At 60.1% G+C, this 55,837-nt stretch carries 54 protein-coding genes and 1 pseudogene (1 of these 55 cut by a window edge); 41 read left to right on the top strand and 14 right to left on the bottom strand.

The window, feature by feature from the left end:
* The 7 genes from parA to MRBLMR1_RS13035 all read left to right on the top strand — a co-directional run.
* Nucleotides 1-234: the end of a ParA family partition ATPase gene (parA, locus tag MRBLMR1_RS13065; protein WP_500064997.1), read on the top strand. It extends 420 nt beyond the left edge of the window; the window shows 234 of its 654 coding nt (coding positions 421-654); its start codon lies beyond the left edge, outside the window; the stop codon is at nucleotides 232-234.
* Nucleotides 231-485, top strand: coding sequence for a hypothetical protein (locus tag MRBLMR1_RS13060; protein WP_500064996.1), 255 nt, complete (start codon nucleotides 231-233; stop codon nucleotides 483-485). The genes parA and MRBLMR1_RS13060 overlap by 4 nt, the downstream gene beginning before the upstream one ends.
* Nucleotides 482-1,000, top strand: coding sequence for a DUF2840 domain-containing protein (locus MRBLMR1_RS13055; protein WP_500064994.1), 519 nt, complete (start codon nucleotides 482-484; stop codon nucleotides 998-1,000). The genes MRBLMR1_RS13060 and MRBLMR1_RS13055 overlap by 4 nt, the downstream gene beginning before the upstream one ends.
* Nucleotides 997-1,542, top strand: a complete 546-nt coding sequence (locus MRBLMR1_RS13050) for a S26 family signal peptidase (RefSeq protein ID WP_500064992.1) — start codon at nucleotides 997-999, stop codon at nucleotides 1,540-1,542. Before MRBLMR1_RS13055 ends, MRBLMR1_RS13050 begins: the two co-directional genes overlap by 4 nt.
* 35 nt (nucleotides 1,543-1,577) lie before the next feature.
* Entirely contained in the window at nucleotides 1,578-1,913 is a 336-nt protein-coding gene (locus MRBLMR1_RS13045; RefSeq protein WP_500064990.1) for a DUF736 domain-containing protein, read from the top strand.
* A 4-nt stretch (nucleotides 1,914-1,917) separates the two neighbouring features.
* The gene (locus MRBLMR1_RS13040) at nucleotides 1,918-2,628 is read left to right on the top strand and encodes a lytic transglycosylase domain-containing protein (RefSeq protein WP_500064988.1); all 711 of its coding nucleotides are present in this window, start codon (nucleotides 1,918-1,920) and stop codon (nucleotides 2,626-2,628) included.
* Between the two features lie 313 nt (nucleotides 2,629-2,941).
* Nucleotides 2,942-5,014 (top strand): relaxase/mobilization nuclease domain-containing protein, encoded by a 2,073-nt coding sequence (locus MRBLMR1_RS13035; RefSeq protein WP_500064986.1) that lies wholly within the window; start codon nucleotides 2,942-2,944, stop codon nucleotides 5,012-5,014.
* 77 nt (nucleotides 5,015-5,091) lie between these two features.
* On the opposite strand, the gene MRBLMR1_RS13030 is transcribed toward MRBLMR1_RS13035, so the two are convergent.
* Nucleotides 5,092-5,898: an AraC family transcriptional regulator gene (locus tag MRBLMR1_RS13030; protein WP_112524473.1), complete on the bottom strand. Its 807-nt coding sequence runs from the start codon at nucleotides 5,896-5,898 to the stop codon at nucleotides 5,092-5,094.
* 125 nt (nucleotides 5,899-6,023) lie between these two features.
* Here MRBLMR1_RS13030 and MRBLMR1_RS13025 point away from each other — a divergent pair, with 125 nt between their 5' ends.
* The 3 genes from MRBLMR1_RS13025 to MRBLMR1_RS13015 are packed head-to-tail and all read left to right on the top strand — an operon-like array spanning nucleotide 6,024 to nucleotide 9,185.
* On the top strand, nucleotides 6,024-8,087 hold the full coding sequence (locus tag MRBLMR1_RS13025) for an FUSC family protein (RefSeq protein ID WP_500064983.1): 2,064 nt from the start codon (nucleotides 6,024-6,026) through the stop codon (nucleotides 8,085-8,087).
* Nucleotides 8,077-8,292, top strand: coding sequence for a DUF1656 domain-containing protein (locus MRBLMR1_RS13020; RefSeq protein ID WP_500064981.1), 216 nt, complete (start codon nucleotides 8,077-8,079; stop codon nucleotides 8,290-8,292). The genes MRBLMR1_RS13025 and MRBLMR1_RS13020 overlap by 11 nt, the downstream gene beginning before the upstream one ends.
* Nucleotides 8,289-9,185: an efflux RND transporter periplasmic adaptor subunit gene (locus MRBLMR1_RS13015; RefSeq protein WP_500064979.1), complete on the top strand. Its 897-nt coding sequence runs from the start codon at nucleotides 8,289-8,291 to the stop codon at nucleotides 9,183-9,185. Before MRBLMR1_RS13020 ends, MRBLMR1_RS13015 begins: the two co-directional genes overlap by 4 nt.
* A 131-nt stretch (nucleotides 9,186-9,316) precedes the next feature.
* On the opposite strand, the gene MRBLMR1_RS13010 is transcribed toward MRBLMR1_RS13015, so the two are convergent.
* Nucleotides 9,317-9,901: a TetR/AcrR family transcriptional regulator gene (locus MRBLMR1_RS13010; protein ID WP_112156118.1), complete on the bottom strand. Its 585-nt coding sequence runs from the start codon at nucleotides 9,899-9,901 to the stop codon at nucleotides 9,317-9,319.
* An 86-nt stretch (nucleotides 9,902-9,987) separates the two neighbouring features.
* On the opposite strand from MRBLMR1_RS13010, the gene MRBLMR1_RS13005 reads away from it, so the two are divergent.
* From MRBLMR1_RS13005 to MRBLMR1_RS12980, 6 genes are all read left to right on the top strand, one after another.
* Entirely contained in the window at nucleotides 9,988-11,283 is a 1,296-nt protein-coding gene (locus MRBLMR1_RS13005; protein ID WP_500064976.1) for an FAD-dependent monooxygenase, read from the top strand.
* A 149-nt stretch (nucleotides 11,284-11,432) separates the two neighbouring features.
* Nucleotides 11,433-12,227, top strand: a complete 795-nt coding sequence (locus tag MRBLMR1_RS13000) for a DUF3313 domain-containing protein (protein WP_500065017.1) — start codon at nucleotides 11,433-11,435, stop codon at nucleotides 12,225-12,227.
* 543 nt (nucleotides 12,228-12,770) lie between these two features.
* A complete protein-coding gene (locus tag MRBLMR1_RS12995; RefSeq protein WP_435656853.1) occupies nucleotides 12,771-13,613 on the top strand; it encodes an enoyl-CoA hydratase/isomerase family protein in 843 nt (280 codons plus the stop codon).
* 115 nt (nucleotides 13,614-13,728) lie between these two features.
* A complete protein-coding gene (locus MRBLMR1_RS12990) occupies nucleotides 13,729-14,697 on the top strand; it encodes a LysR family transcriptional regulator (RefSeq protein ID WP_500064973.1) in 969 nt (322 codons plus the stop codon).
* A gap of 142 nt (nucleotides 14,698-14,839) precedes the next feature.
* Complete coding sequence (locus MRBLMR1_RS12985) at nucleotides 14,840-16,828, top strand: conjugal transfer protein TraG (protein ID WP_500064971.1); 1,989 nt, start codon at nucleotides 14,840-14,842, stop codon at nucleotides 16,826-16,828.
* 14 nt (nucleotides 16,829-16,842) lie between these two features.
* Nucleotides 16,843-17,280 carry a ribbon-helix-helix domain-containing protein gene (locus tag MRBLMR1_RS12980; RefSeq protein ID WP_500064969.1) on the top strand — a complete coding sequence of 146 codons (438 nt, stop codon included), beginning with the start codon at nucleotides 16,843-16,845 and terminating at the stop codon, nucleotides 17,278-17,280.
* A 276-nt stretch (nucleotides 17,281-17,556) separates the two neighbouring features.
* On the opposite strand, the gene MRBLMR1_RS12975 is transcribed toward MRBLMR1_RS12980, so the two are convergent.
* Nucleotides 17,557-20,247, bottom strand: coding sequence for an NB-ARC domain-containing protein (locus tag MRBLMR1_RS12975; protein ID WP_500064967.1), 2,691 nt, complete (start codon nucleotides 20,245-20,247; stop codon nucleotides 17,557-17,559).
* Between the two features lie 589 nt (nucleotides 20,248-20,836).
* Between MRBLMR1_RS12975 and trbB the strand changes: the two genes are divergently transcribed.
* The 15 genes from trbB to MRBLMR1_RS12900 all read left to right on the top strand — a co-directional run bounded on the left by trbB (nucleotide 20,837) and on the right by MRBLMR1_RS12900 (nucleotide 34,970).
* Nucleotides 20,837-21,817, top strand: coding sequence for a P-type conjugative transfer ATPase TrbB (gene trbB / locus MRBLMR1_RS12970; RefSeq protein WP_500064965.1), 981 nt, complete (start codon nucleotides 20,837-20,839; stop codon nucleotides 21,815-21,817).
* Nucleotides 21,814-22,146: a TrbC/VirB2 family type IV secretion system protein gene (locus tag MRBLMR1_RS12965; RefSeq protein ID WP_009450539.1), complete on the top strand. Its 333-nt coding sequence runs from the start codon at nucleotides 21,814-21,816 to the stop codon at nucleotides 22,144-22,146. Before trbB ends, MRBLMR1_RS12965 begins: the two co-directional genes overlap by 4 nt.
* A complete protein-coding gene (locus tag MRBLMR1_RS12960) occupies nucleotides 22,146-22,427 on the top strand; it encodes a VirB3 family type IV secretion system protein (protein ID WP_220359533.1) in 282 nt (93 codons plus the stop codon). Before MRBLMR1_RS12965 ends, MRBLMR1_RS12960 begins: the two co-directional genes overlap by 1 nt.
* A gap of 10 nt (nucleotides 22,428-22,437) precedes the next feature.
* Nucleotides 22,438-24,888, top strand: coding sequence for a conjugal transfer protein TrbE (gene trbE, locus MRBLMR1_RS12955; protein WP_500064961.1), 2,451 nt, complete (start codon nucleotides 22,438-22,440; stop codon nucleotides 24,886-24,888).
* A 2-nt stretch (nucleotides 24,889-24,890) separates the two neighbouring features.
* Entirely contained in the window at nucleotides 24,891-25,673 is a 783-nt protein-coding gene (trbJ, locus tag MRBLMR1_RS12950) for a P-type conjugative transfer protein TrbJ (RefSeq protein ID WP_500064959.1), read from the top strand.
* A 20-nt stretch (nucleotides 25,674-25,693) separates the two neighbouring features.
* The gene (gene trbK-alt, locus MRBLMR1_RS12945) at nucleotides 25,694-25,981 is read left to right on the top strand and encodes a putative entry exclusion protein TrbK-alt (RefSeq protein WP_500064957.1); all 288 of its coding nucleotides are present in this window, start codon (nucleotides 25,694-25,696) and stop codon (nucleotides 25,979-25,981) included.
* A gap of 3 nt (nucleotides 25,982-25,984) precedes the next feature.
* Nucleotides 25,985-27,352: a P-type conjugative transfer protein TrbL gene (gene trbL, locus MRBLMR1_RS12940; protein WP_220359536.1), complete on the top strand. Its 1,368-nt coding sequence runs from the start codon at nucleotides 25,985-25,987 to the stop codon at nucleotides 27,350-27,352.
* Complete coding sequence (gene trbF, locus MRBLMR1_RS12935; RefSeq protein WP_111788361.1) at nucleotides 27,349-28,038, top strand: conjugal transfer protein TrbF; 690 nt, start codon at nucleotides 27,349-27,351, stop codon at nucleotides 28,036-28,038. Before trbL ends, trbF begins: the two co-directional genes overlap by 4 nt.
* Complete coding sequence (trbG, locus tag MRBLMR1_RS12930; protein WP_500064954.1) at nucleotides 28,035-29,048, top strand: P-type conjugative transfer protein TrbG; 1,014 nt, start codon at nucleotides 28,035-28,037, stop codon at nucleotides 29,046-29,048. Before trbF ends, trbG begins: the two co-directional genes overlap by 4 nt.
* A 29-nt stretch (nucleotides 29,049-29,077) precedes the next feature.
* Nucleotides 29,078-30,184, top strand: a complete 1,107-nt coding sequence (locus tag MRBLMR1_RS12925; protein WP_500065015.1) for a TraB/TrbI/VirB10 family type IV secretion system protein — start codon at nucleotides 29,078-29,080, stop codon at nucleotides 30,182-30,184.
* Nucleotides 30,181-30,417 carry a DUF2274 domain-containing protein gene (locus MRBLMR1_RS12920; protein WP_220359539.1) on the top strand — a complete coding sequence of 79 codons (237 nt, stop codon included), beginning with the start codon at nucleotides 30,181-30,183 and terminating at the stop codon, nucleotides 30,415-30,417. Before MRBLMR1_RS12925 ends, MRBLMR1_RS12920 begins: the two co-directional genes overlap by 4 nt.
* 63 nt (nucleotides 30,418-30,480) lie before the next feature.
* Nucleotides 30,481-30,771, top strand: coding sequence for an XRE family transcriptional regulator (locus MRBLMR1_RS12915; protein ID WP_220359540.1), 291 nt, complete (start codon nucleotides 30,481-30,483; stop codon nucleotides 30,769-30,771).
* Between the two features lie 93 nt (nucleotides 30,772-30,864).
* Nucleotides 30,865-33,966: an HsdM family class I SAM-dependent methyltransferase gene (locus tag MRBLMR1_RS12910; RefSeq protein WP_500064953.1), complete on the top strand. Its 3,102-nt coding sequence runs from the start codon at nucleotides 30,865-30,867 to the stop codon at nucleotides 33,964-33,966.
* Nucleotides 33,953-34,591 carry a hypothetical protein gene (locus tag MRBLMR1_RS12905; protein ID WP_500064952.1) on the top strand — a complete coding sequence of 213 codons (639 nt, stop codon included), beginning with the start codon at nucleotides 33,953-33,955 and terminating at the stop codon, nucleotides 34,589-34,591. Before MRBLMR1_RS12910 ends, MRBLMR1_RS12905 begins: the two co-directional genes overlap by 14 nt.
* 178 nt (nucleotides 34,592-34,769) lie before the next feature.
* Nucleotides 34,770-34,970 carry a hypothetical protein gene (locus MRBLMR1_RS12900; protein ID WP_500064951.1) on the top strand — a complete coding sequence of 67 codons (201 nt, stop codon included), beginning with the start codon at nucleotides 34,770-34,772 and terminating at the stop codon, nucleotides 34,968-34,970.
* 189 nt (nucleotides 34,971-35,159) lie between these two features.
* Here the strand turns inward: MRBLMR1_RS12900 and MRBLMR1_RS12895 are convergent, their stop codons facing one another.
* The 4 genes from MRBLMR1_RS12895 to MRBLMR1_RS12880 all read right to left on the bottom strand — a co-directional run bounded on the left by MRBLMR1_RS12895 (nucleotide 35,160) and on the right by MRBLMR1_RS12880 (nucleotide 39,115).
* Nucleotides 35,160-36,083: a phage exclusion protein Lit family protein gene (locus MRBLMR1_RS12895; RefSeq protein ID WP_500064950.1), complete on the bottom strand. Its 924-nt coding sequence runs from the start codon at nucleotides 36,081-36,083 to the stop codon at nucleotides 35,160-35,162.
* A gap of 52 nt (nucleotides 36,084-36,135) precedes the next feature.
* The gene (locus tag MRBLMR1_RS12890) at nucleotides 36,136-37,551 is read right to left on the bottom strand and encodes a hypothetical protein (RefSeq protein ID WP_500064949.1); all 1,416 of its coding nucleotides are present in this window, start codon (nucleotides 37,549-37,551) and stop codon (nucleotides 36,136-36,138) included.
* A 70-nt stretch (nucleotides 37,552-37,621) separates the two neighbouring features.
* The gene (locus tag MRBLMR1_RS12885; protein ID WP_500064948.1) at nucleotides 37,622-38,548 is read right to left on the bottom strand and encodes a hypothetical protein; all 927 of its coding nucleotides are present in this window, start codon (nucleotides 38,546-38,548) and stop codon (nucleotides 37,622-37,624) included.
* A gap of 12 nt (nucleotides 38,549-38,560) precedes the next feature.
* Nucleotides 38,561-39,115: a hypothetical protein gene (locus MRBLMR1_RS12880; protein ID WP_220359547.1), complete on the bottom strand. Its 555-nt coding sequence runs from the start codon at nucleotides 39,113-39,115 to the stop codon at nucleotides 38,561-38,563.
* Nucleotides 39,116-39,213: 98 nt separating this feature from the next.
* On the opposite strand from MRBLMR1_RS12880, the gene MRBLMR1_RS12875 reads away from it, so the two are divergent.
* Genes MRBLMR1_RS12875 through MRBLMR1_RS12860 form a run of 4 tightly spaced genes read left to right on the top strand, consistent with a single transcriptional unit; the run spans nucleotide 39,214 to nucleotide 42,316 of the window.
* Nucleotides 39,214-39,609, top strand: a complete 396-nt coding sequence (locus MRBLMR1_RS12875; protein ID WP_500064946.1) for a hypothetical protein — start codon at nucleotides 39,214-39,216, stop codon at nucleotides 39,607-39,609.
* Nucleotides 39,610-39,654: 45 nt separating this feature from the next.
* A complete protein-coding gene (locus MRBLMR1_RS12870; protein ID WP_500064945.1) occupies nucleotides 39,655-39,867 on the top strand; it encodes a hypothetical protein in 213 nt (70 codons plus the stop codon).
* Nucleotides 39,867-40,979, top strand: a complete 1,113-nt coding sequence (locus MRBLMR1_RS12865) for a toll/interleukin-1 receptor domain-containing protein (protein ID WP_500064943.1) — start codon at nucleotides 39,867-39,869, stop codon at nucleotides 40,977-40,979. Before MRBLMR1_RS12870 ends, MRBLMR1_RS12865 begins: the two co-directional genes overlap by 1 nt.
* Complete coding sequence (locus MRBLMR1_RS12860) at nucleotides 40,979-42,316, top strand: hypothetical protein (protein WP_500064941.1); 1,338 nt, start codon at nucleotides 40,979-40,981, stop codon at nucleotides 42,314-42,316. Before MRBLMR1_RS12865 ends, MRBLMR1_RS12860 begins: the two co-directional genes overlap by 1 nt.
* Before the next feature lie 601 nt (nucleotides 42,317-42,917).
* On the opposite strand, the gene MRBLMR1_RS12855 is transcribed toward MRBLMR1_RS12860, so the two are convergent.
* The 6 genes from MRBLMR1_RS12855 to MRBLMR1_RS12830 all read right to left on the bottom strand — a co-directional run bounded on the left by MRBLMR1_RS12855 (nucleotide 42,918) and on the right by MRBLMR1_RS12830 (nucleotide 47,564).
* A complete protein-coding gene (locus tag MRBLMR1_RS12855) occupies nucleotides 42,918-43,448 on the bottom strand; it encodes a DUF4142 domain-containing protein (RefSeq protein WP_404946179.1) in 531 nt (176 codons plus the stop codon).
* Between the two features lie 103 nt (nucleotides 43,449-43,551).
* Nucleotides 43,552-43,995 carry a BA14K family protein gene (locus MRBLMR1_RS12850; protein WP_404946180.1) on the bottom strand — a complete coding sequence of 148 codons (444 nt, stop codon included), beginning with the start codon at nucleotides 43,993-43,995 and terminating at the stop codon, nucleotides 43,552-43,554.
* Nucleotides 43,996-44,110: 115 nt separating this feature from the next.
* Nucleotides 44,111-45,022, bottom strand: a complete 912-nt coding sequence (locus MRBLMR1_RS12845; protein WP_500064939.1) for an NAD(P)/FAD-dependent oxidoreductase — start codon at nucleotides 45,020-45,022, stop codon at nucleotides 44,111-44,113.
* 9 nt (nucleotides 45,023-45,031) lie between these two features.
* Complete coding sequence (locus tag MRBLMR1_RS12840) at nucleotides 45,032-46,207, bottom strand: zinc-dependent alcohol dehydrogenase (RefSeq protein ID WP_404946182.1); 1,176 nt, start codon at nucleotides 46,205-46,207, stop codon at nucleotides 45,032-45,034.
* Nucleotides 46,204-46,584 carry an SPW repeat domain-containing protein gene (locus tag MRBLMR1_RS12835; protein ID WP_500064937.1) on the bottom strand — a complete coding sequence of 127 codons (381 nt, stop codon included), beginning with the start codon at nucleotides 46,582-46,584 and terminating at the stop codon, nucleotides 46,204-46,206. The genes MRBLMR1_RS12840 and MRBLMR1_RS12835 overlap by 4 nt, the downstream gene beginning before the upstream one ends.
* 68 nt (nucleotides 46,585-46,652) lie before the next feature.
* Complete coding sequence (locus MRBLMR1_RS12830; RefSeq protein ID WP_500064935.1) at nucleotides 46,653-47,564, bottom strand: PhnA-like protein; 912 nt, start codon at nucleotides 47,562-47,564, stop codon at nucleotides 46,653-46,655.
* Between the two features lie 277 nt (nucleotides 47,565-47,841).
* Here MRBLMR1_RS12830 and MRBLMR1_RS12825 point away from each other — a divergent pair, with 277 nt between their 5' ends.
* The 4 genes from MRBLMR1_RS12825 (at nucleotide 47,842) to MRBLMR1_RS12810 (ending at nucleotide 52,948) form a co-directional block, all read left to right on the top strand.
* Nucleotides 47,842-48,912: an oligopeptide/dipeptide ABC transporter ATP-binding protein gene (locus MRBLMR1_RS12825; protein WP_500064934.1), complete on the top strand. Its 1,071-nt coding sequence runs from the start codon at nucleotides 47,842-47,844 to the stop codon at nucleotides 48,910-48,912.
* Nucleotides 48,899-50,485, top strand: coding sequence for a gamma-glutamyltransferase family protein (locus MRBLMR1_RS12820; protein ID WP_500064932.1), 1,587 nt, complete (start codon nucleotides 48,899-48,901; stop codon nucleotides 50,483-50,485). Before MRBLMR1_RS12825 ends, MRBLMR1_RS12820 begins: the two co-directional genes overlap by 14 nt.
* A 1,645-nt stretch (nucleotides 50,486-52,130) precedes the next feature.
* Nucleotides 52,131-52,334, top strand: a complete 204-nt coding sequence (locus MRBLMR1_RS12815) for a CsbD family protein (RefSeq protein WP_148144907.1) — start codon at nucleotides 52,131-52,133, stop codon at nucleotides 52,332-52,334.
* A 137-nt stretch (nucleotides 52,335-52,471) separates the two neighbouring features.
* Nucleotides 52,472-52,948, top strand: a complete 477-nt coding sequence (locus MRBLMR1_RS12810) for a PRC-barrel domain-containing protein (RefSeq protein WP_500064930.1) — start codon at nucleotides 52,472-52,474, stop codon at nucleotides 52,946-52,948.
* A 149-nt stretch (nucleotides 52,949-53,097) separates the two neighbouring features.
* Here MRBLMR1_RS12810 and MRBLMR1_RS12805 read toward each other — a convergent pair whose 3' ends face one another.
* Nucleotides 53,098-53,295 carry a hypothetical protein gene (locus MRBLMR1_RS12805; protein WP_183687953.1) on the bottom strand — a complete coding sequence of 66 codons (198 nt, stop codon included), beginning with the start codon at nucleotides 53,293-53,295 and terminating at the stop codon, nucleotides 53,098-53,100.
* 107 nt (nucleotides 53,296-53,402) lie between these two features.
* Here MRBLMR1_RS12805 and MRBLMR1_RS12800 point away from each other — a divergent pair, with 107 nt between their 5' ends.
* Both MRBLMR1_RS12800 and MRBLMR1_RS12795 read left to right on the top strand, forming a co-directional pair.
* Nucleotides 53,403-53,561 carry an entericidin domain-containing protein gene (locus MRBLMR1_RS12800; protein WP_210298141.1) on the top strand — a complete coding sequence of 53 codons (159 nt, stop codon included), beginning with the start codon at nucleotides 53,403-53,405 and terminating at the stop codon, nucleotides 53,559-53,561.
* A gap of 344 nt (nucleotides 53,562-53,905) precedes the next feature.
* Nucleotides 53,906-54,761: pseudogene (locus tag MRBLMR1_RS12795) on the top strand (transposase); the annotation flags it as partial.
* Nucleotides 54,762-55,837: the final 1,076 nt, after the last annotated feature.

The raw sequence follows: 55,837 nt of genomic DNA, 5'->3' as shown, positions 1-55,837 counted from the left end.
CTGCTGAACCGATGCGGTGCGCGCACCGTCATCGCCCGCGAAACGGCCGAGACACTGGCGGACCATGATCCGCCCTTGCTGGCCACGATGGTCGGCCAGCGTGTCGCCTTCGCCGAAGCCGCACAGACCGGCAGACTGGTCTCGGAGACCGATGGCGGCGAACGGGCCGCACAGGAGGTCACAGCGCTGGCGGCCGAGATCGATGGCCTCGGTATCGGGAGGATCGTGCCATGACACGTCCACCCGTCAAATCCGGCTTCGCATCGCGTCCGGGCAATCCCGATAGCTGGGTCAGAACCGCCGATGCGCTGGCAACCGGCAACACGCCGACGCAGGCGTTCACCGCCCGTCTGACCATCGACATCGCGCCCGAACTGCGCGGGCGCATCAAGGTAGCCGCTTTCCGGCGCGGCGTCACCGTCGCCGTGATGCTGCGCGAGCTGCTCGTCCGCGAGTTTCCACCCAACGAAGGAGATCAGCCATGACCGGTAAAACCGTGCGTGCAGCGCATGAACATCCGCAGGCGGACGGGCCTGCACCGTTCACCACATTGGTCGAGCTGACCTTCCAGAAGAAGAAGGTCGAGCGATGGATACGCTTCGGCCGCAAGAGCTTTGAGCAGATCATCGACCGCCGCCGCAGTCTGATCGGTTTTGCGCCCGAAAGCATCTTCGCCTTCGTCCGCTGGGTCTCCAACGATTACGGCACCATCGTTTCGCGGCTCGACATCCTGCGCGCTGTCGGGCGTGGCGAACCGTACCAGACCGTGCCCTTCGTTCGTCCTGGCGGCGAGATCCTGCTGCGTATCGACGGCTGGCGACAAGTCCAGCGGGTGCTGGCCCTGATTGATGGCGTGGACGCGCTTGGCGTCGATCCGGCGGATGTTGCGCCGGACCATTGGCGGCACGTCCACAACCGTTTGAGTGCGGGTCAGGAGCCCAATCCCTATACCCCGGAGCGCCATGCTGCATGGGTCAGCCGCCGGAGGATCGCACCATGAGCCGCCGTCATATCCTCGCCGTGTCCATGCTGGCCGTCGGCACGCTTGTCGCCACGGCGGTTGCCGATCTGCCAACCCGACTGATCTGGAATGCGACTGCCAGCGCGCCCATCGGCTTCTACACGGTTGCTCCCGCCGATGCGCTCGAAGTTCCCGAGCTGGTCGCCATCATGCCGTCTGAGCCGCTGGAGCGGTTCATGGTCGAGCGCGGCTATATCGGACGCGGCGTGCCGCTGCTGAAGCGTGTCCTCGGCCTGCCGGGACAGCGCGTCTGCCGCAACGGTGCGACCATTACCGTCGATAGTGTCGAAATGGGGGACGCGCTGGAGCGCGACCGCATGGGCCGCGATCTGCCGGTCTGGCAGGGCTGTCGTATCATCGGCGACGGTGAACTCATCCTCATGAATTGGGACATCCGGGACAGCCTCGACGGCCGTTACTTCGGACCTGTTCCCGCCAGTTCCGTCATCGGCCGGGCGCTCCCGCTCTGGACCGATGGGGAAGGCGATGGTCGCTACGAATGGCGGGCGGCCACGCATTGAACCCACGCCGAAACCTCAACGACAGGAGATTTTTCATGACACAGATCGGATTGTTCACGCGCGATGAAACGGGCTTTTCCGGGCGACTCCACACGCTCACGCTCTTTCGTGAGCTTACCATCCTGCCAGCCGAGCATTCGGACGCCGAAAATGCGCCGGACTACCGTGTCCATCACGGTGCGGATGACGGTCCCGAGGTCGGCGCTGCATGGAGACGCACCGGCGAAAAGGCTGGCGAATATCTCTCGGTGCTGCTCGATGATCCCGCCTTGCCGCAGCCGATCCGCGCCAATCTCTTCCGCGACGACGATGCAGGCTCGTCATGGTCGCTGCACTGGAGCCGCCCGCGGCCCCGCGAAGATCGGGACTGAGATCATGCGATCCCGCGCACTTCTTCTCTTCACGGCCCTGCTGTCGGCTGGCAGCGGATTGACGCCAGTCATTGCGCAGGTCACGCCGCAACCCGCGCCTGTCACCGCGCATCCCCATGCTGCTTTCATTGCCGAGGCGTCACAGCGTTTCGGCATTCCAGAGCACTGGATTCGGGCCGTGCTGCGTGTGGAAAGTGCGGGCGATGTGCGCGCCATCTCATCTGCGGGTGCAATGGGACTGATGCAGGTCATGCCCGATACCTGGGCGGGCCTGCGCAGCCGCCATGGCCTCGGGCGCGATCCTTACGATCCGCGCGACAACATCCTCGCAGGTACGGCGTATCTGCGCGAGATGTGGGACCGCTATGGCGATGTCGCGGCCATGCTTGCCGCCTACAATGCCGGTCCCGGTCGCTATGATGAGCATCTGGCGACAGGCCGCACTTTGCCCGCAGAAACACGCGCCTATGTAGCCACGCTTGCACCTGTTCTTGGGCTTGCGACTGCGCCTGATGTGCCGACGATTGTGCCGCCGCCACCGCCGGATTGGCGCGAAGCTCCGCTCTTTGTTGCGCAATCCAGCGGCAATTCGGTTGCGGCCAATCAGCCGTCGAATGACGTCCGCGCAACCGTTCCTATGAGCGTTTCCGTCGATCAGGAACCGCAGGACGGCGGCATATTCGTGGCCCGTGCGAGCAATGGAGATGCGCCATGAGCATGGCGTCTCCACGCGCTTTCGGTCCGCTTCCGGTGTGCAGTCAGGCAAGGGGGCGCCTGGCTGCATTCCCGGCAGGAAGGGCAAAAAGGGCAGGGAAGGCGGAGGGCAAGATAAAGGAAACAGGCACCCTATCGGGCCGGTTTCTGGGCAAGCCCTTGTCTGCACACTGTTTTGGGGTGCCGCGCACGGCACCCTGCTTTTGGGCCTCGCGTGCCGCGATATGGCGTAGAGCCTTGGATTTGTTGGGTTTTGACCGGCACTACAGCCGATTATCAGCCTTTTGCGTGCCCAAACCGCGTGGGGTGCTCTCATGAGCGCCGACTACGAGAGCCGCTTTCGCCCGAGGCCAGGTCGGATCAAGTCCGACGTGCCGAAGGCGGGCAAGGCGAAGAGCTTTCTGACGCAGGCGAAGAAGCTGGCGCGTCAGCATAGCAACAGCCCCGGCAGATCATCATCATTCGCATCACGGACGTCCTCGTCGCCTTCATCTGGTTCGTCCGGAAAGAGCGGGAAGGCATCGCGGGCTGGCAAAGTTCCGGGCGTCAAGCGTGGCCGTGGCGCGGCCTTTGTCCGCGCCCGAGCCCTGTCGGGCGGCTGGCGTCACAGTGCGGCCGGCGTGCGCCGCGTCGTCGTCAAAACCCGGTACGTCCAGAGCGCGGGGAGCAATGGCAAAGGGGCTGCCCATCTGCGATATATCCAGCGAGACGGGACCTCGCGCGATGGCGAACGTGGCCAGCTCTATTCGGCGACCGATGATCGCGCTGATGGAGATGCCTTTCTTGATCGCGGCAAGGATGATCGCCACCAGTTCCGCTTTATCGTTTCCCCCGAAGATGCCGCCGATCTATCTGACCTCACCGAACACACCCGCGACCTGATGGACCGCATCGAGGTCGACCTTGGCACGAAGCTCGATTGGGTGGCGGTCAATCACCACAATACCGGCCATCCCCATGTCCATGTCATCGTTCGGGGCAAGGACGATCTGGGCGAGAACCTGGTCATCAATGGCGACTATCTCGCCAATGGTATTCGTGAGCGGGCAAGCGAGCTGACCACGCTGGAACTCGGCCCCGTGACCGAGATCGAGCAGAGCCGCAAGCTGTCTGCGGAAATCGATCAGGACCGCTTTACGCGCATCGACCGCACCATGACCGAGGAGGCCGACGAACGGCTCCTTGATCTGCGCCATGAACCGGCCGATGCACGCCGCCAGTTCAACCGCACGCTTCGCCTGCGCCGTCTCGCCAAACTGGAAAAGATGGGATTGGCCACGGAACATGCCCCCGGCGTCTGGGAACTTGGCGCGAAGATGGAGCCGGCGCTGCGTGAACTCGGAGAGCGCGGCGACATCATCCGCAACATGCACAAGGCGCTGAAGGCCGATGGGCAGGAGCGTGATCCGATGACCTTCCAGCTTCACGATGCAGCACCTGCGGTCCCCATCACCGGCCGCGTCGTGGACAAATATCTCACCGACGAGATGGGCGAGAAGCTGACGCTCGTGGTGGACGGCATCGACGGGCGAACACACCATATTCCCGGAATTGATCCGGCCCACGTCGAAGACGCCCGGATCGGCAGCATCGTGGAAGTCGGTCCCGCCGACACGGCGCAACGTCCCTCTGATCACACCATCGCTGTGATCTCGGAGAATGGTATCTACCGACCGAGCCGCCATCTGGAACAGGCGAAGTTCGAGGGAGGTGTGCCTGGCGGTGACTACAAAGGCTATGTCGATGCCCATGTCCGGAGGTTGGAGGCGCTGCGCCGCGCAGGGATCGCTGAGCGGATCGACGCTGACCAGTGGCGCATCCCCGATGACTTCGAGAGCCGCGCCACCGCCTATGATGCCGGTCGCAACCGGCAGGCCAGCATCCGTGTCGTCTCGACCTTCGATCTGGAAAAGCAGATCGGCGCCGATGGTGCGACCTGGCTGGACCGGAGACTGGTGACGCCGGACGCTTCGGATCTTTCCCCGGCTGGGTTCGGTCAGCAGGTACGCGAGGCGGTGGACCAGCGCCGTGAGCATCATATCGCACAGGGCGATGCCACCCGAGCGCGGGATGGCCGCATCTTCTATCGGCGCAGCCTTCTCGCCACGCTGCGAGAGCGCGAAGTCGCCCGCGTCGGTGCGGAAATGGGCGGGAGTAAGGGATTGCCGTTCCGTGCGGCTGCCGATGGCGAACATGTCAGTGGCAAGTTCACCGGGATCGCACAGCTATCGAGCGGCAAGTTCGCCATTGTCGAAAAGAGCCATGAGTTCACCCTTGTCCCATGGCGACCTGTCATCGACCGCCAACTTGGCCGAGAGGTTGCCGGAATTGTGCAGGGCGGATCAGTGTCGTGGCAGCTTGGACGGCACCGGGGCTTGGGATTGTAGGAGCTTCTGTTCAATCGCTTGCAAAACGTTTGCGCCACTTTTTCTTGTGCCGCACCAGCCGGTGCCAGGCGCATGACTTAAGCAGATTTAGCAGTCGGTGGATTTCGGATCGCAAAATACTGCGCCGGCGTGCTGCCGAGAGCCTTCTTGAACATCGTGATAAACGAATTCACGGAATCGTATCCCAGTGTCGCCGCAACATTCTGAACGCTCTCACCACTTGCGAGCTCACGAAGTGCGACAACCAGATGGAGTTGCTGTCTCCAACGTCCAAACGTCAGTCCTGTCTCCCGTATCAGCAGCCGAGCTAATGATCTGTCGCTCATCGCGACCCGGTTCCCCCAATCGCTCAGCGTGCTGCGATCGGAAGGCTCGGTTGTTAGAGCGTCTGCCATCGCTCGGATTTTCGGATGGCTGGAAATTGGCAGATTGAACCGCTCATGCGGCATCTGCACGAGTTCGTCGAGGATCACCCGCGCGATGCGGGCGGCATGGCTGTCGGCGTGATAGTCCGCACGCTCGCGAGCAAGCCGATCGACCATTTCGCGGATCATTGGGGAAACTGCCAGCGTGCAGCTGTTTTCAGGCAGTTTGGCAGACCCCGGTTCGACGAACAGATAGTTGAGCCGGGCATTGGCGGTTGCGCGTGCACTATGGGGCACGCCGCCCGGAATCCACACACCGCAATTGGGCGGCACGATCCAGATTTCGTTGCCCGCAGTGCAGGTAACAGCTCCGTGCAGAGCGAGGATCAACTGCCCCTTGCGATGTACGTGCAGAGGCACTTCCGCCTCATGATCCGCGAAGTCGAGCTTGTGGGCGACCGCAGGAAGTAGCGTCAGGTCGGGATCGAAAACGGAAACAGCAGATCGCGATAGCGACATGAGAATGGCCAATTTTAGGTATTTTATGTCAAGATATCGAATTTATTTGCTTTTGCAAATCGATCACAACTAGCGGCATGAACACCGCTAAGCTCATACCCCCCTTAAACAAGACCCTTGCAGCCATGGTCAAAGCTGGGACGAGCTTCCTGCGCACGCCCACCTTGAAGGCGGATGCGGATGCGATTCTGTTTTCGGCGAAGAGTTTCGCTGCGGCGATGCTGGCCTACTACATTTCGCTGCGGATCGGGCTTCCCAAGCCGTTCTGGGCCATCGTAACTGTCTACATCGTCTCACAGACATCCGCCGGGGCGTCCTTTAGCCGTGGTGTCTATCGCTTCGCCGGGACCCTGGTCGGCGCCATAGCAACGGTCGCGATCGTTCCCAACTTCGTGAACGATCCGATGGTGTGCAGCGTCGTGCTTGCGGCCTGGATCGGACTGTGCCTGTTTTTCTCGCTGCTTGATCGCACACCGCGCGCTTATGCCTTTGTTCTTGCCGGCTATACCGCAAGCCTGATCGGGTTCCCGAGTGTGCTTGATCCAGGCGCGATTTTCGAGACAGCGTCGGTGCGCGTTCAAGAAATCTCAATCGGGATTCTGTGCGCAGTCCTGATCCATCGCTACATCGTGCCGAAACGCATGACCTGCCAGTTCACCGGCAAGCTATCGGCCACGCTGCGGGACGCTCGTCGGCTGACAGGCGATGCACTGAGTGGAACACCCGGAGAAAACCGCCGAGACCGCCACCAACTCGCAGCGGACCTATTGGCAATTCAGGGACTTGCCACGCATCTACCCTATGATCCGGCGCCGACACCTCCACGTCAGATACTGCAACTTATCCATGACCGGCTTGCCCGCTTGCTGTGGCTCGCAGGCGAGATCGAAGACCGGATTGAGGCACTTCGATTAGGCGACAGCGATGCGCCCGGTGAGCTGATCGCCTTGGTCGGTGACGTCGGTGCCTGGGCCGCAAACGCCGAAACGGAAGAGCGGGAGGCTGCCACAGCCCAACTCATCGCGCACGCACGATCAGTCCAGAAGCGTTATGGCGCCGATGCTACGATGCCCGACGATAGGCTTGCAGCTAACCTGGCAGGTCATCTCGCCGAAATGGTCGGTCTGCTACAGGACTGCGACAGGCTGGAGCGGAACGTCGCAGCGACCGGGCGGTTGCGCGATGCCACGTCGCTTCATGGACCGAAGCGAGCGAAGGGCTATGTCTATCACCGCGATCCATGGATGGCGGGGCGCACTGCGCTCGGCGCGATCGTCGGCATTCTCATTGGCTGCGCCTTCTGGATCTGGACGGCCTGGCCGGAGGGCGGAATGGCCGTATCCATTCTTGGCGTCTGCTGCACCCTGTTCGGCAATTTCGATGCGCCTGTGCCGTTTGTTGTCAAGTATATCGTCGGCTCAATCTACGGGGTCTTAACCAGCCTCATCTACAGTTTCGTCATCCTGCCCCAGGTCACGGACTTCCGAGTTCTTGTCGCGGTGCTTGCGCCGGCGTTCCTGTTCGCCGGCTCTTTGCAGGCACGCCTGCCGACAACCTTCATGGCGCTCGGCATCACGCTGACTATTCCAATCCTTTCGGCTCTCGGTCCCTATTACACAGGCGAGTTCGCCACCTCACTCAACAGTGTGATCGCGCTGTTTGCTGCGGTCGGCTTCGGCGCCGTAAGTATGTCCCTGTTTCAGACCGTGCCGGTCGACGGAGCGATCAACCGCTTGCTTCGCTTGAGCCGTCGGGACGTTGGCCGACGCGCGCTTGGCGCTGCGCCTAACGAAGCGCGCTGGACAAGCCTGATGATTGATCGGACAGCCTTGCTGCTGCCAAGGTTGCGGCTGACCGGCAAAGCCTATCCAGATGTGCTCGACGACACGCTGAACCATCTTCGCATCGGGCATGTCACCGGACAGCTTCGCAAGACGATTCCGCAGATCAAAGGCGAGGCCAGCGTCGAACTAAGAGAGCTTCTATCAGTCATTGCCGGACGCTTCAGTGGCCGGACGCCGTCAACGCCGTCCGACCTCCTCGACCTCGATAAGCGGATAGAGACCTTGATCGAGAAGACGGCCGACAGCGTGCTCAGGAACCGCCTGCAGATTGTCGATCTGCTTATCGACCTGCGGTTCTCGCTTGGCTCTCAAGTAGATAGGAGGATCACGACCGATGATCGTTGATCTCAATATCGGCGGCGTCCTGATCCCCGGCCTTGTGGTTGTCGCGTTCGTCGCTCTGGTTGCCACCATGGCAGTGCTCCGCCTGCTTGCCGCCTCGGGTCTCAATCGCCGGTTCGCTTATCGGCCGCTGGTCGAACTCGCCACTTTTGTCATCATCTACGGTCTGCTCGTGCAGTACCTGCCATCGATCGGACTCCTGCCTTGAAACCTGTCCTATCCCTGCTTGGGCGCTATGCCCTGACCCTTTGCCTCGTCGCCGTCTCCGCTTTTATCGCGCTGAAGGTGTGGAACCACTACGAGCGGACGCCCTGGACCCGCGACGGACGGGTTGGCGTCGATGTCGTACAGATCGCACCGGAAGTCTCTGGCACCGTCAGCGCAGTTTCCGTTATTGATAATCAATATGTGCGTCGGGGCGACATCCTTTACGAGATCGACCCCGAACGGCTCAGGTTGGCAGTTTCGTTGGCTGAGGCTGAGGTCGAAGCCAAACGCCAGGATATGATCGTTCGTCAGGCGACGGCGCGGCGGCATGGCCAGCTCAAGGGCGTCGTCTCCCAGGAGGCGGTCCAGCAATCGAGTGGCGCGGCTGCGGTCGCCGGCGCCGCCTATCAGTCAGCGGTGGCGGCGCTCGATCTGGCCAAGCTCAATCTTGTCCGCTCGACTGTCCGCGCCCCGGTCGACGGTTATGTCACTAATCTGAGGCTTCGGCCGGGCGACTATGCGACGGCTGGTGTGACGAAGGTCGCCGTCCTCGACGCCGCCAGCTTCTGGATCACCGGTTATTTCGAGGAGACGAAGATCCGACAAATCCGCGTTGGCGACCAGGCTCACATCATGCTGATGGGTTTTGATCAGCCAGTCACTGGTCATGTCGAAAGCCTCAGTCGGGGAATCGAGAACAGCAACGATGCGCCCGGCCATCTCGGCCTGCCCAATGTGGCTGCAACCTTTTCCTGGGTGCGGCTTGCCCAGCGCATCCCGGTACGCATCAAGATTGATCGGGCGCCGTCCGGTGTGGAACTAGCGGCGGGTATGACGGCAACGGTTGAGATATTAGCCTCAGATGCTGAGGCAGGAACGAGAGAGCGGCCATGATGGCCATATCACTCGGCCGTTCCCTGTATACTGTCGAACTTCATGGCAGCGATAAACGACGTTCACGCGATATGCCAATACGGCGTTTCACAGCTACGACGCGCCCCAGGCGAACGTTCCAGAAGTTAGCGTTATTTGCAGCTTCGGAGAACTAGGGGCAAGAACACCTCGTCTATGATTTCTTCGATGCTTTTGTCAGAGAGAGGTTTGAGAGTCATTAGCATGTCATGACGCGCTAGCTCGATTGGTAACGAGGCAATTCGTGGGGTAATGCGTGCGAGGTCAATTTCACCACGATTTGCTCCACGCTCCAGGATCTCGGCAACCAGTCCATGTTCACCGATCCTGCTGGGAACATCGACAAAACTCAGGTTGTCCTTCAACAGGTCCTCACGCATATCAACGAGAATCCGCATCAAATGAGGTTGAGCTCGGTCTGAAAGCCGCTTCAGTAGCAGTACCATCTCGCTGCGGACGCTGCCCTGATCCGTAATCGAAATTGGGTTGAGGGCTACGTAGCGAGCTAAGGCCGCCATTACCAAGTCGTTTAAGCTTTTCCACCGACGATGGATCACTGGTCTGCTAGTGCCGGCTCGGCTCGCAACCGAATCCAACGTCAATCCACCATAGCCTTTCGCCGATAGCTCATCCCAGACAGCCTGAAGAATGGCTTCGTCCAACTCAGGGCCACGTCGTCTTTGCGCCTTTGTATCCATTACGACCTCAAAAATAAGATGCGAGCCGCATCTTGACTCTTGTGATATAGGATGCGACGTGTATCTTATATGCAGGAGCATGAGATATGTCAAAAGCAGATAGTTTTGCCGGCAATCGGCCCAAAGTTCTGATCGTCGGCGCCAGTATCGCTGGACCGACAGCCGCCTTCTGGCTTGTCCGCGCCGGCTTCGATGTGACCATCGTGGAGCAGGCGACAGAGCTGCGCCGCGGCGGAAACGGCGTGGATATAAGGTCCGAAGCCCTCGCCGTTGTCGAGAGAATGGGCCTCACATCTGCCGTTCGCGCCAAGGTGCTGAGAATCGAGGGCATGCGCTTCGTCGATCACCGCGATCGGGAACGCGCGAGAATGCCACTTGAGGCGATGGAACGGATGGTGGGTTCCGAGGATCTGGAGATCAAGCGCGGGGATCTGGCGGAACTGCTCTTCGATGCGACCAAGAATGACGTAAATTACATATTTGGCGAAACGATCAAAACCATCGAGCAAGATGAGGCCGCGGTGGATGTCACCTTCGCAAAGGGGCCGCCTCAACGCTTCGACCTGGTCATCGGCGCGGATGGGCTACATTCGAGCGTTCGTCGCTCCGTGTTCGGAGCAGAAGAAGAGTTTTTAAAATTCAAGCAGCACTATTTTGCTTTTCTGAACGTCGATCTTCCCATGGGGGAACACGGCTGGGTGACGTTTTACAACGAGCCTGGAAAATCCGCAGCAATCTTCCGTGCCGAGCCCGGACTTGGACAGATCAACTTCATGTTCCGCAGCGAGACTCCGCTCAGCTACGATTACCGCGATGTCGAGAAGCAGCGCGACTTGCTTCGCCAAGCCTTTACGGGTCTCGGCTGGCATGTACCTGCCTTGCTTGAGAAGACCGACAGCGCTCCCAATTTCTACTTTGATGCGCTCGCTCAAGTGCAGATGCCATCATGGTCGTCGGGGCGGGTGGTGCTCGTCGGGGATGCTGCATATTGCGCTTCACCTGCGTCAGGTGCGGGTGCACTTCTTGCATTAACCGGCGCTTACCGGCTAGCAGGAGAGCTGGCTACTCATGGTATTTCTTCCGCAGCCTTGTCAGGCTACGAAGCTGCCCAGCGCCCTTTGGTCGCGCAAAAGCAGAAGCAGCTATTTACAGGGTTATCTACGCCTCGCACCCGCCTGGGCATTATCACTCGCAACTGGCTACTGTCGCCACCGCTCAATGCGCTGATCTCAAGGATGCAGGGCAAGGACACGCCAGCCGATATCCACGAATACCGTTTTCCAACCGCCGTCTCGCGGCAACCGGAGGGTGCGACTGGACTTGCGACAGCGAGGTTGCCTTCTGGCCCGACTGAGCGCGTAGGCAGGGGTGCCGAACGTTGATAGGACTATATACTGCGAGGCGCGAAACCGCGCATACAATTGCGATAAGGTCCGGATTGGGCAGGCAGCGTTTCACCACGGACCACCCGTCGCGTATTGATGGAACATTGGTATCGCCGTGCCGTACTCGGCTTTTTTTCCTCTTGGCTATGCCCTTGCTTACAGCATGCACCTCCGTGCCTCTGAAAGAGGGCGGTACGCTAAGCTCGTACAGTCGTCTCAGTTCTGAGAAAGGCACCCTGTCTAAGCGGCGCACGTATGTTGACAGCGTAGCTCTATCACCATTGAGGACAGCTACGATCATTCCTGCGAGCTTTACCCATGATGCCGCCTCGCGAGTAGAATCCCTAGATGATCGCAGAATGGTTGCGAACATCCTCGATCGTGCGCTCTGTATATCGCTCAGCGATAGGTTTGACATGGTGCCTTACGGGCAGGGTTCCGACTTAAGCGTTCGTGCGGTCGTCACAGATATCGTGCCGACGGACACGGTTGCAGCAGGAGCATCCGCAGCGTTAACGCTCGGTACCGGTTTTGCGCTTCCAATAGCAGCTCCACGCCTGCCAATCGGGCTCGGCGGCATTGCCGTTGAAGCAGAAGCGGTTGACCACTCAGGCAATCAGGTCGCTGCGACAGTCTGGGCACGCGGAGCCAACTCGATTTCAAACACGCCGCGAGTATCCCAGGTTGGGGACGCTTACGCGTTAGCGGCAACCTTTGGGAACGAGTTCTCGAAACTCATAGTCGATGGCCAGGATGGAAACGGCCCCGGTCTCTCGCTGCCCTCGGCACATCGCGTTCAGTCCTGGTTTGGCGGCACACCCAAACACGCCGCGTGCGATACCTTTGGGCGTTCATCTGGTCTGGTTGGCTTGATCGCCAGTCGGTTTGGAGCGCCACCAAAGTGGACAGACAACCAAGCCCAACCAAGTGCATCAAAGTAATGGCTGTGCTGAAGGAACCTCGTGCATACGCCATCGCACCGTCACGAAACAATAAAGAGATCGAGCACATGTTGATGCATGAACTTTTAAGGTGGCGATTAGACGGTTGCGGATACAACTCAATGAATCGCGTCTTCATGGGGTTCGTAGTGGCTGGCGTAGTGGGCATGTGTTCGCAAGTAGCGCTGGCAAACTCGCCGTCACCTGCCGTTAAAGAGGCGTGCGGCGCGGAGATACGCTCGCTCTGCGTTCGACCATGGCGGCTATCGCCTGACAGCATCAACCAATGTGCCCGTCAAAATCGAGAGAAACTTTCTCCAACATGCCAGATTTTTTGGGATACGGCCCAGATGTGCCAGGCGGAGATGAAGAATATCTGTGGCGGGCTAAATCCGCTCACAATCAAAAGCTGCCTACGGGATTCCATCCAGAAGTTCTCCAAAACATGTCAGGACACGTTGGATTTGTAGGGTCCGAACAGCGGCATATTCCCAAATTTACTTACCTTGAATTCTTCATCTAATCAAAGAGAGAACACTAGATATGTCGGAACACAAAAGCTTCCTAGACTCCAGCCATTGCAGTTCATTTGAACAATACAAATCGTCGTACGAGAAGTTTATCGCTCTAACCAGGGAGAATGGCGTTATTGAGTGCCGGTTTCATCACGAGGGGGGACCCGCGGTTCATAGCTGGGAAGCTCATCATGCTTGGCGCGAAGCGTGGATCGATATCGGTCGAGATCGCAAAAACGAAGTTCTTATCGTGACGGGGACCGGGGATCGCTGGCAAATCGGTAATCCCGAGGTGTGGACGACGCCATTCCGCGAATGGGATCGCGACGAGCAACTGGCACTATTTCACGACTCAAGACGTCTGATCGAAAACATGGTATTCAACATCGATATACCGACGATCGGTATAATCAACGGTCCTGGCACCCATTGCGAACTCGCGACGCTTTGCGACATTACGCTTTGTGCAGAAGACGCTGACTTCTTTGATCCACATTTCCTTGGCGGTACGCCTCCGGGTGATGGAATGGCGCTAATCCTTCAGCGGACTATAGGCGTTAAGCGAGCGGCCTACTACGCCTACACTGGCCAGTGCATCGACGGGCGCACCGCTGTGGAACTTGGGCTGGCAAATGAGTGCTTGCCACGTGAAGAGTTGCTGCCCCGGGCTCGGGAGATCGCTGGAATGATGATGGAACGGTCTAAGATGACCCGTCATCTAACGCACGCAATCCTGTCCAGGCCTTGGAAGCAAGCAGTGGTACAGGACATGGGCTTTCACCTGATGCATCAGTCGTATGAGATGACTACCGATCGTGAAGGCGCATTCGCACGCCTCATGAAGAACGCACATCGTTTCCGAGATCGCTGATAGTTTGCATCGCTCATGGGAACGCCGAAAAGGTGTCGTTGATCTCGTTCAATGAGTAGATTCTCGCGGCAAAAAACGTGTGCTCCTTGCTGCGAATCTTATCAGAGAGGTAGTTTTGCGTCGTAGCAAAGGTCGCGCTGCAATAGCGTCACGGATTTACGCACTTATAGACGGGCGTGTTTCACTAAAATCGCTCGTCCAAACGCTCGCAGTTGCCGAGTATTTGAGTTTCCAACGGGCCGCTTTGGCATTGGGCACCAGTCAATCGAGTGTCAGCGCCCGGATCAAGCTGCTGGAAGAGGACCTTGGTGTCATTCTCTTCCAGCGCAACACGCGGGGCGTTCGTCTCACCGAAGCCGGTCGCGAGTTCGTCGATCAGGTTCAGGAAGGTGTCCGCATTCTTGATGCCGCAATCAAGACCGCCGGAATGAATGCGCGAGGAGAAAAGGGCGAGCTGCGGATCGGCGTTTATGCTCTTACCGCAGGCTGGTTCCTCGACCGATTGCTGAATGAATTTCACGAAAAGTATCCAAGTATTCGGTTGCAAATCATAGAAGCAACGGCCCGTGACGCTGAGATCATGCTTCGGGAATGCAGAATTGATATCGCTTTTATGGCTCAGAAACATGAAATTTCTGACCTCAACTCGCGGATCATATGGCGTGACCGTCTGGTGGTCGCGTTACCAGTTATGCATCCTTTGGCCCAGCAGACGCACATCGAGTGGCGTCACCTTGCCGGGGAAACATTCCTCGTTCGACATGGCGGAAGCGGCCCACAAATTCATGACCTGATCGTGACACGAGCGACTGGAAACTGGCTGACTCCGACAATTCACCGTTGCGATGTCGGACGCAGTACCTTGCTTTCGATGATTGCGGCCGGCCATGGCCTCTCTGTGTTTGTTGAGGAAGTCGTCCAAGCCAATACTGCGAACGTTTGCTTTCTGCCGATCAGCGACGAACCGGAAACGATCGCCTTTTCTGCTGTCTGGTCGCCCCAAAACCGCGATCCTGCGCTTTTGAAACTCCTCAGCGTCACGAAGAAAGTGGACTGCCCACACCTTTCTCCGGATACACGGTAGCGCACCCTGATGGTGCCGTTGCAGCCCATCCTATTTGCCGCCGATGATATCCGGCGTCCCTCCTGCAAGCCCTTTTCTGTTGCCACTCCCGTAAACCGCTATTCTCTGATCGGCTCTGTCTCTCTTGCCGATTGGAGCCTGTATGCGTGGAGGTCGAATACTCTGGGGCCAGATCATTATCGTGTTCACCATCGTCGTGGTGATGGTCTGGACTGCAACGCAATGGGTGGCTTTCCGGCTCGGCTTCCAGCCCCAACTCGGCGCCCCCTGGTTCGATATTGCCGGATGGCCATTTTATTATCCACCTGCCTTCTTCTGGTGGTGGTTTTCTTATGACGCCTATGCGCCCGGCATCTTTACCGAAGGTGCGTTCATCGCCACGTCCGGGGCGGTTCTTGCAATAGCCGCCGCCCTCTTCATGTCGATCATCCGGGCACGGGAAGCCCGCAATGTCGCCACCTACGGTTCGGCGCGATGGGCCGAGGATAAGGAAATCCATGCGGCTAGATTACTCGGCCCGGATGGCGTCGTGTTGGGGCGGCACAGCAAGGATTATCTGCGCCATGACGGCCCCGAGCATGTGCTGTGCTTTGCCCCAACCCGATCCGGCAAGGGCGTTGGCCTCGTCGTGCCGACGCTGCTGACCTGGCCGGGAAGCTGCATTGTCCATGACATCAAGGGCGAGAACTGGAACCTGACCGCAGGCTTCAGGGCCTGTCATGGCCGCGCCCTTCTGTTCGATCCGACCAATGTGCATTCGGCAGCTTACAACCCGCTTCTGGAAGTGCGGCAAGGTGAATGGGAAGTCCGTGATGTTCAGAACATCGCAGACATTCTCGTTGATCCCGAAGGCAGTCTCGCCAAACGTAACCATTGGGAAAAGACCTCGCACAGCCTGCTCGTCGGCGCGATCCTGCATGTTCTCTATGCCGAGAAGGAAAAGACACTGGCTGGTGTCGCCAATTTCCTGTCAGATCCTCGCCGTCCTGTAGAGGCGACCTTACGCGCGATGATGGACACTCCGCATCTTGAAGAAGCCGGGGTGCATCCCGTCATTGCCTCGTCGGCGCGGGAGCTTTTGAACAAATCAGAGAACGAACGCTCCGGCGTGCTTTCGACCGCCATGTCGTTTCTCGGTCTTTACCGAGACCCGGTTGTGGCCCGCGTGACTGAACGCTGCGACTGGCGCATTGCCGATCTGGTCAGTGCAAGAGAACCCGTAAGCCTCTATCTCGTCGTTCCGCCTTCGGACATCAACCGCACCAAACCGCTCATCCGCCTCATCCTCAATCAGGTGGGGCGGCGTCTGACTGAGGAACTGGAAACGTCCGGCAAGCGGCATCGGCTGCTGTTGATGCTGGACGAGTTCCCCGCACTCGGACGACTGGATTTCTTTGAATCGGCGCTCGCCTTCATGGCTGGCTACGGTCTGAAAGCATTCCTGATCGCCCAATCGCTCAACCAGATCGAGCGCGCCTATGGCCAGAACAATGCCATCCTCGACAACTGCCATGTGCGCGTTGCCTTTGCGGCCAATGACGAACGCACCGCCAAGCGGATCAGCGATGCGCTCGGTACGGCGACGGAAATGCGCGATTCCACCAACTATGCCGGCCATCGCCTCGCACCATGGCTGGGGCACCTTATGGTTTCGCGGCAGGAAACGGCGCGGCCACTCCTGACGCCCGGCGAAATCATGCAGCTTCCGCCCACCGACGAAATCGTCATGGTGGCGGGGGTGCCGCCGATCCGTGCTGCCAAGGCACGCTACTATGCTGATGCGCGGTTTCAGGAGCGGGTGATGTCACCGCCCGATCTGCACAAACAGCCGGTGAAAATCGCCACATCGGCACAGGACGACTGGACGAGCCGCAATGTTGCGGCTGCGACCGGCAATGTCTCCGCCTCAGATACATCCGATGACGATCCGGCCAATGCTGGTATTCGGCGTGAACCGGAACTGCCTGAGCATGAGGAAATCATCCCGCCACCTCCGCCACCAGCGCAGGAGTTCGATTTCCTCGATGATGAGCCGGACGTCGATGCCGCCAAAGCCCGAGCCATGCGCCAGCGTATGCGCATGGTGGCGCGGCAGGCGTCACTTGACCCAAATGACGGCATCGAGCTTTGAGAGCGGAGACAGGCATGACGACGCGCACCCGCATGAATGTCTACTTCGATCCCGCTCTGCTGAAACAGGTGGAAGCGCTGGCATTGCGCCGAAATGTCTCGAAATCCGCAGTGATCGAGGCCGCAGTAGCATCCTTCATGTCCGGCGATACGAATGAGCGGCTGGAAGCCGCCATGTCGCGCCGCCTCGACAAACTCGGTCGCCAGTTCGACGTGCTGGACGAGGATATTGCCGTGCTGGGCGAAACCCTCTCGCTATTTGTACAATTCTGGCTGACCCTCACGCCGCCGCTGTCCGACAGTGCAAAACAATCTGCGCGCATCAAGGGAAACGAGCGGTTTGAGGGCTTCATGCAGTCCCTTGGTAAGCGCCTAGCCACCGGTGACAGCTTCCTCAAAGAAATCTCGCGCGAGGTGCCGGGGGAGCATAAGCTGCATGACAAAAGCGAGTAAGCCAATGTCTGCTCCCATCCGATCGTCGCTATTCGGGGAGCCTCTATCGTCTTCGCAGACCTGACGTTTGGTCAGTTACTGCTGAACTGCAGACTTGGCCGGAAGGGGGGCTAGTTCGGAGCCGGGGCCAGGAAATAGCTGACATTCACGCAGCGGCGGCTCGCGACCAAAGACAGTCGTTGACCAGGCGGGTTTTGAACGGCAATTTCCGTCACAACTTGCCATTCGATCAGCGCGAAGTCGCTTGGCAGCGATGCGCCCAACAGCATCTTTCGCTCAGACCGCTCCCCAGTTCGAAAGCCGAGTGGTGAGTTCCAATCTAAACTTTTCCTCTTCGCAGCAGTCGATTGCCTCCTGGAGTAGCGTTGCAGCCAAATCCTGATCCGTAGGACGCAATATATCGGCCTTGGCAGCTAGGAAGGTCGCTCGATACTTCGACTGCTCGAGCAGTACCAAACCCTTGTCGACAAGTTCAAGGGCACCCGGCTCTCCAGCGGTTCTGGTCGCTTCAGCACGACGAAGGTGCCAAAACGGGTCGCGTTGATGCTCGGGTATCGCATCAAGGATTTGACCCGCTCGTTCCGCATCGCCTGCCATCAGCGCCGCGTCGGCGTAATGCACCGAGGCAAAAGGAGACACTCGACGAAGCGCCGCGAAGAATGATAGCGCCCGCTTGATCTCTGCTTCCGCTTCGCCAGTCTTGTCCGAACGGGTGAGCATCTTCGCGGCTGCGATGCAGATGCGCCCCACCGCAACGCGCTCGTCATCGTCTTCGGCGGATGCGGGTTCACCGAGGTCTATCTCCTGAAAGACCTCAAGGAACAGTTCGGGTCGCCTGTACGACCAATCAGGCCCGACGGCTGCGAACGCGCGGACGGGCTGCGCTTCTCCGGACCATGCTGCGGCTTTGATCATCTGCGCCATAAACGAGCCGTACCGGTCGGTCATCTCGCGGTTAAACTGATGGAGATGCCGTCGGCGCATCGTCGCGAGCGACTCTATTAGCGTTGTGATCTGCACCGAGCCAGGCTGTGATAGTTCCGCCTCAATGATAGCGAACAGTAGCGTCTTTGCGCGCTCGGGGTCGTCCTGAAGCAAACGGGCGAGCTGGAGCATTGATGGATAGGCGAAGGGGTCGGTCGTTACAAGAGCTTCGAAGCCTTCCTTTGCCTGTTTGACCCGGCCAAGCTTCAACAGCGACTTTGCCCGGTGATGCCGGATGGTTGTGATATTGGGAGACGACGAGCCGACTTGCTGCTCGAGATGGTCGAAGACCGGCAGACGGCCCTCGAGTTTCTGCTTAGCGGTCTCCTTATCGCCCCGATCGCGTTTGCTCCGATAGCTACATTCAACCGTCTCCACTATGCTAAGCACCCATTCCCGCTCCGGGCCCTCGACGGAGCCTTCCGCATCACTTGTTGGGTCCCCGATCAGTTCCGGATTCAAATCGCGAGGAGCGGCACTGTGCAAATACGCGTACCGCAAGATACCACCAACGGGTCGCTCGGCGAGCAGGCGTGCGAGGAGGGTGCCGTGACGGCGCGCGACGCGCACGAAGTCGACGGTCTTCGGATCGATGTTGGCGCGCAGCAGCTTTTCCAATTTTGCGTTCAAATCCTGGTCTGCGATCGGGATTTCCGCTCTCAACGCTTCCGCGCAGGCATACACGATGTCATGCAGACGTTCGGTGCCCCGCTGGCTGCGCGCGAGGAACGCCCAGCGTTCCAGGTCAACGATGCCGCTCCTGCCCATGAGGCGCTTGGCGAGGACGGAGTCGAGGATCGCGGAACTGGCCCACAGGAACGGAGCGAGGCGAGAACCGAGCACGGCCAAGTTGCGCCGAACAATTCGCTGCGCGACCGTCTGACGGCGCTCGTCAATCGCCGCTGGCAAGTGGGCGCATTCCTCCGCGAGCTCTTCCCAAGCGACCTGCTCATCCTTTACGAGGCCGTTTAGGATGCGGAGCAGCAGCGGGTGGCCGCCGACGGCATCGAGAACTTCGTTGAGAACGGTCGAAGGACATGGCGTTGGCACGCCGGCCGACAGTACCTCCTCCGCATCAGTTTTGGAGAGCTCCTCCACCCTCAGCGGGTCGGAGCCCCAAGCGACCTGCGACGTGAGCAGAATACTGGAGGCCGGCCCGCACTTCGCCGTGAGGGTATCGAGGTCAAGGTCGACGGCGACGTTGTCGAGGATCACGAGCGCGCTCTGTGTCTGGACGATGCCGAGCACATTAAGCTTGTAGCCGTTACTTCTAACGTCGAAGGCACCGAGCTCCATTGGGTCCTTCAGGGCGGCGGCATCGATCCAGATAACTTGCTCATATTGGCTGCGCACGGCGTGCGCCACCGCGCAAGCCAGCTCGGTCTTCCCGATCCCCCCCATGCCGGAGATCACGACGCAACGATTGTTGCTCAACTTTCCCTTCACCGCGTCGATTTCGCCCTTGCGCCCGCGGAACGCTTTGTCGAGGTCGGGGACTCTCTGACTTGCGGCGTACTGCTCGCTAATCCTTCTCAGATTGGGAAGGATGGGCGCGATGCGGGCGACGAGCCGATCGTCGAGAAGGCACTCCTTCACGACGTATTCGGCGATGTCCTGTCCCGCATGGACGTCGATCGTCACCCCGCGTGCCAGATACCTCGCTCTGCGCTTGCTCTGGCGTGTGCGGGCCGTTGGACCTGCGTAGCGCGTGCTAAAGATGCGCCAATGACAGATATGGGGAGCGGCCTGCCGCAAGTGTCGGATGTCGTGCCGAAGCTTCGCCTCCTTCGAATTGAAGAAGTCCTTGTCAGAACTCGCCTCGGACGCGCTGCCGTCCGGCCACAAAGCATCCAGCGCTCCCGATATAGGCGCTCCCTGCAGGTTTAGCCCATTAGTCTGCACGGCCGCGCCAGCCATTTTGTCCCATATCGGCTTGAGCAGCTTCTCCAAACTCGCACCGCTCACGCCTTGCAGATCCTCCAACAGATCTCGCACAAAGCGTCTGTAAAGCTCGTCGTTCAGGATACCCTCCGGATCTTTCAAATCGCCATGTGGCTTCGCGCGAGCTTACGAGAAAAATACTTCCTCGCCGAGCCCTAGCCAAGGCTTATTCGTTGGCAGCTTTTGCGCTGTGCACGCCCGATAGCTGCCGGTAGGAATGATGGCCCTACCTAATTCAAGGGGGGGGGCGCACGAGGCCGCGATCGAAAGTCTGCTTCTGCCGGAAGCTGTCCTTCAGCGGTTCGGTTATGAATGGCGACTTCCTCCCAGACTCGGTCATCATTTGGAGGTCCGCTTCTAGGCACGGCAAAATCGCTGTCGAACGGCTTGGGTGAACGCTCTGCAGACGAAGCCTGATCGCCAGATCAATCGCCGTTTGCCAAGCACAGTTATTCAAAGCCCACCAATCCGTTTCCCTCCCCACCGTTAACACTCCCTCCGATTCACCGCCCATAACCGCCTATGGCCGCACACGCGTAAACATCTGTTGAAACAACCCAAAATCAGGTTCTTTTAATCGACCCCGATCCGGGGTCCGTCTTCTGCGCGCCCCGTCATGAACGGGGACGCTATGACTGCACCGCATCAGAAACCGGAAACGATTGCCCGTGGCGCGCGGATGCTGCGCACCGCGCTTGGGGCTTCCATCGCCCGGTTTCTGGAAGATCCAGGCGTGGTCGAGGTGATGCTGAACCCGGATGGCCGTATCTGGGTGGATAGGCTGTCCGAAGGGCTGGCCGATACGGGGGAGAGGCTGTCCGCCGCCGATGGCGAACGGATCGTGCGTCTCGTCGCCCATCATGTCGGCGCGGAGGTTCATGCCCGTAACCCGCGCGTTTCGGCAGAGCTTCCCGAAACCGGCGAGCGGTTCGAGGGGCTTTTGCCGCCCGTTGTTGCTGCGCCCGCTTTCGCCATCCGCAAGCCTGCCGTCGCGGTGTTCACGCTCGACAACTATGTGACCGCCGGGATCATGACCAGCCTTCAGGCCGAGGTGCTGCGCCTGAACGTCGCCACCCGCGCCAACATCCTTGTGGCTGGCGGCACCTCCACCGGCAAAACCACACTAACCAATGCGCTGTTGGCCGAAGTGGCGAAGACCTCGGATCGCGTCGTCATCATTGAAGACACGCGCGAGCTGCAATGCGCCGCGCCCAATCTCGTGGCCATGCGGACCAAGGATGGCGTTGCCACGCTTTCCGATCTGGTGCGCTCATCGCTGCGCCTGCGCCCTGATCGCATCCCGGTCGGGGAAGTCCGCGGTTCCGAAGCGCTCGATCTGCTCAAAGCCTGGGCGACGGGACATCCGGGCGGCATAGGCACCATCCATGCCGGTTCCGGCATCGGAGCGCTGCGCCGCCTCGAACAGCTCATCCAGGAAGCCGTCATCACCGTCCCGCGCGCTCTGATCGCCGAGACCATCGACCTTGTTGCTGTCCTTGCCGGCCGCGGATCGTCGCGCCGGCTGGTCGAACTCGCCCGCGTCGATGGGCTGGGGCCGGACGGCGACTACGCCATTACCCCCGCTACCACCTCGAAAGGAGAACCTTCATGATCCGCACGATTTCGCGCGGCTGCCGCATCATGGCAACCGCCGCCGCAACTGTTTCCATCAGCCTGATGCTGGCGCCCGCCGCACATGCATCCGGCTCGTCGATGCCCTGGGAAGCGCCGCTTCAATCGATCCTCCAGTCGATAGAGGGGCCGGTCGCCAAGATCATCGCGGTGATCGTCATCATCGCCACCGGCCTTGCACTGGCCTTCGGCGACACGTCGGGCGGATTCCGCCGCCTGATCCAGATCGTCTTCGGCCTCAGCATCGCCTTCGCCGCCAGTTCCTTCTTCCTGTCGTTCTTCTCGTTCGGCGGCGGGGCGCTCATCTGATGGCGGGCGGCCTGGAACAACTCGATGCGGTGCCGGGATTTTCCGTCCCGGTTCATCGCGCGCTGACCGAGCATATCCTGCTCGGCGGCGCTCCGCGTTCAATCGCCATCGTAAACGGCACGCTGGCCGGGGCCGTCGGCCTCGGCCTTCGTCTCTGGCTGGTTGGCATCGCCATCTGGGCGGTCGGACACTTCATCGCGGTGTGGGCAGCCAAACGCGATCCGCTCTTTGTCGAGGTCGGGCGCAGGCATCTGCGCATTCCCGGTCATCTGTCTGTGTGAGGGCGCGAGCATGATGAACCTCACTGAATATCGCCGCACCTCTGCTCGGCTTTCCGACTATCTGCCATGGGCAGCCCTGGTCGGTCCCGGCATTGTGCTGAACAAGGATGGCAGTTTCCAGAGGACCGCGAAGTTTCGCGGGCCGGATCTGGATTCTGCTGTCGCCGCTGAACTGGTCGCTGTAGCTGGTCGGATCAACAACGCCTTGCGCCGTCTTGGCTCCGGCTGGTCGATCTTCGTTGAGGCACAACGCTCCGAGGCCGCCACCTATCCCGACAGCCAATTTCCCGATCCGGCTTCCGCACTGGTCGATGCCGAGCGCAAAGCCGGGTTCGAGGAAGCTGGCACGCATTTCGTGTCGGGCTATTTCCTGACCTTTCTCTGGCTGCCGCCTGCAGAAGACGCCGCCCGTGCCGAAACCTGGCTCTATGAAGGCCGTGAGCAATCCGGCGTCAATCCGCGTGAACTGATGCGCGGCTTCATCGACCGCACCGACCGCGTGTTGGCACTGCTCGACGGCTTCATGCCGGAATGCCGCTGCCTGGATGACGCTGGCACGCTGACATACCTCCATTCGTCGATTTCCACGAACCGGCATCGCGTGCGCGTGCCCGAAGTGCCCATGCACCTCGATGCGCTGCTGGCCGATCAGCCCCTGACCGGCGGACTGGAGCCGCGCCTCGGCGATCAGCACCTGCGCGTCCTGACTATCATTGGCTTCCCGACCGCGACCACGCCTGGCCTGCTCGACGAAATGAATCGGCTCGCGTTCCCGTATCGCTGGTCCACCCGCGCCATCATGATGGACAAGACGGACGCGACGAAGCTGCTGACCAAAATCCGCCGCCAATGGTTTGCCAAGCGCAAGTCCATCGCTGCGATCCTCAAGGAGGTGATGACCAACGAACAATCGGCACTGGTGGACACCGATGCGTCCAACAAGGCGCTCGATGCCGACATGGCCTTGCAAGAACTGGGCGCTGACGTCGCCGGCATGGCCTATGTCACGGCCACCGTCACTGTCTGGGATGCCGATCCGCGGATCGCTGACGAAAAGCTGCGTCTGGTCGAGAAGATCATTCAGGGCCGTGATTTCACGGCTATGCCGGAAACCGTCAATGCCGTCGATGCCTGGCTTGGCTCGATCCCCGGACATGCCTACGCCAATGTCCGTCAGCCACCGATCTCGACGCTCAACCTTGCCCACATGATCCCGCTATCGGCCGTGTGGGCGGGCGCGGCGTGGAACGAACACCTCGGAGCGCCCCCCTTGCTGTACGGCAAGACCGAAGGTTCGACGCCGTTCCGGCTTTCCCTTCATGTCGGCGACGTGGGCCATACCCTCGTCGTCGGCCCAACCGGCGCGGGCAAATCCGTGCTGCTTGCACTGATGGCACTGCAATTCCGCCGCTATGAACGCAGCCAGATCTTCGCCTTCGATTTCGGAGGATCGATCCGTGCATCAGCACTCGCCATGGGTGGCGACTGGCATGACCTCGGCGGCGGTTTGACCGAGGGATCGGAGGTTTCCGTTTCCCTGCAACCGCTCGCAAGAATTGATGACGCCTATGAGCGGTCATGGGCCGCTGACTGGATCGCTGCAATCCTGATGCGCGAGGGCATGACCATCACGCCGGATGTGAAGGAGCATATCTGGACGGCGCTGACCTCGCTCGCATCCGCACCCGTTAGCGAGCGCACCATCACCGGCCTTGCCGTGCTGTTGCAATCCAATGACCTGAAGCAGGCGCTGCGACCCTATTGCATCGGCGGCGCCTATGGCCGGTTGCTCGATGCCGAGGCCGAACATCTCGGCCATGCCGATGTGCAAGCCTTCGAGATCGAGGGACTGGTGGGCACGGGCGCTGCGCCGGCAGTGCTGGCCTATCTGTTTCATCGGGTCGGCGACCGGCTCGATGGTCGGCCAACCCTGCTCATCATCGACGAAGGCTGGCTGGCGCTGGATGACGAGGGTTTCGCCAATCAGCTCCGCGAATGGCTGAAGACGCTCCGCAAGAAAAACGCTTCCGTCATCTTCGCAACGCAGTCGCTCTCGGACATTGACGGGAGCAATATCGCGCCCGCCATCATCGAAAGCTGCCCGACACGGCTGCTCCTGCCGAACGAACGGGCCATCGAGCCTCAGATCACCTCGATCTATCGGCGGTTCGGGCTGAATGACCGGCAGATCGAGATCCTCGCGCGGGCGACACCCAAGCGGGACTATTACTGCCAGTCGCGCCGCGGCAACCGCCTGTTCGAGCTGGGCCTGTCCGAAGTTGGCCTCGCGCTCTGCGCCGCATCATCCAAAACCGATCAGACCCGCATTGCCGATCTCGTCGCCGAGCATGGGCAGGAGGGCTTCCTCGCCGCCTGGCTGCGCGAGCGCGGCGTCGAATGGGCGGCGGAGCTGATCCCCGATCTCACCAATCTCACCCCCCAGACCGAAAAGGAGTCCTGACCATGACTATCCGTCTTTCCCGTTTGCGGGCCATGCTCATGGCGGCAACACTGCTTGCCGCGCCGCTTGCGCTCTTACCCATGCTGACCAGCCCGGCCCACGCACAGTTCGGTTTCGGTCGCATCGTCTATGACCCGACCAACTACGCGCAGAACCTTCTGACTGCCGCGCGCACGCTGGAGCAGATCAACCATCAGATCACCTCGCTTCAGAACGAGGCGCAGATGCTCATCAATCAGGCGAAGAATCTGGCGAGCCTGCCATATTCCTCGCTTCAGGCGCTGCAGCAGAACGTCCAGCGCACGCAGCAGCTCCTGAGCCAGGCCCAGAACATCGCCTTCGACGTGCAGAACGTCGATCAGATGTTCAGCCAAAAATACGGCAATGTCTCGCTGTCGGCCACCGACACCCAGCTTGTCGCGGATGCCCGTTCGCGCTGGCAGAACACAGTTGGCGGTTTGCAGGATGCCATGCGCGTGCAGGCTGGTGTGGTCGGCAATATCGACACCAACCGCGCCGAGATGTCGGCTCTGGTCGGCCAGAGCCAGAACGCCACTGGCGCCTTGCAGGCAACGCAAGCGGGCAACCAGCTTCTCGCCCTCCAGTCGCAGCAGCTTTCCGACCTGATCGCGCTGATGTCGGCCAATGGCCGCTCGGAAGCGCTGATCGAGGCCGAGCGCGCCACCGCTGCCGAACAGGGCCATGTCCAGCGCGAGCGCTTCCTGACGCCGGGATCGGGCTACCAGCCGGGCAACGCCCGGATGTTCGGCAACGGCAACAACTGACCGGAATGGAGGGGCGTGAAATGGACGGCAAGATGCTGGCCCGGCTGGGCGCGATCATGTTCGTGGCTATCGCCATCACCGCCACGGTGATCGAAATGACCCGTGAGGATGAACCTGCGCAGAACCGTCCGGCTCCTTCGCTTCAGCCCTCTGCCGATCCGCTGCGCCAGAGCCTGCGCGATTGTCAGCGTCTTGGCGAGGCCGCCGCGAGCGATCCCGATTGCCTCGCCACCTGGGCGGAGAACCGCGACCGCTTTCTCGGCCGGACGCCGGTGCCCACCGCCCCGCATCAGAACGGGGGAGAGTGAACCATGGGTGGCACCGGCGTCATCGACTCGTTTCTAGGCGTATTCACCAGCTATATCGACAGTGGCTTCGGTCTGCTCGGCGGGGAAGTCGCCTTTATCGCCACCACGCTGATCGTCATCGACGTGACGCTGGCGGCACTGTTCTGGTCTTGGGGTGCCGACGACGACATCATCGCGCGATTGGTCAAGAAGACGCTCTTCGTGGGCGTCTTCGCCTATCTGATCGGCAACTGGAACAATCTCGCACAGATCATCTTCGACAGCTTTGCGGGCCTGGGCCTCAAGGGATCGGGCACCGGCTTTTCCGCCGCCGATCTGCTGCGTCCCGGCAAGGTGGCGCAGACCGGCCTTGATGCTGGTCGCCCGCTGCTCGAATCCATCTCCGATATGATGGGCTACTGGTCCTTCTTTGAGAACTTCATCCAGATCGCCTGCCTGATGTTCGCCTGGGCGCTGGTGCTGCTAGCCTTCTTCATTCTCGCCGTGCAGCTCTTTGTCACGCTGATCGAGTTCAAGCTGACCACGCTAGCCGGGTTTGTGCTGATTCCCTTCGGCCTCTTTGGCAAGACCGCCTTCATGGCCGAGCGCGTTCTCGGCAATGTCGTTTCCTCCGGCATCAAGGTACTCGTCCTGGCCGTCATCATCGGCATTGGATCGACGCTGTTTTCACAGTTCACGGCAGGCTCCGGCGGCGTGACGCCGACCATCGACGACGCCATGGCGATCGTGCTGGCCGCACTTTCCCTTCTCGGCCTTGGCATATTCGGTCCCGGCATCGCTTCCGGGCTGGTTTCCGGCGGCCCGCAGCTTGGCGCAGGTGCTGCCGTTGGAACCGGCCTTGCCGCAGGCGGCATGATGCTTGCCGGGGGTGCGGCCGCTGGCATGGCTGCGAAGGGAGGAGCCGCAGCGCTCTCTGGTGGAGCGGCTGCCGTCCGGGGTGGTGCCACCGCCGCAGGTGCAGCGAGCGCCGCCTACAGTGTCGGTTCGCTTGGCCAATCCGGTGCAGCCAGTGTCGCCTCCGGTCTGGGTGGTGTTGCCCGTGCCGCAGGCTCCGCCGCCGCATCGCCCCTGAAACGTGCCGCCTCGAAGGCATCGGAAGGCGTCCAGTCCAGCTTTTCCGATGGAGCGCGTGCCGGTTTCGGCGTCAGCGGCGGGTCTTCGACGGCTGGAACAGTCGGAGGCGCGAGCGAGGCCGCGAACGCTGCCCCATCACCCGCAGCTCAGGTTGGCGGTTTTCCGGCATGGGCAAAGCAGATGCAGCGCAAACAGACACTCAGCCACGGCACGTCGATGGCCGCCCATGCCGTGCGCTCCGGCGACAGCCATGGCGGCGGCTCCTCCATCAATCTTTCTGAAAGTGACCGCTCATGAACATCTTCAAACGTCCATCGGCCCATTACGGCAAATCGCCCGAACCCGAGACGCCCTATCAGAAAGCTGCCCAAACTTGGGACGAGCGTATCGGCTCGGCTCGCGTGCAGGCAAAGAACTGGCGCATCATGGCCTTCGGCTCGCTGATCCTCTCGGCCGGTTTTGCCTCTGCCCTGATCTGGCAATCGGCGCGGGGGACGGTCGTTCCCTGGGTGGTACAGGTCGATAATCTCGGCCAGTCACAAGCCGTCGCGCCTGCCGTGGCTGACTATCGCCCGACCGATCCGCAGATAGCATTCCATCTCGGCCGCTTCATCGAGCAGACGCGCTCGATCGCGTCCGACGCCATCATCGTGCGCCAGAACTGGCTGCGCGCCTATGAGTTCACTACGGATCGGGGTGCTGCGACCCTCAATGATTATGCCCGTGCCAATGACCCGTTCACCAAGGTCGGACGGCAGCAGATTGCGGTCGAGGTGTCGTCGGTGATCCGAGCCTCGAATGACAGCTTCCGTGTCGCCTGGACCGAGCGCCATTACGAAAATGGCCAGCTCTCCACGACCGAACGCTGGACGGCGATCCTGACCATCGTGATTCAGACGCCGCGCGATGCTGAGCGCCTGCGCGCCAATCCGCTCGGTATCTACGTCAATGCAATTTCATGGTCGCGGGAGATGAGCCAATGACCCGCACAATGGTTCGTAATTCCGGCTTGCCGGTTTTCCGTAAACCCGCTTTGGCGGCTTTGTTGCTGTCAGCCACCATGCTGGCCGGTTGCGCAACCAACCACACCCCGCAGTTCAGCTATGATGCCGATGTACCCGCGTTGCCCGTGGTGCCGGCAGCCGTTACCGATGACCGGCCCCGGCCTTTGCACACACCCCCGGCATGGACTGTGGCGCGCGGCGGGACCGTTGCCACGACGCCGAGTGGCCGCGTCGAGAATGCCAATGCTGCCGCCCGTGTCGAACCGCGCCGGGAAGGCTATTACAACGCCATCCAGATCTACCCCTGGTCGGAAGGGGCGCTGTTTCAGGTCTATGCCGCACCCGGGCAGATCACGACAATCGCGCTGGAACCCGGCGAAAGCCTGACTGGCGCGGGGCCGATCGCGGCAGGCGACACCGCCCGATGGATCATTGGCGATACCGAAAGTGGATCGGGTACAAGCCGCCGCGTCCATATCCTCGTCAAACCGACCCGCGAGGATATTTCTACCAATCTTGTCATCAGCACGGATCGCCGCGTTTATCTCATTGAGCTTCGCGCCCGCGTGGCGCTCTATATGCCCGCTGTGGCCTGGGCCTATCCCGCGTTACCTGCCGGTCAGCGCTTGACCGTCCCGGCAGCCCCCATCATCCCTGTCGAGACGGCCCGCAACTATCGTTACGGACTGACCGGAGACACGCCACCGTGGCGGCCCATTTCCGTCTTCGACGATGGCCGCCGTGTCTATGTCGTCTTCCCGCGCGGCATCGTGCAGGGCGAGATGCCACCAATCTTCGTCATAGGCTCCGAGGGCGAGACGCAGATCGTCAACAGCCGTATTCACCAGAACATCCTGATCGTGGATCGCCTGTTCGGGGCTGCCGAGCTGCGCCTTGGCGGCGGCGATCGCCAGCAGACCGTCAGGATCGTCCGCGTTGAACAAAGGCAGGCGGCCCAGCCCGCAAAAACCGGGGAAAATCCGTCATGAGCGAAGATACGACCACCAATGCGCCTCCTATGCGCCTGCGCGCCGAGCCGCCGCGCGTCACCCGGCTGTCGCGCAAGATGCTGGCCGGTGTGGGCGCCGTCGCGCTCCTCGGTATTGGCGGCGCATTGATCTATGCGCTCCAGACCCGCGATATGAGTGGAAATGGCGAGGAACTCTATTCCACCGAGAACCGCGCCACAGCGGACGGGCTGGCCGGTCTGCCGAAAGATTATACCGGCCCCGTCCTGGGACCAGCTTTGCCGGGCGACCTCGGCGGCCCGATCCTCGATGCGCAGAACAGGGGGCAACCCGTTACGCCGCCCGTAATGGTGACGCCAACTCGTGATCCTGCCGAGGAGCGACGTCTCGCGGAGGAAGAAGCTGCACGTCTCAGCACGGTGTTTTTCCAGTCGGGGCAGCGATCAGCGACTACACCCGGTTCCAGTATGCCGGGCCTGGCTGGCCTTGACCTTGGCGGTCAACCCGCCACGCAGGACCGACACACGGCATTTCTGAATGGTCCGGTGGACCGTCAGACCGTTGCCATGGATCGGATCATGGCGCCAGCATCACCCTACATCCTTCAGGCAGGGGCCGTAATCCCGGCAGCCATGATTACCGGCATCCGTTCCGATCTCCCCGGCCAGATCACCGCGCAGGTTACTGAAAATGTTTATGACAGCCCGACCGGCAGTCTGCTCTTGATCCCGCAGGGAACGCGCATCATCGGACAGTATGATGCCGGTGTGCAGTTCGGCCAGCGCCGCGTGCTACTGGTCTGGAACCGCCTCATCCTGCCCAATGGCCGCTCCATTGTGCTGGAGCGCCAGCCCGGTGCTGACGCTTCCGGCTATGCCGGTCTGGAGGATGGCGTCGATTACCACTGGTGGGATCTGATGAAAGCAGCGGGCCTGTCCACGCTGCTTGGCATTGGCACGGAACTGGCGACCGACGACGAAGACCGCTTGATCCGCGCCATCCGCGACGGGGCACAAGACACAATCAATCAGGCCGGACAGCAGATCGTCCAGCGCCAGTTGCAGGTCGCACCGACGCTGACCATCCGACCGGGTTATCCGGTCAGGGTTATCGTCACCCGCGACTTAGTACTCGAAACCTACAGGAACTCACCATGACAAAGCTGAAACTCGGACCGCTTGTTGAGGACAAACCCGTGAAAGTGACGGTGGAATTACCGGGAGCGCTCCACCGCGATCTGATTGCCTATGCCGAGGTGCTGGCCCGGGGGAGTGGCCAGCCCACTGCCGATCCCGTCCGGCTGATCGTGCCGATGCTGGAGCGGTTCATAGCTACGGATCGTGGTTTCGCAAAGGAACGAAGTCAGCGTAGAAGAGATTCAGCCACCTGAGAATGCGATTGTAAGCACATGATTTTATGTGGTAGGCTCATTAAATCATGGGTGAATGGCGCTGTGACATACGACGATTTCATCATCGAACTTAACAAGGCGGGGCTCACTGTCCGGCGCTTCGCAGAGCTTATGAGTATGCAACCGAACTCAGTTTCCAACAACAAGAAGAAAGGTGATGTCCCAGTTCATCTCGCTGTGATTGCTAGTCTCCTTGCCGAAATGGTGAGTCGCGATATCGACTATGCTCCGATTTTCGAACGCCTCGAACCCGGTAGGAAGAAGCCGCGCGGTGCCGCCAAGGCTGGAAAATTCGCTGGCGATCCGCAAGGGGTGCTGGAGTTGGATAAATGATCGGCCGGCAGGTGCCCAAGACCACGATGTTCTTGATATGTTCTGGTTTGCGAGATATCGGTGTTCATTCCGTGGAGCGAAAGGAGGCGATGCATGGCGGATAGCTTCGCTTCGCACTGGCGGGAGGCTCTCGCTCTCGATCGCCGTGCAGCCCCAGAATTCTACACGCTGGCTTCTGAGGTGGACCCTGGGCCACATGCGGACGCGATCCGTTTCGCGTTGTCCGATCTAGGACTGGCAGCTGTATTCTGCATCGAGGGCGTTCCGACAATCGGTTTTTTGGACGAACCAGATGTCTCGCTTTCCCGAGTAGATGAGCTGCACCGGGTTCTCTGGAATCAAGGCCTTATGAGCCTGTTGCTCGTGCTAAAGGACGACGAACTCGTTGCTTATTCGCTCGTTCAGCGACCCTTTCAGCGCGAGGAGGGACAAAGGAGCGACCCTCGTCTCATCGTGACGCTGTCGCTCCTGTCGGATGCGCTGAAACTCCGGGAGTTGATCGACTCGACGGAATCCGGACGGTTCTGGTTCGAGAACGACAAGCATTTTGACCCGGACAACCGCGTCGATAGCGTGCTGCTGTCGAATCTGCTGGAGGCGTTTCGCGACATGCGCGGCGATCTCGGTGGCGAAGCCGCTCAGGCGCTGCTTATGCAGACAATGTTCATCGCCTATCTGGAAGACCGTAAGATCATCAAGGAAGCCGTGTTCCAGGATGCTTCCAACAAAACATGCTCCAGTCTCGCGGAGATGCTGGAGGCGGACTCTCCGGCATATTTCGAAACGCTGTTCGTATGGTTAAAAGATGCTTTCAACGGAAACCTCTTCAATGCGCCTTGCGCCTTCGAGACCGGTGATGCGACGCCACCGAAGCTGGTTGTGCGGCATCTGCGGACCTTGGCCCGCTTTCGGCACGGTCGCGAAGAAATGTCATCCGGACAGCTTCGTCTATGGGGCTACGATTTCCGGTATATGTCGATTGGCCTCATTAGCGCGGTTTACGATCGCTTCCTGAAAGAAGAGGCCGAAAAGAAGAGTGCCGACGGTGCCTTCTACACGCCGATGTTCCTGGCAGATGTCGTCGTCAATCAACTCTGGGACGATCTGTCTGAGGAGCAGCGTACAAAGGGCGTGTTCTGCGATCCAGCGTGCGGGTCGGGGATTTTTCTCGTCCGGCTGTTCCAGCGTCTCGTCGCGCATCATTGCCGGATCAGGAACAAGCGTCATGCAGCATGGAACGAACTGAAGTCCATCGCGCGCCGTTTGCATGGTGGGGACATCAATCCCTCTGCCGTGCGCGTTGCCGCTTTTTCCCTCTATATCGCGCTTCTGGAGCAGTCCAACCCGCCCGACCTGCCGGCGCTTCTGAAAGCCGGGAAGCTCTTGCCATCGCTCTACGGAGATACGCTACTCCCGGCGTCAGATTTCTTCGCGGCCGCAGATCTCCCGAAATTCGATGCCGTTATCGGGAACCCGCCCTGGAAAGGGCGTAGCGGACAGGTCACTACCGCCCAGAAATGGGCGAAGGCCAGCCGTTATCCCGATCCTGCAAAGGATATAGCTTGGGGTTTTGTCTGGAAGGCTTTGAAGGTCGTCAAGCCAGATGGACTGGTCGCGTTTTTGCTGCCGGCGATGGGCGTTCTGCACAACACCTCGCAGGAGGCGCAGGATGCGCGACGGCGGCTTCTTCGAGAGACGCGGGTCAGGCGGATCGTCAACCTGTCGGACCTTTGTTTCCAGTTGTTCGATGGAGCACAACGGCCGACTGCACTCGTTCTTTACGCACCAGCACCTAGCGACCAGCCTCCCTATCGTTTCGAATATTGGGTGCCGAAAGCCGATCTCAATCTGAGGCTCAAGCGGCTGATGAGTCTTTCTCGCGCCGATCGTCTTCGATTTCGCTCGGATCTGGTTGGTGAGGACCCGACGCTGTTCAAACGGCGGCTCTGGACGCGTGGCCCGGAAGAAACGCTGCTCCAGTATCTGCGGACCATTCCTGCGCTGAATACGCTCATCAAGGAATATAAGGACGTTCGCAAGGGCAAAGTTGTGATCGATCGGGCGACGGATTGGGTGATAGGGCAGGGGTTCAAACCGGCTCAAGAAGATCGGCTGGACGATTCAGACTATGACACCACGACTGCGGAAGTGGTCACCCATTTTCCGTTTTTGAATGCCCGGGCCTTTCGAACGATCGCCCTCCCAACGATCGGGACCGATCCCTGGTCAACGTCAACCGTTCACCGCGCTGGTTTTGCCGAAGGTTTTGCCGGGCCGCATATCCTGATCCCCCAAGGTGTCGAGCGTTCTATCGGTCGCGTTCGCGCCGCTTATTGCGAGCAAAGTCTGGTCTTTCAGGATTCCATTCAGGCTATCGCATTCCCCGAAGCGCAAGACCGTGTCGCGAAGGTTCTGACGGCTGTACTTAACAGCAGTCTGGCGGCGTGGGTCTATTTCCACGATACCGCCAATCTTGGTGCTGACCGTGCCAAGGTCCACCAAAGCGAATTGCTCAAACTCCCCTTCGATTCCGCTCGGAATATGCCTGATCCCGAAAGGGCGGCGGTCGCGGAAGAGAAAATCGTCCAACTCATCGACCGGGAAGTCGCGAGCGTCAACGCGTTGCTGTCGGTGCAATCTGATCCGCTCGATGCCATCGACCGTTTGGTATTCGACTATTACGGTCTGGACGCGCATGAAATCGCGCTGATCGAGGATACCTTCCATTACATTATTCCGGCGATGCAGCCCAGGCGCAGTGCAGGGCTGCAAAAAATCTGGGCGAACAGCAGGTATGAGCAGCGCGCCGACTATGCCGCCATGCTTTGCGACGCCCTCGCTCCCTGTTTCCGGCAGCCAATTCGGGCGTCGCTAGCGGCAAAGTCTGGCGACGTCGCAGTGTTGAAAGTGACGATCGCTTCCGGTGACGGGGAATACCAGGAAGAGACTTCTCCTGAAGTCGGCCAATTCCTTCAGTCGATCCAGGCTAGTCTGCCTATGCCTCTGCCTGGGAACGTGCAGTTGGTTCCCGATCTGCGCTTTGTGATCGGGAGCGACATGTATCTGGTCAAGCCGATGCAACTCCGGCACTGGCTACGATCGACGGCCTTGGCGGATGCGGAGCAGATTGCGGCTGAGTTCACAACGGCTGTTGCTCGGCATGGTCAGGCGGGTGGTCCGAATGCTGACCGGTGATCTGAATGCATGGCTCCCGCATTTTAGAGGACTGGAAGAACGTATCGCGGAAGCGGTCGAAGCTGCTTGGCCGATCTGCATTGCGCCGCTGCAATCCAAAAAGAATGCGCTGACGCATGAGGATCACATTACCGAACACCTTGTTCAGTCATTGATCCGAACAAAACTGGTGCCGGGGCGGATCATCTATCAATACACATTGCTCGCTGAGGATGGCAGCGGTAACGTATCGGCGCCGAGCAATATCGACTTCGTCCTGACCATCGGTGATGATGAGGATGTCTATCTAGCCTGCGAATGTAAACGGCTGAATGTCCCCTACAAGACTGGGGTGCGTGCGTTGGTCGGCGAATATGTCGATGAAGGACTGATGCGATTTGTAACCGGCCAGTATTCCAGCGGCCTACCATTGGCGATGATGCTGGGCTACGTTATGAATGCGAAATCGGATGTGGCAAGACGTGGCGTCAAGAGAATTCTAGCACTTCGATCCGCTACCGTTGGCCTTCAGTCTGAACGGGATGCGCCTATTTTAAGTGGTCGCCCCATCCGCTTCCATACGACGCACGCTTGTGTTCCCGGGCATCTAATTGAGGTGGCTCATACTTTGCTAGCTTGGCCTTAGCCGTAGACATAGCGTCAGATGGTGGGTGAAAATGAAACGAGTGTCGGTGGTTAAGATCGCTGCATTAGTAGGTGTGGCGCTTGATTGATTAATCGTGGCCAACCCTCGTTTATTCATTCTCACAATTAGAGTGCGGATCGAGTTCAGAAAAGTCGGTCAGCGTGTCGCATCGGATGCAATGGTAGAACTGCGAGGCTTCTTGGAAGCGCATGCCGCAAAGGCATCCGCAGCACGGGCAGCACTCGTCGATTTCCAGATCGGCCCATTCCAATATGCCGAGATATTTGGGGATGGCGTCGCGGTCATATCCGACGATCTGGAAGGCGTCGGCGTTCTTGGCGACGAACCCGTCACGGCCCGCGCGCTGGAGAATGGGTAGAATGTCAGCCGGTCCGATGGCGAACCACTCTCCGCAGGCCTGATTTGCTCAGAAGCGCTGGTGCAGGTGCCGCTCGAGCTGGAACGGATCGGCCGTATCGATCCATCCGAGCAGACGCAGCTCCAGAGGACTGCCGGTCTGAAGATTGCGCGTGCGCTGGCACCAGTTGCGCCCTCTATGGCGAAATCGTCAGTGAAGCCGCTCGATCAGCGTCTCGACCATTTCCTGGTTGGAGTTGGCGATGATGTCAAGCGGACGGGCCTCCTGCCGCATGAGCGCGATCAGCAGGCACCCCGTGAACAGCCAGAACGGCGAGCCGGGGGACAGATTGTGACCGCTGATCATCGCCGTCAGACGTTCCGCAATCGGCGGATATTGCCGATTGCCCCAATGTGCGTGCGTGGGGGTCATCGCGTGAACGGTCACCGCGGCAAGCGCGATCCCCATCGCTCGCTTCTGATGGACCTGCGCATAGCTGTGGCCATTGTCCTTTGCGTAGGCCGCGAGACCGCTCGTCATGAAGTCGCGGGCCCAGGTGTCACAGGCGATCTCCTCTTCGGGTAGCGTCGCGGGCGCGCTGCTATCGACGGAATATCTGACGTGCTGGAATTCGTGCAGCAGCGCGAAGGCGAGCGCCAGCGCGACCAGATCGAAGGCGGCCATATGTTGCGCGTCACCCAGCCCGTCCCGGTCTGAGGTCGGTTTGGGCACGTCGACCGGCCAATCGATATCGGCTGTCTGTTCGGCCGCGATGAGAGATTGCGCGCTGGCGATGCGCTGCTTGTAGTCAAATTCGAAGGGGCCACGCGCCTCGTCGATTTTGAGGGCCTGGTCGAGCGAGATCCCGGTCACCGTCGCAAGATCCAGGGCCGGGGCATAGACCTCGATCGCATGCCACGCGCTGAAGCCGTAAAGCCAGAAGAGATCGATCGTCTTGGTATCGAACTGGATCCGGCTGGCGTCCGCGTTCATCGTAACGCCTTTGGCGCTGGGCGCGACGTCGATGGCGTGGCCGTACTGCGTCCACAGCCGGCTGATGTCGTCGGCGCGCTCCGGGACGGCGCCGCGCAACAGGTGGAGGATGATGGTCTGGTCGGAAGGCTCAATCGTCATGCGTTGTGGTTCTCCTTCTTCCGGCGCTCGCGCCACGTCTGGAACAGATGCATCATGGCCGGTCACCTTCGTGCCGGCTTAACGGTGTCGGCTCGACCCCGCCGGCCATGCGCAAATGGGTAATCGACGACAGAACCGAATTTGCCCAGATCGTGCTGCACTCGACATCGCCGTCGCGCTCGAACCAGTGGGTCGCGCCAGGTATCAAATCGAACGGGATGGGATAAGCCGCTTGGGGGTTGTGGAACACTTCCAGCTCCTGGCACCAGGCTTCGCCCCAAGGCCAGAGCGCCTGATACTCAGGGCTACCGACCTCGAGCTTGAAGTCGATTGGCTCCAATGCGCCGGGCGTTCGATCATACAGGATGCCGTGCCGGATCATCTGCAGGCCGGGCGGGCGCCAGCCGGCGAGGAAGCCGATGCGGTTGAATTTGCCCAGCGTGCCTGCATTGCTGAAAATGATGGCGGACAGATGCGCGAAGTCGGGATCGCGGAACAGGCCGGCGGGTATGCGGTGTTTGCCGGTGAGATTGGAGATCGACGTCCCGACCACGCGGCGTTGCCCGCCTTCGCATTCGACATCGGCCCGTCGGCCATAGAGGTAGGAGGGAAGCGCCTCGCGGCTCCAGACAATCGACCCGGATTCATGGAAGTCGGCGATGGCGATGGCAAAGGGGCGTCCCTTGACGTGGACCATCTCGTGATAGTTGCGTTGTAGCTTGCCTCTCAGCGTCTTGGCGAAACGCTCGGCGGGCTCGCCCGTCAGTCGCTCGTTGCGTTCCTTCGGGGCATGTACCCCATCGCCGATCCCGCCCGCGCGGGGCGTGTCGGAGTTTGCCGTGACCGCCTCGATCCAGCACTCGGCACCATCCTTTTCGATCTGGAAGTCTGGAGAGACATGGTCCTGCCGGACAGCGAGACCCTGCTCGCGGAAGCAGGCGAACAGGTAGAGCTCGAAAAGCCGCGAGGCGAAATTGTTGCTTTGAAGATCGGTGACGAAATTGGCGTCAGGTTTCGGAAGCGCGAGGTAGCATTCACCAACCGCCATCAGGGCGGGCAGATGGCTGAGAGTGCCGGTCAGGAGATCAAATTCGGGCGAGGTCCCACGCGGACCGATCTTTATTAGAGGTGGACGTCGCCGTGCTCCGGGTGGAAGCGGTTCGGGCGGATCGCCGCCGCGCATGCCGATGCTGAGCCGGTCGAGGGCGGCTTCGGGGGTGGAGAACGGGCCACCCTCATCCACGCGCACCCAGCAGTGATCGACGCGCCTACGCAGCGCCAATGTGGTGAACGCCCCGCGCTCTGGATCGAGCAGGACGCAGCCGCATGCGCTGCCGCAGCCGACCTGATAGGTGCCGAAGATGTTGGCTGGCTCGAAGTTCGGCCCACGCTCCAGCGACAGCGCATAGAGTTCGAACTGTCTCTGGCTGATGGGTTTGATCAATCGCTCTTCATCGCTGTCGGCCACTTTTACCTCCACGCTGTTATGAACGGAGGGCAGGCGGCGAGCGGTCGCGTCGACGCGCGCTGAGCCCCAATCATTGAGCCTCCACTGCGTCCGCCGGTGCCAGGATGTCGCTGGCCTCCCATCCGTCGCCGTTAGGTGTGGCGACGAATTCGCGATCCCAGACGCCCCAATTCGCCGGCAGGGGCACGCGTGCCAGGGGGTTGTGGACATAGGTGATAGGACGGCCGCGGCGCGACATGTTGCCGAGACCGACGCGCGACCAGATCACGCCCGAGATATCGGCGAAGCGCTCGTCCAGAAACGCCGTGCGCGGGATGGGATTGCGTGCGCGGTCGATCAGCGGAGCTGCGTGGAATCCCTCCTCGACGACATCCCCGGTCGCGCGATCGATGGTGACATAGGGATCGCCGATCGGGAAGAGCGTGGTCATGATCAGCGGCAATGGCTGTTCGGCGACATAAACGCCAAAGCGGCTCGCGCTGATCGCGACGATCCGCGTGTCTTCGGGCGCGATCACGCCATGTTCGATATAGCGCGCGATCTTCTGCGCCTTGGTCCAGAAAGCGCCGGACGTGCGCAACTGTGCTTGGCGGATCGGGGCGGCGACAAGGCCGCCGCCCTGGTTGATGGGAATGGGGCGCACGATCTGGTCCGGGCCTGGCGCGCCCTCGTCGGGCGCGATGGCTTCGATCCAGATGCGGCGGCCCTCATCGAGGACACAGAGGTCGGGCTGGCCGCCCTGACGCTGCCGATCGACGACGGGCAACAGCGTCCGGCCCGCCTCGAGCAGGGTGCAGCCGAGATACATTTCCCAGAACCGGCCATCGACGTCACGGGCGAAGCCCTGCGGAAAATCCGGGTCGGCATAGCGCTCGTAGGTGGCCCACATAGCTTCGATCTGGTCGTGAAGCTGCTGCTCATACCGCGACTCCGCGACCTTCAGATTCATGAAGCCGCGATCGAGATTGGCGCCGTCGACATCGAAAAGTTTGGTCATCGTCAGATCCCGTTAGGCGCGGCGGAGCATTCGCTCGATAGTCAGGCGCTGATAGCCGTGTGAGAGCACGTGCTGGCGAAGTTGGCGGATGTCGCGTACCCCGAACGCCACCGCCGCCTTCAGCGGGCTGGCGAATGTCGCGTAGTAGGTCCACCGCGCGTCGGCCGGCAGCGGCGCGTGCTGGCGGCGGTCGGTAATGACGACGTCGCGTGGATCGCTGGCGTTGCGGAAGGCGTGGAATGTGATCCAGTCCGGCCGGCGATACCGCGCGGCCTTGCTGAAGGGCACCGACTGCACCTTCACGTCGCTCTGGTCGAGCACCCAGTCGCGCTGCTCTAGGACCTGTCGGACCATGTGACCAACCATCTGTTTGACGCGATCGGCTAGCACGTCCTCACGAAACTCCGCGAGAAGCTGCTCCTCGATGCCCTCGACCGCCGGCTTGCTAAGCTCCGAGGCGGTCTCAAGGCGGGCCACGCTTTCGGGCAGGGTGAGAAACGCCCAAATGCGCTGACCGAGAGCGGACGCGTAGAGCGAGGCGAATTTTTCAGGACTATAGGCAAACATGACCGGGACTCCTTTACCGGGCAAATATGGCCGGTTATAAGCGACTGTCAATGGCGGCCTCGGCAAAGAGGGGCGCGGTCTGAATCGGGGAGGCTGAATTGGACTTCGAGGATCTTGTGACGGCGCTTGAGCCGCCGCCGAACCGTGTCGGCAAGTCCGACGGCGCCCATGAGCACCACCTCTACGAAGGCGCGGTCATGGTCGCCTACGCCATGCATCTCCTGTGCACGGCGGATGCGCACCATGTGCGCATTCATCCCGACGGCGAACATGGCAAGCAATTCGATTTTGCCGCCTGGCTGCTGCGCCGGGAGTTCGCGAAGGTCACAAGCCTAGGCACGACGGCCTATGGCGGTGTCTATCAGAACGCCGTGGGCCAGACAGTCACGGTTAATCCCAAGTCCGGCCTGGGCGATATCGTGGCGGAAGTCGGGGATCGCATCATCTCGGCCGAATGCAAGGGCGGCATCATCAATACGCGACACCCGGGCTAGGTCTCCCGGCTCTACAAGGGGCTGTGCGAGACGGTCGGGATGCTGATGGCGACGCCGTTGCAGGGTCGACAGGTTGCGGTCGTGCCACTTACGGAAGGCACCTTGCGTCTGGCCGAGCGTCTGGCGCCGCGTTGCGCGCTAGCCGGCATCGAACTTGCGCTTGTCGGCAGCCGGGGCGAGGTCATGGATGTGAACCCCGCGTGGGATGTGGATGCCGCGACGGACAAGGGTCGGGAAAATAGGAAAAGGATCGTTTGATGAGAAGAGTGCTGACGGTCGGCGTGACCTATACCGGCGATGCTATCGAGGGCGTGGAGATCGAGAATTTGGGCCTGTGTCGGCCCGGCGTGGATCGTGCACGCGCGGCGTATCCGCTCTACGAATATGACACGATCGTCATCAATCCGGAGAGCTACAGCCATTTTCTGTTTGGCACGGTCGGGGAGTTTTCAAACGAATCGAACGAGTTGGGCCGGCTCAAGCGCCAGAACGACAGCTACGATATCGATACCGCCTTCGACCTCGACGACCGGGAGAAGGAGATGGAGGTCGCGATCGCGGACGGCGCGACCGTGATTTGGTGCCTGTCCGAACTGAAACGGATGAATTTCTTCGGCTATCGCGAAACGCATCTCGGTTATGTCGCGCCGAAGATCGCCAGCTTCGTCAAACGCTCGGATCTTCTCGTGAAGAAGGGCCGGCGGCTGGGTGGCATCGATCCCGACAGTCCGTTTGTCCGCTACTTCGACGTACTGTCCAAGGCCGGCGGCTGGACCCTTTGCCTCTCCGATCCGATTGACGGGTTCAGCTCGATCGCTGCGACGCCGGAAGGCTACAGTCTGGGCGGCAGGGTGACGCTCGGTACGACGACGGGTTGGTTGCTGACGCCGCCGACCTCGCCGGAGGCGGCCAACCAGCTCGTTCGTGACAGCCTGGCGGTGGAAAAGGCCGACCCCGCGCACGAGAAATACCACGGCATCTTCTTGAGCCATACAGGTGTAGACAAGCCCTTCGTGCGCCAACTCCGCAAGGATCTCATGGCTCATGGCGTGCCGCGGGTGTGGCTGGACGAAGCCGAGATCGACATTGGCGATTCGCTCATAGCCAAAATCGAGGAGGGCATGGAGCTCAGCAGATACATCGCAGTCGTGTTGTCTAAGAAGTCGATCGGCGCACCCTGGGTGAAGAAGGAACTCGACGTGGCGATGAACAGGGAGATCGCCAGCGGCGAGGTCGTGGTGCTGCCGCTGCTCTACGAAAATTGCGAGCTGCCTGAATTCCTGAAGGGCAAGCTCTACGCCGACTTCTCGAAAGCCGAAGACTATGAGGTCGTCTTGGGCAAGCTGCTGCGGCGGCTTCGGATAACCTGATGAGCGGCGAGGTGATCGGCCCGAGCGCCGCAATGCTCGATGCGATTGCCGACCTGTGGCGGCTCTGCCCCCCAGGGCCGGACAATATCCTCAAGCATCCGGCCTTCGTGCGTCTACGTGAAGCCTGCCGGGATGGCTACCCCGGCGCCGGCAAGACAGGACCGGACTTCGCGCTCTCGACGGCGTTGAGAGCGCTGGGTCTGCCGTGTCATTTGCAGGGCGCAGCGGCGTATCTGGCGCTGCCTGTGGAGAAAGCGGCGACGGGCCTCGACGCAGCGCTGCGCGCCACCCAGTCCATCCGGGTGCATCTCGCACCGCTTGATCTGGGGGATGACCTTCCGCCGCTTGCGTTCGGTTCGGCAAAGGTCTGCCGGCTGACGGCCGACGAGTTGCGCTCCTTGGTCGATGAACGCCGACTGAAACGGCTCTATCCGAGACAGCAATTCGACGCCGATCGGTTCGCTCAGTTTCAATGGCTGGTCGTTGAGGAGACGGTGGCGTTCAAGCACGAGCCGGAAGCACGAGCGGTTCCGATCTTCTCAATAGACTTCAGCCAGGATCTGGGGCGGATCGAGCCGCACAAAGGACGGTTTCCGGGCGTGTTTGAAGAAGCGCTGTTCTTCTTGCTGTTGGCGCCTTGGGAGAGTTGGTCGACCATGCCGGAGGTCGATTGGCGAGGGTTTCGGGTACCTTGGGTCCATACGGTCGATAGTGACATCTTCATCCATCTCAGCACTCCGCCGTCGCCGGATACGCTTGGCTGGGAACCGCATATTTACGACGACGGTTATGGCGGGACCGTCGAGGAGGAGCGGCCGGTAGTACTGCGCTTAGAAGATGAGGTCACAACCGAATTGCCGGTTTGGGACCAGAGGCGTTGGGCAGTCGTCGAGAAGGCGAAGCAATCGGCTTTGTTCGAAACACCGATCACTCACTTCTTGGTCCGCGCGTTTCTGGCGGAGGGCATCGACGAGTTTCTGGCGCATATCACGACGATCGAAGCGGCGCTGGGCCTGCGTGCCGACTATCAGAAGAACTTCCGGGTGGCGCCCGATCGCCACAAGGGAATGGGGCCTACAAAAAGGATGCAAGCCCGTATCGCCGGACTTCTCGACGATCACAGCTACGCCGATCAATATGAGCGGCTATTCAACGTGCGAAGTGCGTTCCGGCACGGCCGCGCGATGACAGCCATTTCGACAGAGGAACGGGTCATCGCTCGGTCGTTAGCTCGAAAGGTAGTGGACGCGCTGATTCTCGCCACGCAGGCCCGCACGATTTCATCCCGCGAAGACTTTCTAGATGGCCTTCTCGATAAGGGCTCGCCGCTCATATAGTCGGTGCCACCAGCTTCATGTCGATCAAGCAGCGGTTGCACGAGCGGGGTTCCTGAGTACGTGACGCGGCTGCTAGAGGCCTCACTCACTGGCGCGAAAAGCTTGCTTCACCTAGGTAGGCTAGAGCCAATCACTTAGATTGCTACTGCCACGGAATGTCGGCATCGGTAGTTGCGTGCCCCCGCAACCACTCTACAGCACGCTAGACCACGCTAATTTACGATAGTCTGCGACATGTTATTCCCTTGAATAGATAGGTTCAAATCATGTTCGGGCCGCTTCGAAGTGGCAGCGGCCCTGGCATGTCTGTCGTGCCGAAAATTCGTAGATCATATGCGGGTCGACGAGTAACGGTTTCAGCCACCTAGCGCGGCGGCTTTGCACCCATGGAGCTTGGATGTATTGCCCGCGTTCCAAAAGGCCGAGCGCTCAGGATTACGGGGGTTGGGCACCCGGGCTGAAGGCCGGGCGAACTGTATCGCACGGACCTTCCCTTCTCGCCCTAACCTGTGCCAGTTACATCCGTGGTCACCATGGGCGGAGCTTATGAAGTAGCGGGTGGCGTCGGCCAGCCGGACTTGAGGCGGACGGCTTTTAACTGCTACTTTTCCAAATCTTGAGCCATCTTGTAATGATGCTCGAGCGCCGGCAGTGTCTTTGCAGCCCAGGCCTTCAGTTCCGGATTTTCGCCACCTTCAGCATAGCGCTTAAAGAGATCCACCGCGTCCTCGTGCGCGTCGACCTGATCGTCGAAATATTCCTCTTTGAACTCGTTGCCAGAAAGCTTGGCCAGGCCTTCGACCTCTTCCTTAAGATCTTCCGTCAGCGCTGTCACCGGAGTTCCCTTGACCTTGCCACCGGCGAGCATTGCCTTCATCTCAGCACTCGTCTTCTCGTGATCGGTAATCATCTGCTGAGCGAAAACTTTGGTCTGCTCGTCGCCTTTCTGCACTGCAAGCTTGCTCGATTCGATTTCGAACATGTCGCTAGCGGATGCCTGCATGACGAAATCCTCTGTCGAAGGTGCCCTGCCGATCAAGGAATTGGCGCCGGTGCTTTCCGCCGTCGACTGGGCGAATGCCGAAGCGGACGCCGCGAGGATGACAGCTGCGGTAATGATGATCTTTTTCATGTCGGTACTCCTTGATAGGGTCCGAATAGTTCCGCAAGAACGGCGAGGGAAGCCGACCCTGCTGAACAGGACGGGCTCGGATAGCTAAGCAGCGGTGCTTGGATCAGTTTTGCGAAACGCACTGCGCCCGAACGCCGGCGCGCGGGACGTAGGAATTGTCCGAAGCGCGGTATGACTGATAGCGATTTGCGCACCACTGAACATGGCTTGATGCGCCACCATTGGAGCGCGGCTGGTTCGCAATTGCCCCGCCAATAATTGCTGCCGCACCGAACGCGGCTGACGGATACCAGAAACCGTCCGAGTGGCGACGATAGCCCGGCCTGCGGTCACGATAGCCACGTTGTCCATTGTAGTAGCCCTGGCGGCGATATTCGCGGCGATCGCGCATGTCGCGATCCCGGCGAAACTGTACTTCCTCGACTTGGCGGTTTGCCTGGTCAGGTTTTGCGACAGGCAACGGAACAGCAAATGCTGTGGTCATTGACGTGAGGCTGATCGCCACAGCCAAGGTCGCTGCGGACAGCGCTTTAGACAAATTTCTCATATTGGGGTTTCCCCGGTTACGAGAGGTAACCTCCCGCACAGAGTATGGTTCCCTCATGACGCCGCCCTGCATCACGGCCTCTTCGAAAAGCTCCGCTCAGCTGTCGCGTATATGGTCAAGTTCGCAGCATGATCCGCTGCTCGCACAGATCGTTTCGGATCGTCGTCGCGGCAACCGAGGCCTGGCCCATGGCACTGCTGATTTGATCCAGCCCCAGCACCACATCACCAGCCGCATACAGCCCGGCGATCGTTGTCCTCTGATGCCAGTCGACCTCGACGCATCCGACCTCCGTTCGCTTGGCTCCGAGTGCTCCTGCAAGCTCCGACCGGATATCCGATCCCATTGCTGGGTAAATCGACTCGAACGTCATGGATGCCCCAGGCAGGCCGACGATGATCCGGTTTTCCTTCAAGTCGATTCCGCTGATCGGACCTGAGAAAACTTCTATTCCATGTCGCGCCAGCGTCGCCAACTGCTCCCGGCTCAGGTCGTGAGTATCTCGAGGTGATATCATGGTGACTCGGGCGGTAAAGCTCCGCAGGAACAGCGCTTCGTTCAAAGCCCGTTGGCCGGTACCGACAACGCCGACATCCTTGTCGGTGATCTCGAAACCATCGCAGATCGGGCAGTACCGGATCAAGCCTTTCTCCAGAGCCTCCGTGTGCAGGTCGTCCGGCATCGGCGGACGATGGTTGACAACGCCGGTGGCGAGCAACACGGCGCGCGCCTCGACGAATTCGCCATCCGCCATTGCAATGAAACCGTCCCCATTCCTTTCCAGGGACGTCACCTCGGCGACCCGAAACTTTGCTCCATAGCGTTCGGCCTGGAGCCGCATCTGTCGCACGAGATCGCGCCCGGCTATGCCTTCCGGATAACCGGCGTGGTTGTGGGTGATCGGGATGGACGCCGCGCGGCCCTGACCGTGGTCCAATACGATCACGGCCAGATGGAAGCGTGCCAAGTAAATGGCGGCGGTGAGCCCTGCAGGCCCACCGCCGATGACTACGCAATCATAATTCATTGCGGGAAATCATGGGGTCAGCACCACCTTGATGCAGTTGTCCTTCTTGTCGCGGAAGGTTTCGTAGAGGGCGGGCCCGTCTTCGAGCTTTGCCCGGTGGGTAATGATGAAGCTTGGGTCGATCTCGCCTTCCTCGATACGGCGCAGCAGGTCGAGCGAGTAACGGTTGACATGAGTCTGGCCGGTTCTGATGGTCAGGCCCTTGTTCATCGCCGCGCCAAACGGGATCTTGTCCAGGAAGCCGCCGTAGACGCCCGGAACCGAGACGATCCCGCCGGGGCGGCAAGCCATGATGGCGGCGCGCAAGGCGTGTGGCCGGTCCGTGCCCAGGAGCGTCGCTGCCTTGACCTTGTCGATGACGGCGTCGAAGGACGCGGTGGCGTGGGATTCGGCTCCGACGGCATCGATGCATTTGTCCGCGCCGTGACCGCCGGTCATTTCCTTGATCCGGTCCGGAATGGTCGCATCCTCGTCGTCGAAGTTGATGATTTCCGCGCCGGCTTGCTGTGCCAGCGCAAGGCGCTCCGGCACGTTGTCGATCGCGATGACGCGTGCTGCTCCCTGCATCAGGGCGCTCTTGATGCAGAACTGGCCGACGGGGCCGCAGCCCCAGATCGCCACGATGTCGGAAGGCTCGATCTCGCAGTTGGCAGCCGCCATCCAGCCTGTCGGGAAAATATCGCCGAGGAATAGCGCTTGTTCGTCGCTCATGCCGTTCGGGATGATGATCGGCGAGACGTCGGCGTAGGGGACGCGGACATATTCCGCCTGGCCGCCGGCATAGGCCCCCGTCAGATGCGAATATCCGAACAGGCCCGCCGTCGGATAACCGAATGCTTTCGTCGCATTGTCGGCGTTGCGGTTGGTCCTTTCGCAGACCGACCAGTTGCCCTTGAGGCATTGCTGGCACTCGCCGCAGCAGATGGTGAACGGCACGACAACCCGGTCTCCAACCTTCAGCTTCTTGTTGTCGCGGCCGACTTCGACCACTTCGCCCATGAACTCGTGACCGAGGATGTCGCCCTTTTCCATGAAGGGGATGTATCCGTCCATGAGGTGGAGGTCGGATCCGCAGATCGCGCAGGCGGTCATCTTGATGATGACGTCCCGGCCGTCCTCAATCGTGGGGTCCGGGACGCTGTCGCAGCGGATATCGCCCTTGCCGTGCCAGCAAAGTGCCTTCATCTGGTAATCTCCTTGTTGTTGTCTTGGACGGCCGTACCGGTCGCACGGATTTCCGTGGTCGCTACGAGGACAAGTGCGGCGATGCCGATAAGATAGTTGGGCCACCTTAAATCCGCCGGGAAATCGAGAAATGACGGCAAGGTCAGCATCGCGATGGCGAAGACGATATCCAGCATAAGGTGAAAACGAACCCTGAGATACCTGATCACGCCAAGTTCGTAGTCCGTGATCAGGCTATAGAGAATCGCAATGATCCCCAGGGTAACCAAGGTCATTCTCGTGGCGCCTTGGAAACCTAGTATGAACGGCAGCGCGATGACAACGAGACCGACGATGTAGTCGATCACGCCATGCACGAGCGTCGGTATAAAGCGCATTTGCTTCCTCCTTATTTCGCGAGTGAGTGTCGCGACGACGGTACTGGGTCAGTGCCCAGGCATGGCGGTCAGACAGACCGGCGGCCGGATGTTTCCATCGTGAGGACAGCGCGCTTTGTACCTGCCACTCCTCCGAACCATGACGCAGCCGCACCAAGCGCGAGGGCTAGGAACCCGAGGATGGCACCCGTCGAGACCGTCGTGGCTGCGACCTCGGCTGCATTGACCGCCTGTTGCTTCGCTGCCGCCATGTTCTCGCGGTAAGTCTTTTCGTATTGTTCGACTTGGGTGCGCGCCTGGTCGACCGGAATGCCCTGTGCCCGCGAGATCGCGTCAGCGGCGCGCGTTCTCGCATCTTCAGCCGTTGCCTGATCTCCAGTCATGGCCGCCCGTACGGCCGAGACTGCCGCATCCTGAAGCGCCTTCGGATCGCTTCCCGTCGAGCCTCGGATCTGACGTTCGATGCCGGCCATAGGATCGGTGGCGCTCGCGAGCGAAGGTGCTGCGGTCATTGCCGCCGTCGCGGCGGTCTGCCCTACGCCGCCTATAGCACTGGACAGCCCGTTGAACGCGCCGCCGATTAGAGCGCCGACGGAGGTCGTCAGCATGTAGAGAACTACGAGAGTCGTGACCGCCCAGGTCGTCACGCCGTGATAGCCACCGGTCGATTTGCTGGGGCGACCAGAAAGTCGGCTGGCGACATAGCCTCCGACGAAAGCCGCGACGATACCGGCGACGACAAACCAGAGGCCTCCGGCGATCGAAAACGTCGTTGCTTCCGGATTGTCGGAGGTGGCCGGATCGAGAACTGCAGCACCGATGCCGACCCCGAGCAGATTGAGGAGGAACTGGATCGCGAGTGCGATGACGACTCCGGCGAAGATCGCGCCCCACGAGACCTTGTTCAACGCGGCCGTGGCCAAGGGATCGAGCGTATGGACCGTATCGTGGTGGAGATGAGTGGAAGTGGGTAGGGTCATCGGAGTGCTCCTGATTGGCTCCGCCATTGCGGTGCTCGCTAACCCGGCGAAGCCCGGCGAGTTCCATGCAACTTCAAAGGAAAACGTCAGAAGCGAATATCTTTGAGATCGTGTCGGAACCTCCCTCATCGCAAGGGCCACCCGGTGACTATTTCCGCCCCCTTCCAATCTCGCGCGCCAGAATGGGTCCTGCAAATGGCTCCAGAGCGCCTCGCCGACATCCAGCGGTCCGGGCAGTACGCCCGCCGGTTGTCGAGACGGAAGGACGTGCGCTCGCATGCTGGAACCCGGAATGAATGCAATGATCGATCCGGCGAAGGAAAAGGCAGGTGCCGACAGCCAAACTATCTTCGAGCTTCTCGATGTCGAAAAAGTTTATGAGGTCACCAAATCCGAAGGGTTTCTGAAACGCAGCAAACGAAAACTCGCCGCCCTCGATGGTGTGCGCCTGCGCATCGATCAGGGCGCCAGCATGGCGCTGGTCGGCGAGAGTGGCTCAGGCAAATCCACGCTTCTGCGCGTGCTTCTCGGCCTGACGGAACCGACACAGGGGCTGGCGCTTTATCGCGGTCGTTCGGTCAACCAGATGCGCGAAGCAGGGCCGGACTTCGCCCGCGACGTGGCGATGGTCTACCAGGACGCGCGCGGCTCGCTCAATCCGCGCATGACGGTCGGCCAGTTAATCGCCGAGCCGCTGCGCCATTTCGGCATCTGCCCGGAGAGCGACATTGCGGAGCAGACAAGATTGCTTCTGGCACGCGTCGGCCTCGCCGCCGATGTCGCAGGGCGTTATCCGGCCGCCATGTCTGGCGGGCAGATCCGCCGCGTGGCGATTGCCCGTGCACTTGCCTCCAACCCGACCGTTCTGGTCGCTGACGAAGCCGTTTCCGGGCTAGACGTCTCGACCCAGGCACAACTCCTCAATCTGCTGCGCAAACTACAGAAGGAAATGGGGCTGACGCTGATCTTCATCAACCATGATCTCGGCGTGGCGAGTTATCTCTGCGCGGAAATCGCCATCATGTATCTCGGCTGCATCGTCGAGACCGGACCGACACAGGCGGTGCTGAACAATCCGGCGCATCCCTATTCGAAGGCGCTCCGCCATTCCGCGCCGGAATTTTTCGAGCCGATCTCCGACCCGCTGCCCGGCGAAATCCCGAGCCCGCTAGATCTTCCGCCCGGCTGCCGTTTTTCCGGTCGCTGTGCGGTTGCACAATCCGACTGTCTGGCAAATGATCCGGTCCTGACCCGCAGGGGGCACGACCGGGCCGTCGCCTGTTACCACCCATACGCAATGTCAAACATATCGCCTGAGGGCACCAAGGAACCGCATGTCACATTTTGATTTCTTCTCCGCGCGACGCCCGTCGACGCTCTCCACCGAAGCCATGATCGCCACCTCCCACCCGCTGTCGACCGCAGCCGGGCTGGAAATCCTGCAGGATGGCGGCAATGCCGTGGATGCGGCGATCGCCGCCGTTTCGGTCCAGTGCGTCGTTGATCCGCTGATGACGGGGATCGGTGGCGATTGTTTTGCGCTCTACGCGCCTGCTGGAGAGAAGGTCAAGGCGCTGAACGGCTCCGGCCGCGCACCAGCGGCAGCAAGTGTAGCCAAACTGACGGAACTCGGTCTTTCCGGCGAAATTCCGCAAACCAGCCCGCATGCGATCACCGTGCCCGGCGCGATTTCCGCCTGGTGCCGCCTGCATGCCGATCACGGTACACTGTCGCTGGAGCGTCTGTTCATGCGTGCCATCGGTTATGCCCGCAAGGGTTTTGTCGTCACCCCGCGTGTCGCCATGGACTGGGCCAACCACGAGGGAAGCATAGCGGGCGACGCCCATGCCGCAGCCGTCTTCCTGCCGAACGGAAAGGCGCCGGCCGCCGGCGACATCATCAAGCAGCCTCTGCTTGCCGAACGCCTCGAGGAAATCGCTGCCAAGGGTGCGGCCGCTTTCTATGAAGGAGAAGCCGCGGCAAAAATGGTCGCCCATCTCAATTCGCTGGGCGGGCTGCACACGGTGGAAGACTTCGCCGCTGGCAACGATGGTGCAAACTGGATGGAGCCGGTCAGCACGAATTATCGCGGTTATGACGTGCATGAATGCCCGCCGAACGGCCAAGGCCTTGCCGCCCTGCTGATCCTGAAAATCATCGAGGGTTTCGATATCGCCTCAATGACCGATGCTGATCGCATCCATCTGCATGCGGAAGCGACCAAGATTGCCTATCATCACCGTGATGCTCTGATCGCCGATCCCGAGCACTGCCCGGGCGTTGCCGAGAAATTGCTCTCCGACGAGGTGATCGCCACACTGCGCGCCCGTATCGACATGAAACGCGCCCTGCCACCGGTTCTCTGGGATGAGCCGGAACACAAGGACACGATCTATCTCTGCGTTGTCGATGGTGAGGGCAACGCGATCTCCTTCATCAACTCCATCTTCCATGCTTTTGGCTCGACCCGTCTCGACCCGGCGACCGGCGTGCTTTTCCATAGCCGAGGCGCTTCTTTCCGCCTGATCGAGGGCCATCCGAACGCGATCGGCCCACGGAAACGCCCGATGCACACGATCATCCCGGGCATGGTGACCAAGGACGGCAAGGCGCTGATGCCTTTTGGCGTGATGGGTGGACATTATCAGGCGGCGGGACACGCAGCATTCCTGTCCTGCGTCATTGACCATGGTCTTGGTCTTCAGGAAGCGATGGATGTACCGCGCAGTTTTGGCTTCGGCGGCGTGTTGGAAGTCGAACCGACCATTGCGCTGGAGGTCCGCGCCGAACTGGAAGCCCGCGGCCATGTCCTCAAAGTCGCCAGTAGCCCAATCGGTGGCGGCCAGGCGATCCGCATCGGCAATGGCGTGCTCGAAGGCGGTTCCGACAGCCGTAAGGATGGCATGGCTCTCGGTACTTGAAGCCGACGGCGGACGTGCCTTCGGCTCTTCTCGCTTCTGGTGAGTCCTTGAAAGCAACCTGATTGGGGAGCTTGCGGTGATGAGCACATCCGGCTTCCAGATTGATGGGGAGTGCAGCGTTACTATGCCGCGTTTACGCAGCACTACGAAAAAGGCCGATGCCCCTTTCGGCAGCCAGAACCATAGGTAACCGGTTCGGGTGTTTGTACCCCACAAGTTAAGATGAAATCCTGCCCCCTCAACTGAATGCCTCAGGAAGTGTCGCTACGACACGACCGCATGGAGGAGGCTACACGTCGTCGGCTTGCAATAGCGCCACTCCGCGACTTCTGTCTGATCACCGAGAATATTCCGGCCCTGAGGTTGTCGACAATCGCAAGGCTCACAAAGGCAACCTCGATCTATTTAACCCGGAGAACCTGCAGTCGCTTTGCAATCATCGTTACGACTGCTCGAAGCAGATCATCGATAAGGGCAAGAACGTCGCGGTAGACGGAGGTGATGGGTATTCGATCGAGCTAGGCTAGCGAGCTAATGCGCCATCCACGCGAGCGATAAGATTAGCAGAGCAAGCGCGACAATGAGACCGATGTAATGGGCGAATTCTCGCGTATACTTCCTGTGCATTAGTAACTCCTCCTAGATGCCTAACTGCCAAAATGCCTCGGCGTTCCGCGCCGACGAGGCGGGATTGAGGGGTAGGTCAAAGTCTGACCCGTCCGGCAGCCCTACCGGCTGTGTCCAACAGCGATAGCGCTAATACGGTTTTTTGCCTCTCGCGTGCGCAAGCACGCCAGGACCGACGAGGATCTACGACATGGCCAAGAGTTCGAATCGGCCTCATAAATTCTTGCACCAAGGCTTCACCGGCCTTATTTCTGCCGACACCACCGGCAAGGAAGCCGCCCCTTCGTGAGGGGCAGCTATTCTTGTTTCTAGGGATCAGGATCTGGGCCGTCGCAGAATGATTGGTTCGTTACCGCCTTGGTTGTTGCTGCGGTAGTTCCTGTGGTCACGCCTTTCAGATCGTCGACGGTCGTTGCGATCCCAGTCGCGGCGGTCGCGGTGATCATCACGTCGCGCCTCGCGGTGACGGTTTCAATCGCGCCTGTCGTGATGCCAACGATCCCAGTCCCGACGTGGCCGGTCGACACGGTAGACGTACGGGGGGCCGTCGTAGCGGCTGTAACTGCGCCCGTAGGTCGAGTAGCCGCTCTCGCTGACGCAGCCTGCGAGAGTGAGGCAGGCCATGGCTGCTGCGGCTAGCGTGGATAACTTCCTAAACCTAATTGCGACCCTCCGTTCGATCGGCACAGAAACGGGCACTATGCTGAACGTTCCGCTGGGGTGTTAGATAGGTGGGGGCAGCAAGATCAGGAACAACTGAAGACGTCTCGCATTTCCATCCAGAAAGGAGATCGCAATGAACCTCATAAGGCCAGCGGCGCATTATACTCTGGAAGAGCTGCAGGAGGCTTACGAGCTAAACATTCCTCAAGCTGCCCAAATAATTGATAAATTTGGTGGGGAGAAAACCCGCATTGACAGATTTATGAGCCGCTGCATTCGGCGGCGCGCATAGCGGTACGGAACCTTCCTTGCGCTCATCGGTTTATTTGACAAGCGTATAACAGGAGGAAACGACATGGACTGGAACCGCGTGGAAGGTAACTGGAAGCAGGTGAAGGGTAAGGTCAAGGAGCAGTGGGGCAAGCTCACTGACGACGACCTCGACGTCATAGCCGGCAAGCGCGATCAGTTGGAAGGCAAGATCCAGGAGCGATACGGTTACGAAAAGGACCGCACCACCAAAGACATTGACGACTGGTATGGGCGTCAGAGTTGGTAATCAGGAGACCCCGCTTCATCGGCGGGGTTTTTTATTTTGTCATAATTTTCTTTTTTTGCCGGAACCAAAGCAGGGCAGGGTCGTTTCTCACCGCCACGAAAAAATTCGTGGGATCAATTGCATACGAGGAAATACTCATGAAGACGATTATCGCCGCCGCCCTTGCTCTTGGAACGATGAGCACCGCTGTTCTCGCTCAGCAGTCCACTGCTCCCGCTGCGACCGCCCCTGCCGCGACAGCTGCTTCGGGCGCCGATGCGACGATGGTAGGTCCGGGTATCACCATGGGCACGGCAGCAACAATGCCGCTCAAGACCGTAGAGATCAAAGACACAGACCTAGTTACCTCGAAGCTTGTCGGTCTGAACATTTACAACAAGGAAAACGAGGAGGTCGGCGAGATCTCCGACGTCGTGATCGGGAACGGCAAGTCCGTCATCGGCGTAATCGCGAGCGTTGGTGGCTTCCTTGGCCTTGGTGCAAGCTACGTCGTGATCGATCCGGCGTCTATGGCACTTGCGGACGATAACGGCACCTGGAAGGCCTACGTCGACACCAACAAGGATGACCTGTCGAAGGCTCCGAAGTTCGACTACGACAAGCTGAAGAAGTAATTATCGAGTCCTGCCGGCGACCACGGATGTAATGGCGCCCGGTTAAGCTCGAGACCAAGGTCGGCGCGAGGTTTCGCTCCGGCCTTTTTTATTTGATCGCGGAACGAAATTTGCGGCCACCGATTATGTCGGTCACCACGGGAGATTAATCAATGATGATCATCCACGACTGGATTGACGACCGTCTTGAGGAGCGCCGGTTTGCGGCCTTGCCAGCAGGCAATGAGCACGATTTCGCAATGCTTGCGGGTGTCCTTAGGGCGGAAGCCGAAGCCGCGGGTTACAGCGCAGATCGTCTGGTTGAGGCCTGCGACGGTGACGTTGTAGCGTACATTATGTCTCGACAATTGCGGTCAGTTTCTGCTGAGGGCGCCGGCGCAGAACTTACGCTTTAGCACATGGTCAAAGGGCTCTACCGCCCTATCTCAGAGAAGTGAAAACCGGAGAGGGTATCATGAGTAAAGCAATCACTACTGTATTCGCCGTGGCTTTGGCTACCGTCGCGTTGTCGTCTTGCGGCAACACGATCCGCGGCATGGGGCAGGACACGGCCAACACCGTGAACGCAACCCAGGATGCCGGCAATCGTGTCGGGAATGCTGCCGCTAGGTGAGGTACCAAAGCGACAAAAGGGCGGCGGAAATGCCGCCTTTTTATTTTCAAGGCATACGTGCGACGCAAGTGAAGTCGAATTGGTCCGACATCTTTGTCAGGTCGTGCTGTTGATGGGGGGTCTCCTTGGGGACACTTCAAAAACCGTGCATTATCTGTGACATCTGGGCGGAGACACCTGCACAACGATGCCCGGTAAGCGCAGGGCAGCGTGCTGCACGCACGGTTGTTAATGGATGCCATTCGGGCGCCGCTCACCTTGCAGACAAGGATCAGCAGGAACGCATCGGATCATGGCGAGTCCAAGGGCAGCGATTACAGATCGAGGTTGTCAGTGGCATCTGCCGCCCCATAGTGGAGCGGCTCGCGGATGCCGCTTTCGGTGCTGCGTCGCCAGTGACACCAAAGTTCATCTCCCCGTCTGATTCTGCCGCGCAATGGACCGGCGCTCACGAAGGCCATGCCTTCTTCGCCTACGCCACCAATTATCTGATAGACACCGATCATGGTGTCATTGTCGATGTGGAGGCTACGCGTGCGATCCGCCAGGCCGAAGTCGGGGCATCCCGCACGATGCTCGAAAGGACCGAGAATCGCTTTGGCTTGAGGCCGGGCTATGTGGCTGCGGACAGCGCTTACGGTTCCGCCGACAACTTGGCATGGCTTGTCAAGGAGAAGAAGATCGAGCCGCACATTCCGGTCTTTGACAAGTCGAACCGGACGGGCGGCACCTTCTCCCGTTCGGACTTCACTTGGGAAGCCGAGAACGAGCGATACATCTGTCCGGCCGGGAACGAACTGAAGCAGTTCCACCGCACTTACGATACGCCAAGATCGGGGATCACGTCCGAAGGCACACGGATTTATCGTGCCAGCAAAAAGGACTGTGATGTCTGTGATCTGAAACAGCGTTGTTGCCCTAACACGCCTATGCGCAAGGTGCCGCGCGATCTCAATGAGGATGCGCGCGATGTTGCCAGAGCGATTGCAGCCACACCGGAATATGAACTGTCGCGTCACCGCCGAAAGAAAGTGGAGATGCTCTTCGCGCATCTCAAACGCATTCTACGGATGGCGCGTCTTCGGCTTCGAGGACCGTGTGGTGCGCAAGACGAATTCTTGCTTGCAGCCACCACAAAATCTAAGGAGATTGGCCAAACTCAGGCCGCAAACGCCAACACATGGCGTCATTGCCGCATGAGAGCGAAATGAATGGAGACCCTGCGCCGAAGCGCGGGGCAGAAACGCATTGGCACTCCGCCCGGAAAACAAAATCGGCGGATGAGCAGCCAATCTAGCGAGTTTTTCAACGAAATCGGCCGAAAGCGGACCCCACCGCCCTTACATCTAACAAAGGGGCTTGAAGATTTTCGAGAGTGCCTAAGTTAGTTGCTCGCAATGGGAGTAACAACCTATGATCTACGCGATTGTCATCATCGGCTTTTCCGTCGCCATGGGCACCGTTCTAATTCGATATGGCATGGGAGGCGGCGAAGAACGGTAAAGCTTGTTTCCGCCCACTTCGCCCTGACATCAAAAGCCCCGCTACAACTTACTGGAAGTAGCGGGGCTTTATATCTAGCCCCGGAGCAGACGCAACAGAGTGTGGCGGCCATGGAACTGCTAATTCCGAATAAGGTTCCGCCGTTGTCTCGCCACTATGCCATCACTGGCGAGTAGTGCTGCCTTCAGGCTGGTTAGATTGAGAAGGCCCACCTGTCCCACCGTCCGGATGAGGGCTTTGGTCAGTAGGCGCCGACACAGCGGGTCCGGTACTGGGCGGGGCGGGTTGCGTTGGTGAGTTGCTTTGAGCTGGGGGTGTCGCGGTATTCTCGGCGGGAGCATCGGTAGACTCTCCCCACATCTCCGCTCCAAGCCAAGCAATCATTGCCAGCGCCAAACCAGCAACAAGAACAATCAACACCGGACGACCGGTTCTGCCCTGTCGCGCGTCTGTGCCAGTCTCGACAACTTTACGATCCATTGTGTCACTCTCCCAATTAGGTGAGCCGAACCAGATGAGGCCGAGTTAGTTCCACTTGGAAGGTCCTTAATTAATCGGCCTGTTTCGCTCCCTGCCGTCACCGTTTCCAAACCAATGGCGGCAGTCTTCGTTGACCCCTTGCAAAGAGGGCCGCTTCCTCACCGTCGTACGCATCCGAGTTGGGCCGCATTGTGCAGTGAGTGAGAGTGTGGATGCTCTGTCTATATAGACGGCAATATAGACGGTGCTTCACACATGGACTTGACGAATGATCTCACCGGGCATTTCAGCCG

Source organism: Neorhizobium sp. LMR1-1-1.1, from assembly GCF_040675795.1.
GTDB lineage: Bacteria > Pseudomonadota > Alphaproteobacteria > Rhizobiales > Rhizobiaceae > Neorhizobium > Neorhizobium cellulosilyticum.
Note: the sequence above shows the minus strand (reverse complement) of the source record. Positions and strands in the feature narration are given on the sequence as shown.

Excerpts from the sequence above, each read along its gene's own strand:
- MRBLMR1_RS13060 (WP_500064996.1), top strand. The coding sequence starts at position 231 with ATGACACGTCCACCCGTCAAATCCGGCTTCGCATCGCGTCCGGGCAAT.
- MRBLMR1_RS13055 (WP_500064994.1), top strand. The coding sequence starts at position 482 with ATGACCGGTAAAACCGTGCGTGCAGCGCATGAACATCCGCAGGCGGAC.
- MRBLMR1_RS13050 (WP_500064992.1), top strand. The coding sequence starts at position 997 with ATGAGCCGCCGTCATATCCTCGCCGTGTCCATGCTGGCCGTCGGCACG.
- MRBLMR1_RS13045 (WP_500064990.1), top strand. The coding sequence starts at position 1,578 with ATGACACAGATCGGATTGTTCACGCGCGATGAAACGGGCTTTTCCGGG.
- MRBLMR1_RS13040 (WP_500064988.1), top strand. The coding sequence starts at position 1,918 with ATGCGATCCCGCGCACTTCTTCTCTTCACGGCCCTGCTGTCGGCTGGC.
- MRBLMR1_RS13035 (WP_500064986.1), top strand. The coding sequence starts at position 2,942 with ATGAGCGCCGACTACGAGAGCCGCTTTCGCCCGAGGCCAGGTCGGATC.
- MRBLMR1_RS13030 (WP_112524473.1), bottom strand. The coding sequence starts at position 5,898 with ATGTCGCTATCGCGATCTGCTGTTTCCGTTTTCGATCCCGACCTGACG.
- MRBLMR1_RS13025 (WP_500064983.1), top strand. The coding sequence starts at position 6,024 with ATGGTCAAAGCTGGGACGAGCTTCCTGCGCACGCCCACCTTGAAGGCG.
- MRBLMR1_RS13020 (WP_500064981.1), top strand. The coding sequence starts at position 8,077 with ATGATCGTTGATCTCAATATCGGCGGCGTCCTGATCCCCGGCCTTGTG.
- MRBLMR1_RS13010 (WP_112156118.1), bottom strand. The coding sequence starts at position 9,901 with ATGGATACAAAGGCGCAAAGACGACGTGGCCCTGAGTTGGACGAAGCC.
- MRBLMR1_RS13005 (WP_500064976.1), top strand. The coding sequence starts at position 9,988 with ATGTCAAAAGCAGATAGTTTTGCCGGCAATCGGCCCAAAGTTCTGATC.
- MRBLMR1_RS13000 (WP_500065017.1), top strand. The coding sequence starts at position 11,433 with ATGCCCTTGCTTACAGCATGCACCTCCGTGCCTCTGAAAGAGGGCGGT.
- MRBLMR1_RS12995 (WP_435656853.1), top strand. The coding sequence starts at position 12,771 with ATGTCGGAACACAAAAGCTTCCTAGACTCCAGCCATTGCAGTTCATTT.
- MRBLMR1_RS12985 (WP_500064971.1), top strand. The coding sequence starts at position 14,840 with ATGCGTGGAGGTCGAATACTCTGGGGCCAGATCATTATCGTGTTCACC.
- MRBLMR1_RS12980 (WP_500064969.1), top strand. The coding sequence starts at position 16,843 with ATGACGACGCGCACCCGCATGAATGTCTACTTCGATCCCGCTCTGCTG.
- trbB (WP_500064965.1), top strand. The coding sequence starts at position 20,837 with ATGACTGCACCGCATCAGAAACCGGAAACGATTGCCCGTGGCGCGCGG.
- MRBLMR1_RS12965 (WP_009450539.1), top strand. The coding sequence starts at position 21,814 with ATGATCCGCACGATTTCGCGCGGCTGCCGCATCATGGCAACCGCCGCC.
- MRBLMR1_RS12960 (WP_220359533.1), top strand. The coding sequence starts at position 22,146 with ATGGCGGGCGGCCTGGAACAACTCGATGCGGTGCCGGGATTTTCCGTC.
- trbE (WP_500064961.1), top strand. The coding sequence starts at position 22,438 with ATGATGAACCTCACTGAATATCGCCGCACCTCTGCTCGGCTTTCCGAC.
- trbJ (WP_500064959.1), top strand. The coding sequence starts at position 24,891 with ATGACTATCCGTCTTTCCCGTTTGCGGGCCATGCTCATGGCGGCAACA.
- trbK-alt (WP_500064957.1), top strand. The coding sequence starts at position 25,694 with ATGGACGGCAAGATGCTGGCCCGGCTGGGCGCGATCATGTTCGTGGCT.
- trbL (WP_220359536.1), top strand. The coding sequence starts at position 25,985 with ATGGGTGGCACCGGCGTCATCGACTCGTTTCTAGGCGTATTCACCAGC.
- trbF (WP_111788361.1), top strand. The coding sequence starts at position 27,349 with ATGAACATCTTCAAACGTCCATCGGCCCATTACGGCAAATCGCCCGAA.
- trbG (WP_500064954.1), top strand. The coding sequence starts at position 28,035 with ATGACCCGCACAATGGTTCGTAATTCCGGCTTGCCGGTTTTCCGTAAA.
- MRBLMR1_RS12925 (WP_500065015.1), top strand. The coding sequence starts at position 29,078 with ATGCGCCTGCGCGCCGAGCCGCCGCGCGTCACCCGGCTGTCGCGCAAG.
- MRBLMR1_RS12920 (WP_220359539.1), top strand. The coding sequence starts at position 30,181 with ATGACAAAGCTGAAACTCGGACCGCTTGTTGAGGACAAACCCGTGAAA.
- MRBLMR1_RS12910 (WP_500064953.1), top strand. The coding sequence starts at position 30,865 with ATGGCGGATAGCTTCGCTTCGCACTGGCGGGAGGCTCTCGCTCTCGAT.
- MRBLMR1_RS12905 (WP_500064952.1), top strand. The coding sequence starts at position 33,953 with ATGCTGACCGGTGATCTGAATGCATGGCTCCCGCATTTTAGAGGACTG.
- MRBLMR1_RS12900 (WP_500064951.1), top strand. The coding sequence starts at position 34,770 with ATGGTAGAACTGCGAGGCTTCTTGGAAGCGCATGCCGCAAAGGCATCC.
- MRBLMR1_RS12895 (WP_500064950.1), bottom strand. The coding sequence starts at position 36,083 with ATGACGATTGAGCCTTCCGACCAGACCATCATCCTCCACCTGTTGCGC.
- MRBLMR1_RS12885 (WP_500064948.1), bottom strand. The coding sequence starts at position 38,548 with ATGACCAAACTTTTCGATGTCGACGGCGCCAATCTCGATCGCGGCTTC.
- MRBLMR1_RS12880 (WP_220359547.1), bottom strand. The coding sequence starts at position 39,115 with ATGTTTGCCTATAGTCCTGAAAAATTCGCCTCGCTCTACGCGTCCGCT.
- MRBLMR1_RS12870 (WP_500064945.1), top strand. The coding sequence starts at position 39,655 with ATGGCGACGCCGTTGCAGGGTCGACAGGTTGCGGTCGTGCCACTTACG.
- MRBLMR1_RS12865 (WP_500064943.1), top strand. The coding sequence starts at position 39,867 with ATGAGAAGAGTGCTGACGGTCGGCGTGACCTATACCGGCGATGCTATC.
- MRBLMR1_RS12860 (WP_500064941.1), top strand. The coding sequence starts at position 40,979 with ATGAGCGGCGAGGTGATCGGCCCGAGCGCCGCAATGCTCGATGCGATT.
- MRBLMR1_RS12855 (WP_404946179.1), bottom strand. The coding sequence starts at position 43,448 with ATGAAAAAGATCATCATTACCGCAGCTGTCATCCTCGCGGCGTCCGCT.
- MRBLMR1_RS12850 (WP_404946180.1), bottom strand. The coding sequence starts at position 43,995 with ATGAGAAATTTGTCTAAAGCGCTGTCCGCAGCGACCTTGGCTGTGGCG.
- MRBLMR1_RS12845 (WP_500064939.1), bottom strand. The coding sequence starts at position 45,022 with ATGAATTATGATTGCGTAGTCATCGGCGGTGGGCCTGCAGGGCTCACC.
- MRBLMR1_RS12840 (WP_404946182.1), bottom strand. The coding sequence starts at position 46,207 with ATGAAGGCACTTTGCTGGCACGGCAAGGGCGATATCCGCTGCGACAGC.
- MRBLMR1_RS12835 (WP_500064937.1), bottom strand. The coding sequence starts at position 46,584 with ATGCGCTTTATACCGACGCTCGTGCATGGCGTGATCGACTACATCGTC.
- MRBLMR1_RS12830 (WP_500064935.1), bottom strand. The coding sequence starts at position 47,564 with ATGACCCTACCCACTTCCACTCATCTCCACCACGATACGGTCCATACG.
- MRBLMR1_RS12825 (WP_500064934.1), top strand. The coding sequence starts at position 47,842 with ATGCTGGAACCCGGAATGAATGCAATGATCGATCCGGCGAAGGAAAAG.
- MRBLMR1_RS12820 (WP_500064932.1), top strand. The coding sequence starts at position 48,899 with ATGTCACATTTTGATTTCTTCTCCGCGCGACGCCCGTCGACGCTCTCC.
- MRBLMR1_RS12815 (WP_148144907.1), top strand. The coding sequence starts at position 52,131 with ATGGACTGGAACCGCGTGGAAGGTAACTGGAAGCAGGTGAAGGGTAAG.
- MRBLMR1_RS12810 (WP_500064930.1), top strand. The coding sequence starts at position 52,472 with ATGAAGACGATTATCGCCGCCGCCCTTGCTCTTGGAACGATGAGCACC.
- MRBLMR1_RS12800 (WP_210298141.1), top strand. The coding sequence starts at position 53,403 with ATGAGTAAAGCAATCACTACTGTATTCGCCGTGGCTTTGGCTACCGTC.